Here is a 57,671-nt window from a genome sequence, read left to right as displayed (position 1 = left end):
CAGTTGATGACCAATTCCGCTTTGTCAAAGAGACTTTTTATGATTTTGAATTGCTTTTGGATTCCCGAATTTTCTACCACTTTAGTTTCAAATTTCTCGGGAAGCATGGGCAGGTTGTTCAAATCCCAACTTTTCCAGTGGGGTTTGTAATCGTTCGGTTCTTTTAAAGTGCATAAATGTCCAAAGGTATAGGTTACAGCATATCCATTGCCTTCGTAATACCCATCGTGTTTGGTATTGGCTCCTAAAACGGATGCGATTTCGCGTGCTACACTTGGTTTCTCGGCAATACAGATCTTCATTTTCTCCTTCTAATTTAAGGGCGCAAATTAGGAATTTAGAAGTTGGTATTAAAAAGAAATCGGTAGGAGTTATGAACGGGTTTGATTTTTTTAGGAGCAGAACGAATGGTTTTTTTAGGTACGAACGGTCCTGCTGTCCGCTGTATCTCTGCGCTAAGCTGCGAGGATGCCGCTTCCATCAGGGCTAATGATTTCGTTTCATTTTCATAATAACGAAAGCAAAAGATACTGTAGCTTGTTATTTATTTTCTCCCGGAATGTATTTGTGTGAGCCGTCACAGCTGGGCATTTTTTTAGACAATCCACAGGTACAATCGTTGATTCCTTTTCCGCCAAGAATACGCGGAATGTAATTTTCTATTCTCGTTTCCCGAGTTTTGGATTGTTTGGCAGCCGAAAAATACAAATTGTAGGCTCGTTGTCGTCCCGGTGTTAAGGCCTTAAAAGCAGTTTTTAAGTCGGGGTTTTTGGCTAAGGTATTTTGTAATTCTGCCACCAGTTCAAGTTCGGTATTGCTTTTGAAATTTACTTTCAATCCTGCTTTTTCTATCTCAATGGCTTCATAAATATAGGCTTTGATTATAGATTGCTGTGCTATGATTTCTTCCAAATGTGTAAACTTAAAAAAACGCATTGCCTGACTGTTTTCTCCAGGTTTGCAAAGAAAACCATTGCTGTCTTGAAGTAACGTTCCTTTAAAAAAGCTAAGCGCACAGGATTCTTTAAAACTGCCTATAATTACAACATTATGAGCCTGAAAACAGTAACATGGCTTACGCCACTTGAATTCTTCGGTCAGCCCGCAATCAAGCAGTAATAGGCGTAATTGCTCTATTTCGGGCTGCCATTTTTTGGCATTGTTTATAAAATCATCAACTTTGGAATTCATTGTATTAGATTTTAAAAAATAAAGAAGATTTTGGTTTTATAAAAGTATTAAAAAACCGCGTTGTAAACGTTATGATGGTGCTAAAAATTAAAATTGGCACTCGTTGCCGGAGCACCGTTGGGATTATCTTCATATTGTTCAATCATAAATTTATTTTCGATTTTCTGTAACTTGAGTCTTCCTTTACCCTGTTTTTAGGCTAGCGCGAGCGTCCCGCTCGTGAACACAATATTGTCTCGTGTTTACAACGAAAAACGAATGAATAGATGATTCTGATTACGTTCACGAGCGAGACGCTCGCGCCAGCGGGGGGATTCCTTTTTATTAGATTTTAATAATAAAGAAGGTTTCAGTTTTATAAAACTATTAAAAAACCGCGTTGTAATTTCTATGTTATATTTTAAAAACATCCAGTCTTTGTATCCATTGAATTTCTGACTCTACAAACGTAAGTCTGGTCTTTATTATTCGGTCCGATTTATCCCTAGGGTTTTTAGTGATAAATCTCGCCTTGGAATTATTAAAATCCAAAGTGTATTTTTCATCAAAGTCATCCTGTTTTTTGGAAGAGAAACTAATCACATTGTCTTTCGCAGTCCATTTTCCTTTTCCGTATTTATATACTTCAGGTGGAATTCCGTTTTTGATTTTAGAATAGGAATGAAATACAAATGTTCCATCTTGATGTAAGGTTAATTTATAGTCAATCAAATGATTTCCTTCTTTGCTAAAAGTGCGATTGTAATCACCAGCAAATGCATTCGATTGCGCGAATATGGTAATGTTGAACATTAAAAGTAAGGTGGTAAGTAGTAATTTCATCGGTTGGTTTTTTAATGTTTTTATAACTTTCTGACTTGTTTTATCTGCCCTCGTTTATGGGCACTGAATGCAATTCTGCCTTTACTTTGTATTAGATAAAAAAAATGGATACGAAAAACCAAACCCATTTATATCATAGATTGAAACTATAAACGATTGTTTCAAATCAGTAAACTTTGTATCCATAACAAATGCTGGATTTGGTTAGAAACTTTTTTTACTATTTGGCTAATTTGATTTTGTTTAGAGTAAAATTCAAATTTGAAATATCAGCTGTAACCTCATTTATTCTTGAGTTTGTAAAATACAAGTAGTTGTTATATATACTAAATGTATCTGCCCATTTTATTTTATCGCCTTCTACCAAAGTGTGAATACTGCCATCTGGTTTTCGATACTGGATTTTATTGTTTTCTAAATCGGCAAAATATAAATTACCATTCTGGTCAAATAGCATGCCGTCCGGTGCGGCAGTTTTTGCCTCAAATCGAACGCTTTCTTCCATGCTTTTTTCATCTTCAGGGTTAAGCATATTTGTTGCAATTGAATAGAGGCTGTATCCTGTAAGGGCATGAAAATAAAGTCGGTCGTTTACAGTGTCTAAGGCTATTCCATCAGAATGAATGGTGTTTTTCCATTTTTTGTCTCCAAAGGTTAAAAAGTTTTGTTCGGCAGCTGTTGATTTGTGGTTGTCTAAAACTCTTCTGGAACGACCTAATTTAAGGTCTATGATGACAATACCAGAGTTTCCTGAGTCAGTAAGATAGATTTTTTGAGTTTTTTTATCTATCCTAAGATCGTTGATATAAGAATTAGGGTGGTAGCTGTTTTTATCTAAAATATAGGTTTTAACTAATTTATCAGTTGTTAGATCAAAAACAAAAAGACGAGGCGCATCCAGTACATTTTCGAATAACTGGCTTCTGGTGTCTAAAACATACAATTGGTTTTCAAAGGCAACTACTGATTGCACTCCAACAAATTTGTTGGCCACAACTGGCTGTCCAATCTCCCAAGAATTCCAATTTTCATCCGGATAACTTTTTTGAATGGTAGTATTTGTTATTTCCACCACGGAATTATCAACTCCTTTTCTCCATCTCGGAAAGTTTACAAAAACACGCCCGGCATCAGTAAGTGTGACTCCGGTAACTTGTTGCCCCTTGAACGCAGCAACTTCTATCACTTGATTTTCTGTGCTGTCAACTTGTTGATTTTTAACTTCGGCTGCTTTTTTGCTAGTTGTTTCTTTACAAGAAACAAAGAATGTAACTATTGAAAATATAATAAGGATCTTTTTCATTTTAGATGGTTTTATTTGTGGACGACTGAATTAAGGGATCGCGAGGAACGAAGCAATGCCACAAAGTTAGACTATTATTTTAGTTGTTTCTCGTGATGAGTATAGTTTGCAAAAACTGCGTTAACGATTGTGGAATATCCGAGCGATCGGGTTAATCATATTTCGGGGAGAACAGGATCTCTTCTTTAATGTTTGTTTTATTCGAAATTCTAATCTCTTTTAAACAAGCACCTTTTTCATCTTTGGTTTCACAGGATATTAAAACTTCGTCAATAAGTGTATCCTTTTTGTCCTTGGAAACAATTTTAGAAAGTTCTTTGTTCGTATAATAAAAATACTGGGTGCTGAAAGTTGTAAAATTATCGACTATTTTATCAATAGTTCCATCGGTATTATAATGATAAATGGCTTCGTTTTCTTTGTATTGTTTTTTAGTGTAACAGCTGATACGTTCACGGTTATTTGGTTTCCAACGTGTTTTACAGTAATAAGGTTCTCTATCTGGATACAATTCCACTTCAAACCATAATTTCTTTTTGGTTTCTTGCAATAGATTGCCTAGTGAATCGACAGTTTTGGAGTATTTGATGCGGCCATTGCTAGTAAAGATCATTTGCTTTTTGTGCAAAAGCTTTTTCTGATTATTTTCTACTACATATATTTCTTCGGCAGCTGATTTTATTCCTTCAGGCAGCTGTCGTTTCTGAATGTACTTTTTTGTTGTACATGATTGTACCGCTAAGAGTAAGATAATAAAAAATAAAACTTTCATAATCGTAAAGTTTAGTAGGCACTAAGTTACGAATTTTAAAAGATTTAAATATATAGTTTTCACGTTGCTAACGCTACGACAGTGCTCTAAATTAAAATTGACACTCGTTGCAAACGAGCGCCAGCGGTTTTTTTTGACTGTTTAAAATTCTTCTTCAATTAATTCTCTGTTTGCCATTGCGCCCGCTACTCCGCCCATTGCAATTGCGTATGATACTGAACGCATTAAACTTGTTATATCACCACATGCAAATATTCCTAGTTTACTTGTTTTTTGAAACGAGTCAATTTTTATGTAATTCTGTTCTGTCAGTTCGCAACCTAATTGTTTTGGTATTTCACAATGCTGTTCAAATTTCGGTCTAGTATATAATGCATTTATTCTTTCTGAAGTTTTATCGTGAAAAACGACATTTTGAATTTGTCCTGAGTTGTGTTCAAAGTGGTTTATTTCTGTTTCAATTATTTTTATGTGGTGCGTTTCTAATTTTATAGTTTGCTCTTTTGTCAATGTTGATTTTCCATTTGTAAAGATTGTTAAATCCTTTGTCCAGTTATTAATTAACTTGCCAATTTCAAATGCCATATCACCGTTTGCTAAGATTCCTGTTTTGTCGTTCTTATATTCGAAACCGTGACAATATGGGCAATGAATAACCGAAATTCCCCAACATTCAGCAAATCCTTTTATATTTGGGATAATATCTTTTACTCCTGTCGCAAAAATTAATTTCTTTGCGGTGAATTTTTTATTAGTTTGAGTTGTTATTTCAAAACCGTTTGTAGCTTTTATTCCGCTTACTGCGATTCCATTGTAAAATTTTACGGTTTTGTATTTTTCAACTTGCTGTTTAGCAAGCGTTGAAATTTCTTTTGGCGTTTTTCCATCTTGCGTTAAGAAGTTGTGTGAATGTGGCGTTTGAAGATTGCAAGGTTTTCCACTATCTATAATTAATACCTTTCTTAATGCTCTTCCTAATGCCATTCCTGCTGAAAGTCCTGCATAACTTCCGCCAACAATTATTACGTCAAATATATTACTATGTTTCATTTTACTAAATTTTGTAAATGCAATTATTGAAATGCTAATGCTGTGAAAGGCGCTGAGCCTTGCTTAGATAATAGTCTACTAGTCAATATATTTTATATAATTATATATCTTCAAAGTAGCTGTAGTCGTTAAATTTATGTTCAACTTTGCCAGATTGCATTTTTCATCAAGATATTTTCAAGAGATAATAACTAATGTTTTTCAGGAAATGTTGCGTATTTGCTTCGTTATCAGATAACATTCCTTTTTTTTCAAGAGCGTTATTTGTCCCTCTATAGTTTTAGGTGTTTTGTTCGCTATATTGGTATAAAAAAAAAGACCAGAAGGCTGTTCTTACGGGAAGCGCTACTGGTACGATTAGAACAAATATATATACATTTGTATTATTGTGCAAATTTTTTTAACATTTATTAGGGCTTATCAACAACATCAAGGGTTTGTAATTTAACAAATGTTTGAATTATAAATAAATATAATGAAATTTTACTGAAAACCGTAAACGCTATCTTTTTAACAAAAATCCCCTAGCCCTGATAGCAGCGGAATCCTTTTTCTGGTCTCGTTTTTTTTACGAGACCAGAAAAAGATATAGCGAATAGCAGGAAACAGCTCCTGAAAAAAAAATGTGAAATTTGAAAGTCAAAATGTGTAATATTTAACTAAATGTGTGTAATATTTCACTAATTTTGCACTCCAAATAAAGGACTAAGAAAATGTTAGACAGACTTCAAATAGTAAAACAACGTTTCGATGAGATATCGGATTTGATCATTCAGCCGGATGTGATCTCGGATCAGAAGCGTTATGTGCAATTGAATCAAGAGTATAAAACGTTGAAAGCTTTGGCTGAAAAGCGCGATGAATACGTGCTTCTCATGGCAAATATGGATGAAGCAAACGAAATAATTGCGGATAACAGTGATGCAGACATGACCGAAATGGCCAAAATGCAACTGGATGAAGCAAAAGAAAGATTACCGGAACTGGAGGATGAAATCAAATTTATGTTGATTCCTAAAGATCCCGAAGATGCCAAAAATGTTATGGTGGAGATTCGTGCCGGAACAGGTGGGGATGAAGCGAGTATTTTTGCAGGGGATTTATTTCGTATGTACACAAAATATTGTGAGAACAGAGGTTGGAGAACTTCGGTTGTGGATATGAATGAAGGTACTTCTGGCGGATTTAAAGAGGTGATTTTTGAAGTGACCGGTGAAGATGTTTACGGAACCTTGAAGTTTGAAGCTGGTGTTCACCGTGTGCAACGGGTACCACAAACAGAAACGCAAGGTCGTGTACACACTTCGGCAGCAACTGTTATGGTATTGCCGGAAGCAGAAGAGTTTGATGTGCAGATTGATATGAATGATGTACGTGTGGATTTTTTCTGTTCGTCAGGACCAGGGGGACAATCCGTAAATACAACCAAATCAGCGGTACGTTTGACGCATATTCCAACCGGATTAGTGGCGCAATGTCAGGATCAAAAATCACAACATAAAAATAAAGACAAGGCATTTGGCGTTTTGCGGTCCCGTTTATACGAACAGGAATTAGCCAAAAAACAAGCTGAGGATGCCACCAAACGTACCTCTCAGGTAAGTTCTGGTGACCGTTCTGCTAAAATCCGTACGTATAATTATGCACAAGGTCGTGTAACGGATCACCGTGTTGGATTGACATTATACGATTTAGGAAACATCATGAATGGTGACATTCAGAAAATTGTTGACGAATTAGCATTAGTCAACAACATGGAAAAATTGAAAGAAGCAAGCGAAGTTTTTTAAAAAATAGAGGCAAGAATAAAAGTAAAAAGACCATGCTAACTAATGAGCATGGTCTTTTTTTATGAATCAAAAACAAACCGATTCTCTTTTATGGATTGGTAAGGTTTGCTGTCTCTAGTTTCGTTTTGCGTTGAAGAATTGAATTTCTCAAAGCTTCATATTTAGCAGTGGCAGGATTAATTTCGGAGTCAAAAACGGTAGTGTCCTCTAATCTGTCAATTTTTGTATTTAGTTGATCCGATTTTTTTTCAAAATATTTTTCAATAGTATTCCATTTGGTAAGCGCATCTATGGAGCTTATATTCGCTACAGAATCAATGAAACGGATATAATTATTTGTGGCTATTTCAGCTTTTTTTTCATTTTCACTTTTACATGAAGTAACAGTTATTGCTATTGAAAGAATACCTAATAGCGGCATTAATTTTTTCATTTTTATTAGATTATAATTGGAATCCGTTAGCCAGTTTTAAGGGCATCTTCTTGAATTATTAATTGCAATTGGCCTTTTAAACACACACACACACACACACAGGTTATTGTATGGTTTTATCTCGAAATTGTTGATTTATTCATGTTTTTTAAATTATCCAAGTTTGTTTTTTCATCATTTAAAAGCTCTTTTGAATTTCCTACTAATTGGCGATAGTTATTTTTGAGTTGAGTCCTATTTTGAGAAATTTTATCCGACAATCTACCAGCACAATCTTTAAGTATATCTTTAAAACCGATGCCTTTATTTGCTATTATTTTTCTTGTTTCACTTCCTTTTGCTGGAGCGAATAATACCCCTAAAACGGTTCCTACTAATATACCACTCAGTATTCCTACTGCTAAATTGTTGTTTTTCATAATCATGGTTTCAAAAATTAAAGTTTTATCCTTTTATCACTTTTAGTAAAATTGCTATTACGGCTAGTATTAATAAAATATGAATGATGTTACTCACACTATAAATGAAAAATCCTAGGGCCCAAAGTAGCACTAACACTACTGCGAATATGTATAATAAATTTTGCATAATTTGGTTGTATTTTTTAGTAGCCTCGATTCTTAAAATACTATTTTAATATTTCAACAATATGTAGCGAGCTATAAGAAATATTCTTTCTTTATCTATATTTTCAAATCAATAATTTTATCAGACGTTTATTTGAAAGCGATTAAATTTTAATGCTGTTCCGGCGATTAAGCTTTACTAAAATACCGCTACACTATCTTTTTTGATATAATCTACCAAAACGAATAATTCATACTAAGTCTTTTCTGTTATTTTGAATCCAAAAGAAATCTTCCATTTTCCATAAAGAGAACCTTTGAATACAGATATACTAGAATGACGATTAATCTAAATTTTTACCGTTGCATGATTTTTTAGATAAATTGCTACAAAATAGCACTAAAAAGACTGTTATTGCTAGTATTGCGTTTTTCGTTCGGACGCTTTCACAATTTAGTTTTGATTTCACAAAGGTGCAAAGTCACTCTTCATGGTTTGTTACATTAATCCCTAAAATTGTTACAGAATTTAACGATGCATTTTTTCATGCTAAATTAAATTGAATGTTTTGAAAGTTATAACAGCATTGTGAAGAATACCAATTTTTTATAAAACAACAGCACTTAAATTTTATAAGTAGTGCTCTGTGAGAAATATCGTTGCAGATTCAAAAGACTTTGATTCTAACCAATCAGTATTTTTAGTGCTTGCAGTTAAATTGTTTAAAGATACAGAGACTATAAAAACATATGATTAAAAAGAACAACAGTAAACTCTTTTAAACTTTTTGAAAGTTTCCTTAAGCAACAGGAAGATAAATGATAAATGTAGCACCTTCATTCAGCACTCCAGTTGCAACTATAAATCCCTTATGATTTTCCACTATTTTTTTACAAATGGCAAGGCCAATTCCTGTTCCTTCATACTCGTTTTTGTTGTGAAGTCTATTAAAAAGTATGAAAATTTTCTTTGCGTAAACTTGTTCAAAACCAATCCCGTTATCTTTAACAGTAATTTTAAAGTAGTGTTTGTCATTATGGGGTAATAATTCCTCCTCATTGGCAGAGATTATAGAACAATTAATTGTGATAATTGGATTACGGTTCTCTTTACTGTATTTTAAAGAATTACCAATTAAATTAATGAACAGCTGCTGGATTTGGAACGGAATTACTTTTAAAGTTGGCAATTCATTACATTCTATAATTGCCTTTTTTTCTTCAATAATTTGCGCTAATTCTTGTTTTGCATTTTCAAATAAGTAATTTAGATTAGAGTCTTCAAAAATTTTTTCTGTTTTATTTGCCCTTGAGAATTGTAATAAATCGTGAATAAGAATTCGCATTCTGTTAGCAGATGATTGAATGCTTGCTATATATTGTTGTCCGGATTGAGATAAATTAGGATAATCTTTGCTGATTAATCGGGAAAGAAAAGTTTCAATTTTGCGCAATGGTTCTTGCAAATCGTGACTTGCTATGTAATTAAATGCAGTTAATTCCTTATTGTTATTTTCTAATTCTCTGTTTCTTTCCTCAATAAGATTTTTAGCATAGACTTCCTCCGTCACATCACTAGTGGTTCCAATAAAGGTTCTGTTTCCGGAGGAAATATTTACAATTCGTCCCAATCCTCTAAAATACCGGATCTCACCATTTTTTCGTATCACTCTGTAGGTAAAAGGCGGAAGGTCATTATCAATAAAAATTCTGTTTGTATTCTGGATCACAAATTCTAAATCATCAGGATGAATAAAATTTAAAAACTGCTCTAAATTAGCTTCAAAAGATTGTGGCTCACAACCCAGAAGTCTGTATTCATTATCGGAGAAGCTATAGGTGTTGTTTTCTAAATTTAATTGCCAACTACCAAAACCACCTACTATTTCTGCAAGATTATTGGCTTCATTGGCAAGAGAAAGTGTGTTGATAGTTTTTCTAAGAAGCACTAAATCCTTACTCATTTTAATAAAAGCAATGGTTATTAAAATTAAGGTAACTAATAGAGTTAAATAAATCAGTAGAGGAGTATAATTCATAGTTGATTCATAATCCTTTTGCCTATTATTCAAAAGATTTTTTTGGGTGATAATCATATCTTCTATTTTTAGCCGAATAGAATCCATGGTTTCTTTACCAACGATCAAATTATTCTTAAATAATTTTTCATCAGAAATCCCAAGTTCGGTTAGATATAATGTTTTTGAAAGATAGTTTTGTTTTTTATTAATAAAATACAATAGCTTTTTTAAATTACTTTGTTGTGTTCTACTATTTGCCGTAAGAATTGAAATTTTTTTATAGGAAGTTCTGACTAACGTTTTTGAATTATCATAAGGAGTTAGGAAACTCTTATCTTTTGTTAAAATATACCCTCTTTGTCCGGTTTCAGCATCTTTTATGTAAGACATCAGCCGTTCAAGTTCTGCATTGACTTCATGACTATTACTGACCCAGGTAGACGATTTCTTTAAAACCGTAATGTGTTTAAAAGTAATACCACCAATAAAAAATATAATAGCTACAGAAATTATAAAAATTATTTTCAGAAAAAGCGGTGATTTATGAAGTTGAATAAATTTCATTTTACATTCTCATTAAAAAATTATCTTTGTTTAATCCAGAGGTGTGGTATTGCCAATTTATGGTAACAATATCGGAAAGGATTTTCTTTAAAGTATCAAAATCATTTGGTTTTTTAATGTAAATATTCGCGCCATTAATGAAGGTCTCTTCAATGTGTTCTTCAGACGATGAGGTTGAATATATGGCTATTGCAATATCATTTAGTTTCTCATTTTTTTTGATTTCCAATAAACATTCAACACCATTCTTTTTTGGCATATTTAAGTCTAGGAAAAGTACATTTGGTAAAATGGATTCAGAATTATTCAAATAATTCATCAACTCTACACCATCATTAAAAGTATTGACTTTAGTGTTTATTTTGAGTTCGCCAAAAGCATCTGTAAAAAATAACCTGTCGTCTTCGTCATCATCTGCTAGGCAGATGTTTATATAATCGTTAGTCATAATGTTAGTGTTTAGCTGTTAGTTTTAGTTGCTAATTCTCGTCGTTTAATAATAATCCTCTGAAAAGCAGAGGGAGTCATTCCTGTAGTATGTTTAAATTGGGTACTTAAATGGGCAACACTGGAATAATTTAATTGGATGGAAATTTCAGTTAAATTAAGAGGAGTATTTATCATTAATTGTTTTGCTAATTCTATTTTTTGAATAATAATAAAATGTTCAATAGAAGTGTAGGTAACTTCTGAGAAAATATTAGACAAATAAGCATAACTCAAGTTCAACTTGTCGGCTATATATACTGAACTTTTTATATTTAATGGTTTTTCATTGTTGACCATTTCAATTATTGAGTCTTTTATTTTCTGAACTAATACACTTTTTTGATTTTCAACTATTTCTATACCATATTCTTTGAAAACACAGGTGATTTCATCAATCTTTCCCGAAGGTACTTTTTCTGAAAAATTTAATTCGCTAAACCCTATCATATTAAATTTATATCCCAATTCAGATAGTTTTTCCTGAATGATTTTCTTTGTCATTTGAGCATAATCAAACTTTAAATATACTTTCATATAAACTTTTGTTTAATAGTAAAGATATAAAAAGGTTGCTTTTAAATTCAGTTTTGAAAACCATATATTCTAATTTTTGGAATTGAACTAGGTATTTGTGCCTTATTTTTAATTAATCATAAATCACTATTACTTGATTTTAAAGGTATTATTAAGATTTAAAAATCTTGTAGTTTTTGTTTTCTCCAATCAAAATTTTTAATTTAATTATTCAACAATCGTTAAATTTGTATTTTTTTTAACATTTAAAGCCTGATTTTGTTTCTTTTTTTAGGAATAGGAACACAAATAGTAACAATTGGTATTGCATGGCGGGTGTATTTAACCCTCGATTTTTAGGAATGTGTTTGCTTAATTTGTTTCTTTTTTTAGAGAAAAAAATAGGCGTACATGATTTTTTTATAAGTAGAAGCAATAATTGATTTTTAAATAATCGAGTAAGTTTGAATTTTATCCCTGCATTATAATTAATATTGATTGTATGTTTGTAATTTTGCCACACAACTATATAAAAATGACAACACAAGAACTTATTGAACAAATTCAACAAAAAAAATCATTCCTATGTATAGGACTAGATGTTGATTTAAATAAAATTCCACAGCATTTACTAGTGTTGGAAGATCCAATTTTTGAATTTAATAAAGCTGTAATCGATGCGACCAATGATTTAGCGGTGGCTTACAAACCCAATATTGCTTTCTATGAAGCTCACGGAATAAAAGGATGGTTGTCCCTTCAAAAAACTATTCATTACCTCAATGAAAAGTATCCTGAAATTTTTACTATTGCTGATGCTAAACGTGGAGATATTGGGAATACGTCTTCCATGTATGCCAAAGCTTTTTTTGAAGATTTGGATTTTGACAGTGTTACTGTTGCACCATACATGGGAAAAGATTCTGTGGAGCCCTTTCTAGCGTTCGAAAATAAACATACGATTATGCTGGCTTTGACTTCCAATGAAGGTGCGTTTGATTTCCAGACTTTAAACGTAAACGGAAAAGAATTGTACAAACAAGTGTTAGAAACTTCTAAAACTTGGAAAAATAGTGAAAATCTCATGTATGTTGTTGGGGCTACTAAAGCCGAATATTTCATTGAAATTCGTAAAATTGTCCCTGACAGTTTCTTACTAGTTCCGGGTGTTGGTGCGCAAGGCGGAAGTTTGTTCGAAGTTTGTAAATATGGCATGAATGCCAATGTTGGATTGCTTATTAATTCTTCCAGAGCGATTATTTATGCTTCAAATGGAGCCGATTTTGCTGAAAAAGCGAGAGAAGAAGCATTGAATATGCAACAAGAAATGGAAGTAATTTTAAACGATATTTAACCGAATTAATTTTACATTGCCTGTGGGGAAGCATTAGTGGGCTTCTTTTATATGGTTTGAATTTTATTTACGTGCCGTTACTAATATAATAGAGCCTTGCTGTTTAAGGTTTAAACAAAATTATGAAATCATTTGTTGACCAACTTGGAACTCCGCATTTTTTCGAAACTTCACCTAAACGTATAATCTCGCTCGTTCCTTCACAGACAGAATTACTGTATGATTTAGGTTTGGAGGATCGAATTGTTGGGATTACTAAATTCTGTGTGCATCCGTATCATTTAAAATCGACTAAGAAAATCGTTGGTGGAACCAAAAAGGTTCATTTCGAGAAAATTAGATTGTTACAACCGGACATTATCATTTGCAATAAAGAGGAAAATACGGAAGAAATTGTTGCTGAGCTGAGTAAAATTTGTCCGGTTTGGGTGACGAATATTGTCACCATTGAAGATAATTTTAAAATGATTACCGATTTTGGTCAGCTATTCAATTGTAGAACTGAAGCCCAGAAATGGAACGACAAATTGGCTTTTGCCTTGAGCGATTTTAAAAAATTTATCAAAGACATACCGGTTAAAAAAGCAGCGTATTTCATTTGGAAAAACCCTTTTATGGTCGCGGGGTCTGATAACTTTATCAATGAATTACTGAAACTAAACCACTTTCAGAATATCTACGAAAATAATCCTCAAACTATGGGACGTTATCCTGAAATAGAACTAAAAAAAATACGCTTAGAAGGCGATCCGGATTTGGTTTTTCTTTCTTCGGAGCCTTATCCTTTCAAAGAGGAAGATGCATTCGAAATAGGAAGACATACACATCACGCAAAAACGGTGTTTGTTGACGGGGAAATGTTTTCTTGGTATGGAAGCAGGCTATTGAAAGCGTTTGATTATTTTAAAAAAATGCATCAAAAACTATAATTCACATTCCTCTAAAATCAATTCTTCTGTTGGTAAGTAAGAATTGATAGCCTTCTTTTCGATTTTAAAATTTTGCTCAGAGAGTTTTTGGTATTCTCTTTTAAGCTTTTCTATTTCACTTTTCTCTTTCAATAATCCTTTCATGGGTGTAATTTTTTTGCAAATTTACGTTTTACAAGTATAAAACAAGCAATATTATTTGTTAAGATTGGGATTTAAAATTAAAGTTCTATTTTTACCAAAAAAATACGTGATTAATTACACCATTTACGAAAATAAAAACAGTGATCAATGGGTGACTTTTGTTCATGGTGCTGGGGGTAGTTCTTCAATTTGGTTTAAGCAAATACGTGATTTTAAGAAACAGCACAATGTTCTATTATTGGATTTACGCGGTCACGGGGAATCAAAACCTACATTGAAAACGGCTTTCAAACAAAAATATACCTTTTCGGCTTTAGCCAATGATATTCTAGAGGTCTTAGATTTTCTAAAAATTAAAAAATCACATTTTGTAGGGATTTCTTTGGGTACCATACTCATCAGACAATTAGCAGAAATGTATCCGGAACGCGTGCAAAGCATGATTCTGGGGGGCGCAATCCTAAAAATGAATTTCCGTTCTCAGGTATTGATGCGATTGGGAAACATGTTTAAATATGTACTCCCTTATTTGGTTTTATATAAATTTTTTGCGTTTGTCATTATGCCTAAAAAAAGTCACAAGCAATCTCGTGTCCTTTTTATTAATGAGGCTAAGAAGTTATACCAGAAAGAATTTATTAAATGGTTTAAACTCACTGCCGAAATTAATCCGGTTCTCAAATGGTTTCGTCAGGTCGAATTAAATATTCCTACGCTTTATGTAATGGGTGAAGAAGATTATATGTTTTTACCATCGGTTCAGAAAGTAGTAGAGAATCACTATAAATCATCTAAACTCTTCGTAATAGAAAAATGTGGGCATGTAGTAAATGTGGAGCAACCTAATGCTTTCAATGATGCAGTTCTTTCTTTTATAAATACAGCTAAATAAAAAATGCCTGCATTATAAAATGCAGGCAATTCTTTAACTAACCAAAACCAAAATAATAAATAACCAGTTTATTACTCTGCAAAGATCACCCATAAGGGAATGTTTTGCTGTTAAGATTTTGTTATTACTTTGTTGTACATAAGTTAAGTTTTATAACTTTATTTCTAGAGCATTTCTTTAAGGATTTTGACGCCATCTGAGGCTATAGAATTTCTGCGGGTTTAAAGAACCATTAGAAATTTATAGTGATTTAGCTGTTGGCTGTTTAGGTGTATTTGTTAAAAAGATAAATTACTTTATTTGAACACGATGAATATTCTCGAACTGGAATTATTGACAGATAGTATAACTGAAACGGAGTTATTTTATAACAACGCCATCGGGTTGAAAACTATTTCTAAAACCAATTCGAGTGTTTCATTTGCCGCTGGTTCCACAAAACTAACTTTCCGGTCTTCTGAGAATTTAAAACCGGTATATCATTTTGCTTTCGATATACCTAATAATAAGTTACTGGAAGCTTTTGCCTGGACGGAAAAGAAAACAGAAATTCTAGAGGTCATTCCACCGGAAAAAATTGCCGATTTCTACAATTGGAATGCCAAGTCTTTTTATTTTTATGACAATAATGGAAATGTTTTAGAATTTATTGCTCGTTTTAGTTTGGACAATGGATCAGAAGAAGCCTTTAGCGGATTATCAGTTCTATCCGTAAGCGAAATAGGTTTTGTTTCTCAAAATATTGCAGAACTCTGCGACGAAATTTGTGAAAAATATGATCTTTCATTATTTTCAAAACAGCCCAAATTAGATAAATTCATCGTTTTAGGAACTGATACGGGACTTTTTATTCTGGTGGAAGAAAACCGGGATTGGTATCCAACGCATCAAAAAGCAAAATCATTCTGGACAAAAGTAGTATTTGACAATAATGGGAAAACGAAGGAGATTGAGGTTTCAGCTTAAAAAAATACTCACTTTTGGTGCGCTTTTTTTATAGTAGTCCTTATCGAGATTATGGCTCCCTTTTCTTTATAGATAATGGGGAGTGAATTCTATAAAAACACTACTGTTTTATTATTATACACCATAGTTTTTCGTTCCGAATGCAATTTTATCGCTCTAGCCAAAACCATGCGTTCCAGATCACGTCCTTTCATAATAAAATCTTCAATAGAATGGCTGTGTGAAACTCGGGCGATATCCTGCTCGATAATCGGACCTTCATCTAATCCTTCGGTTACATAATGACTGGTGGCACCAATGATTTTTACGCCGCGTTTAAAAGCAGAATGATACGGTTTTGCTCCCGGAAATGCAGGGAGAAAAGAATGATGAATATTGATAATTTGATTCTTGTATTGCGCAATCAAATTGGGTGTGATAATTTGCATGTAGCGTGCCAATACAATGAAGTCTATATTGTATTCTTTTAATAAATCTAACTGTTTTTGTTCGCCTTCGACTTTTATATCTTTCGTGAAAGGAACATAATGAAACGGAATAGAAAAACGTTCCGCCACTGCTTTAAGATTCTCATGGTTGCTAATGATCAAAGGAATTTCAAGAGGTAATTCGCCAGCGCTGTAGCGTCCTAAAATATCATACAAACAATGGTCGTATTTAGAAACAAATAAAGCCATTTTTGGTTTTTCGTTTTGGGTATACATTTCCCACGACATATTGAAAGGAGCAGCTAACTTAGCTTGAAAATCAGTTTTAATAGCTTCAATGTTCCAATTATTGGTACTGAATTCACATTCTAAACGCATGAAAAATACATTTTCATCGGCATCTACATGTTGGTCGAGATAAATTATATTACCATCAATAGAGGCAATATAATTCGTAACGGAAGCAATAATTGCTTTTTGATCTTTGCAATGGATTAGGATTGTAATTTTTTGCATTTGCGTTTTGGTTTCAGCTTTGTTTTTTAGTGTGATCAGTGTTTACAGAATTAGCATATTTATTTTTATAAAAAAGCTGGATTGGGCTGTTTTGTGGTTAAAAAAAACAACCCAATTTCAATCTATTTGTTGTCCTGCATTGCAAAAACCTTTTGTAATAATACAGATGTTCTGGCACTAAAATTGGTTCTGATGTTTTTTTCTTCAACCGCAACCATCTTAAAAACACCATTTAACGCTTGATTGGTCACATAATCCGTCAAATCGGGATTCACTTTATTCACTAAAGGAATGCTGTTGTATTTTGTAATAATGTTCGTCCAAACTTTATCGGCACCCACTTTAGTAAATGAATTTTTAATCACAGGGTTGAATTTCCCGTACAAAGCGGTCGAAGTGCTGTTCTGCAAATAATTAGTAGCCGAACTTTCATTTCCCATCAAAATCGATTTGGCATCCATGAAAGTCATATTTCTAACGGCGTCTACAAATATTGGAGTCGCTTCCTTCACCGCATCTTCAGCAGCACGGTTTAATACTTTTAAACCTTCATCAGCCAATGAACTAAGTCCTATTCTTCTTAAACCAGCGTCTACTTTTCTCAATTCTTCTGGCAGTAAAATTTTCACAGCTTCATTTCTGAAAAAACCATCGGTGGCTGTCAATTTGGTTACTTGTTTTGAAATTCCATTATTCAATGCTTCCTTCAATCCGCCAGCAATATCAACACCGCCAATTCCTTGCGTTTGTGGAAATTGATTCAAAACTTGTTGCATTTCGGCACAACTAGAAAGCGAAATTGCTACCGCAAAAATTAAAATTTTCTTCATCATAATTATTTTATTAGTTTAGTTCGTGTGTTTGCCCTTTGGCTTTTGTAAAAATACTACTTATTCAAAAACAAAGCCAACTATTCTTTAGGAGCACAAACTTTAGTTTGTTAATCACGTTTTGTCCCGCTTTTCGCTGTATCCTCGCCAAAAAAAGCGAGGGATGCCACTTCAATCGGGGCTAAATAACAAAATTCTGCCTAATTTATCAACAACCAGCAAGAACATCAAATAATTTTTAAAATAAAATTGTAAATTGCAGTCTTAAATTATCATATTCATAAAATGGAACAACAAATACCATATATCCCTAACAATAAAGTAAGAATTGTAACCGCTGCAGCTCTTTTTGACGGTCACGATGCCGCAATCAATATTATGCGTAGAATCATTCAGTCTACAGGTGTTGAGGTAATTCATTTGGGCCACGATAGAAGTGTGGAAGAAGTTGTCAACACAGCGATTCAAGAAGATGCGAATGCAATTGCAATAACGTCCTATCAAGGTGGACACAACGAATATTTCAAATACATGTACGACTTGCTTCAGGAAAAAGGAGCAGGGCAAATTAAAATATTTGGCGGCGGCGGCGGAGTAATCCTGCCTTCTGAAATTGCCGAATTACAAGCATACGGAATCACCAGAATTTATGCACCAGATGACGGACGTGCTATGGGATTGCAGGGTATGATAAATGATTTAGTACAACAATCCGATTATCCTGTTGGAGATACACTGACAGATGAAATAAAACATTTGGAACAAAAAAATCCAAAAGCAATTGCCAGAATCATTTCATCAGCAGAGAATTTTCCGGAAATAGCGGCCAAAACTTTGGTAGCCATCCAAAAAAAGAATCTGGATTGTAAAACTCCAGTTCTTGGAATTACAGGAACCGGTGGATCTGGAAAATCATCATTAGTGGATGAATTAGTGCGTCGTTTTCTAATCGATTTCCCTGAAAAAACTATTGGATTAATATCGGTCGATCCATCAAAACGGAAGACAGGCGGTGCCTTGTTAGGCGATAGAATTCGAATGAATGCCATCAATAGTCCTAGAGTTTACATGCGTTCATTGGCAACACGCCAATCAAATCTGGCTTTGTCTAAATATGTTGCCGATGCGATTCAAGTGATCAAAGCAGCAAATTATGACATCATAATCCTGGAAACCTCAGGTATAGGACAATCGGATACGGAAATCATGGATCACTCTGATGTATCCTTATATGTAATGACACCGGAATTTGGTGCGGCAACGCAATTGGAAAAAATCGACATGCTTGATTTTGCCGACTTGGTAGCAATAAACAAATTTGACAAACGCGGTTCTCTGGATGCATTGAGAGACGTTAAAAAACAATACCAACGCAACCATAATTTATGGGATGCTAATTTAGATACACTTCCGGTTTTCGGGACGATTGCCTCGCAGTTTAACGATCCGGGAATGAATACGCTGTACAAAGCGATAATGGATAAAGTCCATGAAAAAACGGATTCTGATTTGAAATCAACGTTCAAAATCACGCGTGAAATGAGCGAGAAGATTTTCGTTATTCCACCGCATAGAACGCGTTACTTATCTGAAATTGCCGAAAGCAACCGAAAATATGATGTTACTGCGGTAACTCAAGAACAAGTAGCACAGAAATTATATGGAATTTTCAAAACGATTGAAACGGTAACCAAAAAAATACCTGAAATAAACAAAGCAGGAATTAATGACGATTCAGTTTTACCAAGTGCTTTGGAATCTGAAAAACCAGGTGCTGCTGAGGACAAAATATTTTTGAATCTTTTACTGAATCAATTCGATAAAGTAAAAATGGATTTGGATCCATACAATTGGGAAATTATTTTGACTTGGGACGAAAAAGTAAACAAGTACAAAAATCCAGTTTATACGTTTAAAGTTCGGGATAGGGAAATAAAAATGGCGACCCATACAGAGTCACTTTCGCATTCCCAAATCCCGAAAATTGCGCTACCAAAGTACAAAGCTTGGGGTGATATTTTACGTTGGTGTCTGCAGGAAAATGTTCCTGGAGAATTTCCTTTTACCGCTGGTTTGTATCCTTTTAAACGGGAAGGAGAAGATCCTTCTCGTATGTTTGCCGGAGAAGGCGGACCGGAAAGAACGAACAAACGTTTTCATTATGTAAGTGCAGGATTACCGGCAAAACGATTGTCAACGGCTTTTGACAGCGTAACGTTATACGGTAACGATCCACATGTACGTCCTGATATTTATGGAAAAATCGGTAATGCCGGAGTTTCTATTTGCTGTTTGGATGATGCGAAGAAATTATATTCTGGTTTTGATTTGGTTCATGCGATGACTTCGGTGAGTATGACTATCAATGGGCCAGCGCCCATGTTGTTAGGTTTTTTCATGAATGCGGCGATTGACCAACAATGTGAGTTTTACATCAAAGAAAATGGTCTTGAAAAAGAAGTTGAGGTAAAAATCAACAAAATTTATGAAGCAAAAGGAGTTGAAAGGCCGCATTATCAAGGTGATTTACCTCAAGGGAATAATGGTTTAGGGTTGATGCTTTTGGGTGTAACCGGAGATCAGGTTTTACCTTTGGAGGTGTATAACGAAATAAAAGCAAGAACGTTATCTCAAGTACGTGGAACCGTTCAGGCTGATATTTTGAAAGAAGACCAAGCCCAAAACACCTGTATTTTCTCTACGGAATTTGCGTTGCGATTGATGGGTGACGTACAGGAATATTTCATTACTAAGAATGTTAGAAACTTCTATTCGGTTTCTATCTCAGGATATCACATTGCTGAGGCTGGTGCAAATCCGATTACGCAATTGGCTTTCACACTTTCGAATGGTTTCACGTATGTGGAATATTATTTGAGTCGTGGGATGAGTATCAATGATTTTGGACCTAATTTATCGTTCTTCTTTTCGAATGGAGTGGATCCGGAATATGCAGTTATCGGTCGTGTGGCACGTAAAATTTGGGCGAAAGCCATGAAAAATAAATACGGCGCTAATGAACGTGCTCAAATGTTGAAATACCACATTCAAACGTCAGGTCGTTCTTTGCACGCACAGGAAATAGATTTCAATGATATTCGGACTACTTTACAAGCGTTGTATGCGATTTATGACAATTGTAATTCCTTGCATACCAATGCGTATGATGAAGCAATCACTACGCCTACAGAAGAATCAGTGCGTCGTGCAATGGCGATTCAGTTGATTATCAATAAAGAATTAGGATTGGCCAAAAACGAAAATCCAATTCAAGGTGCTTTCATTATTGAAGAGCTAACGGATTTAGTGGAAGCTGCAGTTTTACTCGAATTCGACCGAATTACAGAACGTGGTGGCGTTCTTGGTGCTATGGAAACCATGTACCAACGCAGTAAAATTCAAGAAGAAAGTTTGTATTATGAGACTTTGAAACATACCGGTGAATTTCCAATTATTGGTGTGAATACATTCTTGAGTTCTAAAGGTTCTCCAACAGTAATCCCAGCCGAAGTAATTCGTGCGACCGAAGAAGAAAAACAATACCAAATTGATATGTTGAACCATTTACACCAATCCAATCAGGATTTAGTGAAGGAACATTTAAATACGCTTCAGGAAGCAGCCATTAAAAACGAAAACTTATTCGAACATTTAATGGAAGCAACGAAGGTTTGTTCTTTGGGACAAATTACTTCGGCTTTGTTTGAAGTAGGCGGGCAGTATAGAAGAAATATGTAGACATAACTCAGAATCTGTTAAGTGTAATTAAACATAAATATAGATAAAGGTGTTTTAAAATAGGACTATGAAAAAATGTATTGAGAACAGGTTTAATTTATTTGTTCTCTATGCAGTTTTACAGATGAATTATTCTCACGTATAAAATTATCACCACTAGGCTAATTTATATTTACAATCTAAAAAAAGTGATTTTTTTAGATTTTTTATTTGGTAATAATTAGATGATAATTTATTTGTCAAGAAGTCTAATATATAGATATAAAACTGCAATAATTTAATCCATCCTTAATATATGGGTTCCTGTTAAAAACTACTTTTACGATATACTTCAAACAAAAATTATGAAATACACGAAACTAGTACTGGCTTCCTTATTAGCCTTGTTTTTTTTAAATTGTTCCTCAAACAAGTTTGTGGTCTGTGGGCATAGAGGAGCGATGGGGCATGCCACAGAGAATACATTAGCATCCATAAAAAAAGGAATTGAATTGAAAGCGGATATGCTAGAAATCGATGTTTTTAAAATTAAAACAGGCGAACTGGTGGTTTTTCACGATGATGATTTGGATCGCCTCACCAATGCAAAAGGAAAAATTGAAGATTACACTTTTGATGATTTAAGAAAGGTTCTGGTAGCTGGGAAACATCAAATCCCAACACTGCAAGAAGTGATAGCGGTTATCGATAAAAAGGCAGTCCTTAATATTGAATTAAAAGGGACTAATACTGCGACTGATACCTATAGAATAATAGAAGAATACAAGAAAAAAGGTTGGAGTAATAAGGATTTCTTTATTTCTAGTTTTCGTATTGGGGAATTACAAACCATGCGATCTTTAAGTAAGGAAATAGCGATTGGTTTACTTACGTATAAAGAGCCTATTGAAAGTATTATTAAAACAGGAAAGGAACTTAAGGCGCAAGCAATTAATCCGTATTATAAGACTTTAACTGCTGAAAATGTTGCTGTAATGAAGGCGAATGATTTTAAAATTTATCCTTGGACGGTGAATGAACCTCTGGATGTTAAGAATTTACAGGAACTTAAAGTAAACGGAATTATTACGGATTATCCGGAGAGAATTGTAAGATAGTCTTAGAATATATAGCATCTTTTAAAGCGATCTGAAGTTATTTTGGATCGTTTTTTTATTTTATACAATATGATTTTTTGAAATTTATCGTCTGCTTTGAATGATTTCTGCTAATAATTTTTTAGCGCGAAGCAATTTAACTTTTACATTACTTAAGGGTTCATTCATTTTATTTGCGATTTCCTGATAACTCATTTCCTGAAAATACCGCAACTGAATAACTTCTTGATAATGAGGTTTTAGTTCTTTAATAAACCGTAATAATTGCGAAAGATTTTGTTCGGTAATTAATTCGTCTTCTGCAGATGGGGTAGTGTCTGCTATGTTGTAGGCTTGATGGTCTTCCTCATCGGTAATTTCGATAAAAAGACTCGATTTTTTTTTTCGCAGTACATCGATATGTACGTTTTTTGCAATGGCGATGAGCCAAGTATTAAACTGAAATTCAGAGTTGTAAGTAGCTAATTTGTCAAAAGCTTTCGAGAATGTTTCAATAGTAATGTCCTCGGCATTGGTTTCATTTTCGGTACGTTTTAGCATAAAACCATACACCTCATTCCAGTAATAATTCAATAGAAAAGTAAAGGCAGCCTGATCGCCTTGTTTCGCTTTTTCTATTTGTGTGTTTATTTCCAATGTACCGGTTTTGAGAATGTATTTGTAATAAATATATTGATTTGGGTTAATATTAAAACCAATTCAATTATTGGATACCAATATACAACATCTTTTTCTTTTAATTTAGCTGCCGAAAATCCGATTACAATCCAAGCAATAAGGTATCTAAGCGCAATTAAAATCAATACTAAAATCCATTGGTATTGAAATGACAGCAATACAATGGACAGCACTATAAAGAGCAATTGGGAACAATAGAATGTACCTAACTGTAACTTATCGAAAGGTTTGTAATAATTTGCCGTAGCTACGTGTCTTCTTTTCTGTATCAACCAGTCTTTGTAGGTAGTTTTAGGTTTAGAAAGCGTTACGCTTTCTGTTGTGTAGGCAATAGAGGTGTTTTTACCTTTGGCGGCTTGATTTATAAATAAATCATCATCGCCTGAACGAATTTGCATGTGCTCTATAAATCCATTTACATTGAAAAATTCTTCCTTCTTGTAGGCTAAATTTCTTCCTACACCCATGTACGGATGTCCTATTTTTGCCCAAGAAAAATATTGAATTGCGGTAAGCAATGTCTCAAAACGAATTAGTTTATTGAGGAAGGAATTAGCAATTTTTTCATATTTTCCATATCCCAAAACAATTGTTTTTTGCATCGTAAACTGGGAACTCATAGCGGTAATCCAATCTTTGGAAGTAGGATAACAATCGGCATCAGTGAAAAGTAAATACTCTTTTTTGGCTGCTTTTATACCTAAAGTCAACGCGTATTTTTTATTTCCCCAAAAAGCTTCGTTATTTTTTACTTTTACCAGACGAATATTTGGATATTGTTTTTCAAAACCTTCAAAAATTGCCAATGTGGTATCACTTGATGCGTCATCAATCAGGACAATTTCAAAATCAGGGTAGTTTTGTTCTGCAAGTAGCGGAATGAAATTTATAGCATTTTCTTCTTCATTTTTGGCACAAACGATAACTGAAATGGGAATTCTTTTGGGTGTTATTTTTTGTGTTTTTGCGAAAGCAAATTTCCCAAAAACGCCTAAATAATATAAAATTTGAACAGCAACAATAAAGATAAAAATGTAAAAGATTAGTATAAGCATTTGAGTTTAGTGAGTTTTTATTTCCGAAATTTTAGGAGATTGCAAAGGTATGAATACAATTGCCAATTGTAAATTATAAAGTATGAATTTTGAAAGAATCTATATTGGACATTTCTTCATCTCATTTGCAACAGCTATTGACTGATTGTTATTGCTTTTTTCTAGCTCTGATACAATTTTTTTATAATTTTTAGCATCACGATTTTGCGACATTTTTCTAGTGGCTTGTATTTCAGTGATTTCAATTTCAAACGCTACAATGCCGCGGCTTTGTAACATAGTTTTCTTTGATAAATTTTCTACTCGAACTGGATTTTCAGAATTTAGCTCGTATTTATCAACTAATTTTTTTAAGGATTCGATGACGGCATCTCCTTCAATAATTTTTACTTTTCCATATACATGTATGGCTATATAGTTCCATGTAGGTACATTTTCATGATCGTACCATGAAGACGAAATATAGGAATGAGGTCCAGAGAATACTGCTAAAACTTGATCACTGTCAGTAAAACCATTCCATTGCGGGTTTTCTTTAGAAATATGTCCACATAAAATGTCTTTACCAGCTGTATTGGTCTCTAATTCCAATGGGATATGTGTTGCGCACAATTTTCCATGGGTTTGATTGATTAAGATTCCAAAGCTGTTTTCTTGTAAAAATTTTTTGATTTCTTCTTGATTTTCGTTTTTGTAAATTTCTGGAATGAACATGTTTATTAGGAATTAAAATTTTTGAATCTATAATTAAATTACATTTACTTCGGCTTCAATATGAATGCCAAAAATTTTGAAAATTGTCTCTTGAATATTTTTAGAAACATTCAAAATTTCCTGTCCTGTGGCATTGCCATAATTCACTAATACCAATGCTTGGTTTTTATGAATTCCGGCATCACCAAATCGTTTACCTTTGAAACCAGCCTGTTCAATCAGCCATCCCGCTGGAACTTTGACTTCAGTTTCTGAAATGTCATAATATTTTATTGCTGGAAATGCTTGCTTAATTTTCTCAAAGTCTGATTTAAGCAGAATAGGATTTTTAAAAAAACTCCCGCTGTTTCCCAACACTGCCGGATCGGGTAATTTACTTTGTCGAATGGCAATTACAGCATTGCTAACATCTTTTAACGTAGGATTTAAAATGTTATTTTGGGTTAATTCGGTCGAAATATCTCCGTAAGAAATGTTGATTTTATGGTTCTTTTTAGTCAATTTATAAACTACGGAGGTAATAATGTATTGATCTTTAACTTCGTTTTTAAAAACGCTTTCTCGGTAGCCAAAATGGCATTCTTCCTTTGTAAATGTCCTTATTTGCTGATTTTCTATAGTCATTGCCTCACAGGAAATAAAGGTGTCTTTTATTTCGGTTCCGTACGCTCCGATGTTTTGCACTGGTGTAGTGCCAACATTTCCAGGAATGAGTGACATGTTTTCTAATCCGCCAAAATTTTGAAGTACAGTCCAAAGCACAAATTCATGCCAGTTTTCGCCAGCTTGACTTTCGATCCAGACAAAATCATCATTTTGATCAATTATTTTTTTTCCTTTCAAATCAATATGGATTACAAGCGCCTCGACGTCTTTAGTCAATAGCATATTGCTTCCACCTCCTAAAATAAATTTTTTATGAGATTTATTTTCTTGTAAAATAGTTTTCAAATCTTCATTTGAATGAACGGCGACAAACTGTTTTGCTTTGGCTTCAATGCCAAAAGTGTTGTATTTTTTTAGTGAAAAATCATGTAGTATTTCCATAAAAGAGAGTGCTTTTGTATTATTTACTCGTAGGTTCAAAAGTAAGTATTAAAATTTGGTTGCATACGTTTTCATCCAAATATGCATCATAAATAAGGGCATAATGTAAGGAATCATTCGAGAGTCTCCTTTGAGTGAATTCAGTACAAGTTTCTGTATTTTGATGTGTTCAAAATAAGGCATTTGAAACAGATCACTTTTCGAAAAAGAGTCTAGTTCATCTTTAAAGGCATGACTTTTAGTAATGTAATCTCCCCAAGGAGCACTCAGACCAACTTTTTTGAATTCTAGGATTTCTGTAGGCAAACGCTTTTCCATTGCTTTTTTTAGAATGAACTTGCTTTTTTTTCCAGTAAAGAGCCATTTATCGTCCAAGGATCCTAATCCAACAATTAACCTCGGGTCTAAGAACGGTTCCCTGCACTCAATGGAAGCACCCATCGTACACCGGTCATTCCGGTCAAGGAGTGAGCATAAATAAGTGTGTTGGTCAAAATAAAGAGCCTGTCTGCGCAGGTTATTGGGATATAAAGATTTTGCTTCTTTATAAATTTGTTTTCTGTATTCGTTTTTTGGTTGTGAATTAATTCCGAAAGTTTTCGCAATATCATTTGGATAGATGTTAGAGCCATTATAAATGACTAAATCGGATTCAGTATTGATTTGAGCGTAGCGTATTAATTTTTCGTATCTCGGGGTTTTTGTAAAAAGATCTATAGTACCAATCATTTTTATTGCATGCAATAATGATGGATATTGTAAGGTTTTGTATCGCACATATCCTCCCATTAATTCGTCAGCTCCTTCACCAGAAAGTAATACTTTTACTGAGGGTTTTGCCATTTGAGAAACCGCTAAAAGATGCGGTTCGTTCAAATGCATTATGGGTTCATCTTGAAAATAAGTCGACCGTATTAATTGATCGTAAAGGTTGTTGTCTTCTAATTTTAGGGTTTGAAATCCATAATTGCATTTCTCCGCCATCTTTTTAGCCAAATGGGCTTCGTTATGTTCTTTCTCTTTGAAACCAATATTAAAAGTTTGTATGTCTTTGTAATTTTGGTGGTATAAGGAAGCTAAAATGGAGGAAGAATCGAGTCCTCCACTCAATAAAACTCCTACGGGGACATCACTTACCATTCGCATTTTAACAGAATCATCAAAAGTTTCCCGGAACCATTCAATCGGATTTTTAATTTCGGTTTGATTCTGTATTTCTCTTTTTAAATCCCACCATTTTTCAGTTGTGACTTTTCCATCTTCATGAATAGTCATGATGTGTCCAGGCAATACCTTTTTTATGTTCTGATATAAGGTATTTTCACCGGCAACAAATCGGTTAAAAATATATTCTTCCAGTCCGTCCTGTGCCATTTTAAATGGAACTCCAGCAGTAAAAAGTGCTTTTTGTTCTGATGCAAAATAGAACGTTTCATTGTAAAAAGAATAATACAAGGGTTTTACACCCATTCTGTCCCGAACCACAGTCAGTTTTTTTTGTTCTTTGTCCCAAATAGCAAAGGCAAACATCCCGTTGAGGCGGTTTAGCATTTTTAAACCGTGTAATTGAAATAATTTCATCAGAACTTCAGTGTCCGAATTAGTTCTGATATCAAATCCCTTGTTTTTTAGTTCAGGATAAAATTCTTTAAAATTGTAAATTTCACCATTATAAACCATAATATACCTTCCGTTTTCTGAAAGAAAAGGTTGGTGGCCTGCTAATGAAACATCCAGAATTGAGAGTCTTCGGTGTCCAAAACCGATGTTGTTTTCTATAAATAATCCCTTGTCATCGGGGCCTCGATGTTCCAGTGAATCCCGCATTTTAGTAAGTATGCGCTCGTCAACTTTTCTTTGCAATTGTAAATGCAAGATTCCATTAATTCCACACATTATTAATGAGAGAGATTTGAGTTAATTAATTGATGGTATTTCTGTGCTATTATTTTCATATTGATGCTGTAATTTGTTTTTTCCTCAACAAGTCTTCTGTTTTTAAAAACGGCACGTTTACGATGTTCAGAATTTTCGAAGGACCAAATTAACTCTTGAGCTAATTTTCTAGAATCATTTAAAGGAATCAGTAAACCATTATCACGGTGTTTTATCCAACTTTGATTTCCTGGAATATCACTTACGATGGGATAACAATTTGTTGCCATAGCTTCAAATAAGGATGCCGAAACTCCTTCGGTTATTGGCATACTAATGTAAATGTTACACTGTTGCAGTAGTTTTGGTAATGCAGTATTAGGGATTCTTCCTGTAAAGATAACTTTCTCTTCAATCCCTAATTTCTCAGCTAAACTCTTGAGTTTGCAAAGTTGGCTACCATCTCCTATAATTGTAAGTACGAAATCTATTTCTTTTTGGTTTAAAATAGCAAATGCTTTTAAAATAATATCATGGCGGTATTCCGGTAACAAAGAACGCGTGACGATAGCAGAAATTTTTTCTGGATTGGCATTGTTTTTATCTTCAAATTTTGCCAGATCAATTCCTTTAGGCAACACTAAAACCTTCTTCATATCAACTTTGGCGTCGATCATAGAAAAAGTCATCACAGGACCCCAAGCATGAATTAAAGTAGCTTTTTGAAAAGCATAATTTTGAATAATTCTTTTTAGAGGTAGTAAAATTGAATTTTCAGGCCATAAATCGGTAATTCCTTGTTGCGCAATTGCTACGGGTTTTATGCCTGATAATGCAGCAAGAAAACCGTAACTGGTTGTTCTTTCAGCAATAACCATGTCTGGTTGTTGAGCTTTTATTATTTTTCTAATTTTAAAAACAGCTAATTTAAATTCGAAAATCCTTAAGATTCGGTTCCGAATACCGGTGTTGGGCGTTTTTAATTCCCAAGTGATGATTTCGAATTCACCAAATTCTTTGAGTCCGTTTATCCAGGTGATGGCATCGGCTCTGTAGGCTTCTCCAAGAAAAAGTATTTTCTTTTTTTTCATTATAATCACTCCGAAGTTAAAGCTCGATTTATGAAATCGTTCAGCGGTTTTAACGCAATTAGTTTTTCACTTATGATTGCTACGAAATCTTTTTTAGAAACGGAAGAAATATCAATTTTCTGCGAGGATTCAAAACTTTTCAATTTTAATAATTCAATTGCTGGATGCTCTTTTTCGTAACCCCTTGGCGGGTTTTTCAACATGTTTTTTTCATTGCGATCAAAATCGTTAAATTCCTCTTTAAATTTTTTTTCATTTAGAATAACTTCTAAATCATCATAGAAATAAGCAATTTCTTTACGCATTTTTTTTAAGTCATCTGCTTCCGGACAGTACAATCCTCCGGCAATAAAACTACCTCCTTTTTCTAAATGGATGTAATACCCCGAGCGATTCTGACCTTTTGCACCAGAAGAAAGCCAAATGCCCAAGTGTGATTTGTAAGGCGTCTTGTCCTTTGAAAAACGGATATCGCGGTTAATTCTAAAAGTACAATTTTTTACTTCAAGCATTTCCAGCGAGGGATCTAGTGGTTTCATAGAGTCCAGTAAAGCACTAACTAATTGCTGGTAGTCTTGCTTAAAGGATTCGTACCGTTTTTTATTCTCTAAAAACCAATCTCGATTATTGTTGGCTTTTAAATCCTCCATAAATTGCAGTGTGTCTTTTGAAAGCATCTTGATTTATTGTATTTGTTTTTTTAATTCCTCTTCTTTTATAAAACCGGAATGCTTCCATTTAACTTCTTTATTCTCGTACAATAATAATGTCGGGAGTTCGCTGATTTTCATTTCAGAAATCAAAGTTTTGTTTTCGTCAGCATTCAATCGAATAATAGTAACTTCATCTGATAAATCTTGTTGCATTTTCAAAAGGTACGGCGTCATTTTTTTACACGGGGCGCACCATTCAGCATAAAAATTAATCAATATTTTTTTGTCAGTGTCTACTAATTTGTTGTATTCCAGTACTGTCATTCCTATAATTTTGCTAGTGGGTTTTGATAATCCAGCAGCATCCCATTTTAATATTCCGCCTTGTAACTGATAAATTGTTGTAAACCCAATTTCTTTCATTTTTTGAACGGCACTTTGGCTTCTTCCTCCGCTTTTACAATATACAAAAACGGGTTTTGTTTTATCTAGTTTTGCTGTGCTGGCTACAAAATGATCCCCTAGCCAATTTATATTTACGGCTTTATCAATATGGTCTGAATGAAATTCTTCTGGAGTTCGTACATCCAGAATTTGTGGATTCGACGTAGCCCCAATTTTTTCAGCAAAAGCTTTTGCATCGATCGTTTTGTTGTCTTTCGAAGTTTGTCCGGTACAGGATAAAACAACAAAAGGTAAGAGTAAGAGGAATATTTGATTAAGTTTCATTGAATTTTAATTTGGAGAGGCTAAATTAAGTGATTTTTCAATTTTTTGAACGGTATAAATATTAAATAAAAGTTATAAGTTGAAAATTTTATAGGTTTGATGTGTCGATTTTACAATTGCTTCAGTTCGTTCAGGATGCGTGTCAGAAATAAAAAGTTGTCCAAAAGTATCGCTATTGACCATTTCGATTATTTTAGCTACACGACTTTCGTCTAGTTTATCAAATACGTCATCAAACAGTAAAATTGGTTTTACACCACTTTGTTTTTTTAAAAACTCGAATTGTGCTAATTTTAAAGCGATCAAATAGGATTTTTGTTGCCCTTGAGAGCCAAATTTCTTTATAGGATGTTGATCAATTTCAAAGGCTAAATCGTCTTTGTGAATCCCTACACTTGTATAATGTAGGGCTCTGTCTTTGTTAATGTTTTCTTGTAAAAGTAGCAATAACTCTTTTTCAAATAAATGGCTTTCATAGACGAGTTGAACGGTTTCCTGAGAACCTGTTATGGCTTGATGGTGGCTGTTGAAAACAGGGATAAATGCTTCAATAAATTCTTTTCTTTTTTCGAAAATATAATTTCCAAAACCGTTGAGCTGCTCATTATATATGGACAACGTATCGTTTTCGAAAACATGATTTAATGCAAAATATTTCAATAAAGCATTGCGCTGACTCATTACTTTTTGGTATTGAATGAGTTGCTGTAAGTATTGAGAATCCAGCTGTGAAATGACGCTGTCCATAAATTTTCTTCTGGTTTCGCTGCCTTCCACAATTAAATCTCTATCTGCTGGAGAAATAATAACCAAAGGAATAAACCCAATATGGTCCGAGAATTTATCGTACGCTTTACCGTTTCGTTTTAATATTTTTTTCTGGCCTTTCTTGAGACTGCAGACAATTTGTTCAGTCCTGTTATTCTTCTCAAATTCAGCATCAATCACAAAAAATTCCTCTCCGTGTTTAATATTCTGAACGGCTAACGGATTAAAATAGCTTTTTCCATACGATAGATGGTAGATTGCATCGAGTACATTGGTTTTGCCAATACCGTTTTTACCTACGAAACAATTTATTTTACTGTCAAATTCAAAATTAGCTTCTGAGAAATTCTTGTAATTGAATAATGAAATTTTTTTTAAATACATGGGTAAGGCTTGCTGGTATTGAGAACTTTGCTGTTTTTGGACGCGTTTTTCAAAGAGGGTGCAAATTATTGAAAAATATTGATATAAAGGCCTTTTCCAATTTTTCTGTGGCAATTATTTTGCCATTCGAAAGAAAGAATCAGGCAGGATATTTTTTTTGAATATAAAAGCATATTTTTTGCGTGGGTTTGAATAAAAATTTTATTTTTGCGATTCACTAAATTAAATTGAAATGGCTACTTACAGTAAAAGAGGATATAAAGCACCAAAAGAAAAAGAAGTAAAAGAAGCAGGAGTTGAAGCAGTAGTTATTGATGAAAAAGACAGCACAACTGCGGAGGTTTTTTCAAAATTAGATGAAACCGCTTCAATAACGGAGGATTGGGTTGCTAAAAACCAAAAAATTATTATTGGATTAGTTGCCGCTGCTGCCTTATTTACTATTGGTTATTTAGCATATCAAAGATTTATTGCTGCACCACAACAAGACGAAGCTGCTAATGAAATGTTTGTTGCACAACAAAATTTTCAAAAAGCAACTGACGGAATAGCAAGTGACTCGTTGTATAAATTGTCTTTGAATGGTTCAGAAGGAAAGTTTGGATTCTTGAAAATTGCTGATGAATATTCAGGAACTGATGCGGGTAATTTAGCTAATTATTATGCGGGTATTGCATATTTGAACACAGGTAAATATACTGAAGCGATTGCGTATTTGAGTAAGTTTAAATCAGATGATATTGTTTTAGGTGCTTTGGCAAAAGGAGCAATGGGAGATGCTTATTCTCAAAAAAATCAGCCAAAAGAGGCTTTAGAGAGTTATGTGAAAGCTGCAGAATCAAATAAAAATGATTTTACAACGCCACGTTTCTTATTGAAAGCCGGAAAGACAGCTTTGACTTTAGGGAATAAAACGGACGCATTGAAATATTTTACAACTATCAAAGAAAATTATGAAGCTACTCCAGAAGGTGCTTCCATAGATGTTTTGATAGGATTGGCACAAGAATAAATAGTGATATGAGATTGTAGATTTTAAATTTGAAAATTCTATCTTTAATGATGCAATAAAACGTGCAATCTAAAACTAAAATCAAATGGCTACCGAAAATAAAAATTTATCTGAATACGACAGAAATAGTGTTCCCAATGCTAAAAAATTCCGTTTTGGTATTGTAGTTGCGGAGTGGAATGAAGCCATAACGGAAGGTCTATTTAATGGGGCGTTTCAAACATTATTAGAAAACGAAGTTCCATCAGGACAAATTATTCGTTGGAATGTTCCAGGGAGTTTTGAGCTTGTATATGGTGCTAAAAAAATGCTGCAAACTCAAAATGTCGATGCTGTAATTGTTATTGGCTGTGTGATTCAAGGTCAAACAAAACATTTTGATTTTGTATGTGAAGGGGTAACACAAGGAATTAAAGATTTGAACGTTCAAACAGATGTTCCAGTTATATTTTGTGTGCTTACGGACAATACGATGCAACAGTCCATAGACAGGAGTGGAGGAATTCACGGAAATAAAGGTACTGAAGCTGCTATTGCAGCCATAAAAATGGCATACATTCGTCAACAATCTTCATTGTCACATCAAATAGATAATCAGCATTTATTATCTTCAGGTGCTATCCAGTTAGAAGAAGGATCTCCTTTAGAATTAAAAGAATAGATATTTTATTTTATTTTTAATGTTTATGTAAAAACCTACTCCATTGGAGTAGGTTTTTTTTATGGGTTTTCTAAAAGATTTATAGGAGATTTTATGTACGAATCTTGTTTCGAAAGTAAGATGCAATGATAAACGGTGTAAACTGTTTTATGAATTACAAATTATACTAATGAATTATGCGTGCGCATGAGCTGCATCCAAATTGATATCAGATAAAGCAATCTCGGTTAAAGATACATCTGCTTTTTTTTCTTCTTCAAGAGTTTTAGCTAATAAAGTAGCTGCTTTGTTTTCGCCAAGTGTCAATGCGTAAGCACGTAAAGTGCCGTAAGTAGCAATTTCGTAGTGTTCTACTTTTTGAGCTGCTGCAATAATTGCTGCATCACGTACTACACCTAACTCGGTTTCTTCCATAATCCCATCGGCTTCTTTGAGTAGACCTTCCATTGCATCACATTTTTTGCCAACGGCTTTCAGACCTAAAGATTCAAATACTTTTTCTAAACGAGTTACGTGCTCCTCTGTTTCTTTCAAATGATTTTCAAAGGCATGTATTAGTTTTGAAGAAGTAGCATTTTTTGCCATTTTAGGAATGGCTTTTGTAAGTGCATGTTCCGCCCAAAAGATATCTTTTAATCCGTCTTCAAAAAAATCTCTTAAACCTTGTGCAGCATCTGGTTTTGCTTTTACAGCTCCTTTTTTAGGGTCTACTTTTGTGTCTTCTTGTTTTTCATTGGTCGTTTTCATAATAAATATTTTTAATAGTTAACTTGTTTGAAATAACAAATTTAAGTTTTAAACAGGTATAGGGATTATATAATTTTGTTAAAAATTTTCAAAATTAACACTTCATGTGCTTGTTTATCAGTTATTTATGTCTCAGTCTTAATTTGCTTTTCTGTGCTTGATTTAGAATTAAAAAGAGGAGATTTATGTTTACTATATTTTCTAGACTGTAATAGATCTTGCGAGTTGGGACGGGTTGTAATCGTTCTTACTATGACATGCTTAATCAAATTTTCACGTTGTGAATTTTTGTTTTTAAAAAGCATATTAATAATAAAACCCACTAGAAATTCATTAAATTTGTAGTTCTTGGTTTTTAAAAACGATAAACCATAAACTTTAAACCTAAATTTTTTAATGTCGAGTATAATTCAATTACTTCCTGATCACGTTGCCAATCAAATTGCTGCAGGAGAAGTGGTGCAAAGACCTGCCTCCGTTGTCAAAGAATTGCTTGAAAATGCAGTAGATGCTAGGGCAACAGATATTAAATTAATTATCAAAGATGCTGGGAAAGCGTTGGTACATGTAATCGATAATGGTTTAGGAATGAGTGTTACGGATGCCCGCTTGTGTTTTGAACGTCATGCCACTTCTAAAATTCGTAAAGCGGAAGATTTATTCTCCTTGCATACTAAAGGATTTCGGGGTGAAGCATTAGCTTCTATTGCCGCGATAGCTCATGTAGAAATGAAAACTAAGCAGGATCAGCAGGAACTCGGAAATCATATAATTATTGAAGGAAGTAAGTTTGTGTCGCAAGCCGTAGCTGTTTTACCTAAAGGTACTTCATTTGCAGTGAAAAACTTATTTTTTAATATTCCGGCGCGACGTAATTTTCTGAAATCAGATACGGTGGAATATCGTCATATTATCGATGAATTTCAACGTGTGGCTTTGGCTCACCCAAAAATACATTTTACGTTTTATCACAATGGTAGTGAAATGTTCAATTTGCCACCATCTACTTTACGACAACGAATTGTTACTATTTTCTCAGGTAAAACGAATGAGAAATTAGTCCCGGTTCAGGAAGAAACCGAAATAGTAGCGATTCAAGGATTTGTTAGCAAACCTGAATTTGCCAAAAAAAATCGTGGAGAACAGTTTTTCTTTGTTAATGATCGTTTTATAAAAAGCGGTTATTTGCATCATGCGGTTATGGCAGCGTATGATGGAATCTTGAAAGATGGTGCGCAACCCAGTTATTTTCTCTATTTATCGGTGCCTCCTAATACTATTGACATCAATATTCATCCCACTAAAACGGAGATCAAGTTTGATGATGAACATGCGTTATATGCTATTTTAAGAGCTTCAATTAAGCATAGTTTGGGGCAGTTTAATGTAGCTCCGATTTTAGATTTTGAACGGGATTCGAATTTGGATACACCCTACTATTATAAAGATTTAGAAGGAGCTACACCGACTATTCAGGTTGATGGAAATTTTAATCCTTTCTCTGATGATAAACCCAATAAGCATTTTTCGAATTATAAGAAACCAGAATCAACCGCTAATTGGGAGAGTCTATATGTAGGGTTAAAACAAGATACGGATGAAATTGGGCAGGTTGCTTTTGAAAATGAAGAGGTAACTTCTTCTTTATTTAATGACGAAGAGGTTGAGCATTCCGTTCATAAAACCTATCAAATTCATAAGAAATACATTGTCTCATCGATCAAATCAGGAATGGTAATTGTCGATCAGCAGCGGGCGCATCAACGTGTTTTATATGAACAATTTTTGATAAACATGACAGTACAGCAAGCGTCCAGCCAACAGCTGTTGTTCCCGTTGAACTTGTTTTTTTCATCTGTCGAAATGGAGCTCATCGCTGAATTGCAACTTTCCCTTAGGAACACCGGATTTGTTTTTGAAGAAAATAATGCAGACCATATTGTTATTTCAGGAATTCCAGTCAATAGTACCGAAAGTGAAGTTTCATTGGTTTTAGAACAATTATTGAGCGACTTACAGGATGGGATACCAGAAAGTAGTTTCAGTCAAAACGACACCATTGCTAAATCAATGGCCAAAAGTTTAGCGGTAAAAACAGGAACACACCTTACCGAAAAAGAACAGGAAAATTTGGTGAATGGACTTTTTGCCTGTAAAGATCCCAATGTTTCCCCATTTCAAAAACCCACTTTCATCACCATGCGTGTAGAAGATTTAGATAAAAAATTTGCAATATGAGAAACGTAACTGAAACAGTAAAACAATTAATTATTATCAATGTATTGTTTTTTGTAGGAACACTTATTATAAAAGAACCAGCCTATAAAATACTGGCTTTGTATTTCCCTGAGAACCCTGATTTTCAATTGTGGCAACCAGTAACACACATGTTTATGCATGGTGGCTTTATGCATATTTTTTTCAATATGTTTGCCTTGTATTCTTTTGGATCAGCATTAGAACAAATATGGGGTAGTAAAAAATTCTTATTTTTCTATATTTCATGTGGATTAGGCGCTGCTTTGTTGCACACCGGTGTCAATTATTACTATTTTCAAGAGAGTTTGAATACTTTAATCGCTAATGGATTTCCCAAACAAGAAGTTTTACAAGTTTTAAACGAAGGGAAAATTAATACGAGATGGCAGGAAATTCTATCTGTTTCTGATTTTCAGAATTTTACAAGTGCCTACATGGGAACTGCAGTAGGTGCTTCGGGAGCTATTTATGGAACGATTGTGGCATTTGCTTTTATGTTTCCCAATGCTGAATTGGCTTTGATGTTTATTCCTGTGCCGATAAAAGCCAAATATTTTGTTCCCGGTTTAGTATTAATTGATTTGTACCTGGGGATTTCTGGAAAGTCTATTTTTGGAGGTGGCGGAATAGCTCATTTTGCACACGTTGGGGGTGCTTTGTTTGGTTTTATTATCATGTGGTACTGGAAGAAAAATCAGTTTAATAAAAATCGTTGGAATTAAAACTGTAACTCTTTAGAGTAGTTGTAGCCAAATTACAGATTTTAAATTATAATTAAAGTATGAATATAATTGATGACGTGAAAGTACAATACAAGATCGGAGGCATCGTGACTCAGCTAATCTTTTGGAATGTAGCTTTATTTGTTCTTCCATGGTTATTTTTTGCACTTTTATCCGTGTTGGGTGTCAACATTGATTACATTCATTATGTGAGTTTGTCATCTAATCCGGCACATTTGCTTTGGAAACCGTGGTCATTGCTTTCATATGCTTTTTTTCATGGTGGAATTATGCATATTATTTTTAATATGATTGTTCTGAACTTTTCAGGCAGGTTGTTTATGACATTTTTTACCGCTAAGCAATTGTTAGGTTTGTACATATTGAGTGCCATTTTTGCAGGAATTAGTTATATGCTGGTATTTTATGTTTTAAATATTAGTGCTCCAATTGTGGGCGCATCTGCAGCGATTATGGCTATTTTAGTTGCAACTACTACCTATTATCCTCTAATGGATCTTCGATTACTGATTATTGGAAATGTCAAGTTATGGCATATAACTTCCGTAATTATTATTATTGATTTAATGCAACTGCGTTCCGAAAATATGGGCGGGCATATTTCTCATCTTGCTGGAGCTTTATTCGGTTTTATTTTTATTAAATTGCTTAAAAACGGAACTGATTTAAGTATTATAATTTCTCGAATTTTTGATTTTTTTGTTAATCTATTCAAAAAAAATAAAACAACACCATTTAGAAAAATACACAAAAATTATAGTAAACCAGTTGAAAAAACGACGTCTCGAATAATTGCAAAAGACAAATCACAACAACAAATTGATGAAATTTTAGATAAAATTAGTCAGTCCGGTTATGATAGCCTTACGAAAGAAGAAAAAGAATTTTTATTTAAAGTAGGTAAGTAAGTTGAGAATCAGTTTGTGTTTTGTCAAAATCAAAAATGTATAAAATGAAAAATCTTTCATGGTTTAATAAAGGGATGTTTTTTTTTAATATACTCCTTACTTTTTTAACTTTTATTGCTTATGTTTTGCCTTTCTTGGCGCCAAAGTCATTTCCTTTCTTATCAGTTTTGACACTTTTCATGCCGCTTTTCTTTGTTTTTAATGCCTTGTTTTTTTTATATTGGACACTACAGTTCAAAAAACAACTAATGGTTTCGGGTTTGGTGTTATTAATAGGAATTACATTTATAAATAAATTTTATAAGTTTTCGTCTCCTAAGTTTTCTAAAGAAGAGAAAGATTTTACCGTAATGAGTTATAATGTACGTTTGTTAAATGTATTTAAATGGATCGATAGAGATGATGTGCCTTCAGATATTCTCGATTTTGTTAACGAAAAAAATCCAGATATACTGTGTATGCAAGAGTATTCTTCTTCAGCTAATATTGATTTAAAGATATATCCGCATCGGTATATTTTTACTGATGGAAACCAAATTAAAACCGGTCAGGCAATTTTTTCTAAATTTCCAATCATTAATCAAGGAAATATTATTTTTCCTAATTCCAGTAATAATGTAGTTTTTGCAGATATAAAGAAAGGGAAAGATATTATCAGAGTGTACAATATGCATTTGCAGTCTATAAAAATCTCTCCCGATGTTAATGAGATAGATGAAAATATCGATGCTATCAATCAGCAGAAATCACAAATGCTTTTCATCAGAATTAGTAAAGCTTTTAAGCAACAACAGCAACAAGCGGAGCTGTTTAAAGAGCATAAAATGAAATGTACTTATCCGATCATAATTTGTGGGGATATGAACAACAGTGCGTTTTCCTATGTGTATAGAAGTATTAAAGGGAATATGAAAGATAGTTTTGAAGAGGCCGGTACTGGTTTTGGAGAAACCTATAAATTTAGGTATTATCCTGCTCGAATTGATTACATTTTTGCGGATGAAAAAATGACGGTTAAAAAATTCGAACATTTTTCCAGTTTTGTAAACTCCGATCATTTTCCTATCATGGCAAGATTGGCTTACGAGTAAAAATCGATTGTTTTATACGAGAATCAATTTTTGTGCTCGCAGGTAATCTAATGCATATTTACCTTCATTAAACAACACATCCAGAACGCTAAGATTATTGATAAAACCATGTTTATCATCAAAAACCTGGATGTAATTTTCAAATTTAGAAAGATCTTTTTTTCCGTTTACCAGATTTCTGAAGTCGGAGGTCGCAGTTGGTTCTATTTCATGAAAATATTCGGTGGTAGTTTTGTAATCGATTTTCATTCGAAGACATTTCGATAAAATTGTTAATGCTTCAAAATTTAGGTCCAACAAAAAGGTGTATTTTTTTTCAAAAATTGGTCGTATATCGTCTTCGAAAAACTCAAAAAAAGGAGAGCTTCTATAAGCAGCTTCCAGTGATTTGAAATGTTGTTTTTGCCAGTCAAATTCGGTTTCAATTCTAATGTTTTTCGTTTTCTGATGGCTTTCTTTTGAATGTTTTACCGGAATATTTAATAGTTGAATCCCATTGGGACTGTAAATATAAGCACGATTGCGATTGGTTTGTTTTTGGAAATTATCTTCTATTTCAAAGGTAATACTATCTGCCTGTGCCATAGCTGCGAAATGGCTTATCGATGGAAAATAAGTGGGATGGAGGAGAATGTTCATATTGTCTAAAGTTTTTAAAGTCATAAAGGCCAAAGTCATAAAGCTGGATTAAATAGCAACTTTATGACTTTAGACCTTGAAACTTTTGACTAATTTTTTGCCTCTTTTCTTTTTTTCCAAAAATATTCTCCAACGAAGAAAATTACTAGTCCAAGAAGAAATAATTTGAAATACGATTGAGGTTGACCTTCTCCACTAACTGTGGTGAAAACTCTGTTCCATCTTACTTTATTTATTCCTTTGCCATTTGGATCAATACTCAACCATATAAAAATAGGTTTTCCTACGATATGATTTTCAGGAACAAATCCCCAATAACGACTGTCTTCAGAGTTGTGACGGTTGTCACCCATCATCCAATAATAGTTTTGCTTGAAAGTGTAAGTAACTGCAACCTTACCATTTATTCTAATTTCTGAACCGTTTACTTTTAAATCATTATTTTCATAATCAGTAATAATTGCTTTGTAAAACGGTAATGTTTCTGTAGTTAAACCAACCGTTTTTCCTTGTTCTGGAATGTAAATGGGACCGTAATTATCCCGGTTCCATTTGTTGATGTGTGGGAAGACCCCGTTGTCAGTATCTCTGGAAATTTGTCTGATAACAGCAGTAATACCTGGTGTGTTTTTTAATCGTTCCGCTCCTGCTTCGGTTAAGGCACTCATGAAAATCGTATCTCTTTTTGTCTGATCCATAAAGCCAGCAGGATCAGTTATATCTAGATCTTTAAATAAAGATTCAAAATCGATAGGAGTTTTTTCATCTACAGCTACTTTATATGAAAATTGCGGTTTGGCACGCTCTGGTAATTGCAACAATTTACCATTTATATACACAATGCCGTCTTTTATAGATAAATTATCTCCAGGAATCCCAACGCATCTTTTTACGTAATTCGATTTTTTGTCCACGGGTTTATAAGCACGTCTTTTTGAAGTATCGAAAAATTTATAAACGGTATCTACCGGCCAGTTAAAAACGACTATGTCTGTGCGATCTATATTTTGAATTCCGGGTAATCGCATATAAGGCAATTGTGGCCAGATCAGATATGATTTGCTTTTTGTCAAAGGAATAGAGTCATGGACCATTGGCAATGCTATAGTGGTCATGGGTACTCGGGCTCCATAATTCATTTTGCTTACAAATAAAAAGTCACCTACCAACAATGATTTTTCTAATGAAGAAGTAGGAATAGTATATGGCTGAATTAAATAGGTATGCACTATTGTAGCTACAACAACTGCAAAAAGTAACGAACTAATAGTATCTGCCGTTTTGCTGTTAGGGCTTAAACTTCTATCCGCTATATAATTTAGTTTTTGGGTATAATTAACGTAATAAATGTAAAACCCAAGGGTTATTAGTACTAAAAAAGTATCTAATCTAGATCGCTGTCCAAAACTTCGCAATGTTTCTACCCAGATGACCGGAAAGATAATCAAATTGATAATTGGAATAAACAATAGTATAGTCCACCACGTAGGACGACCTATTATTTTCATCAAAACAATTGCGTTATAAACGGGAACAGCAGCTTCCCAGCGTTTTCTGCCGGCACTTTCATATAATTTCCAGGTTCCTAAAAAGTGAACTAGTTGTAAAAGCAGAAAGAATATAAACCATTGGTATGTAGACATAATATGTTTATTTGTTGATCAGTTATTTGTTTAGTAGGAATTAGAAAGTGGCATGATTTCTATAAATCTATTTGTTTAATTTGAAAGTTCTAATACATCTTTCATTGTAAAAATCCCTCGTTTTCCAGCAATCCATTCTGCAGCAATGATAGCGCCAAGGGCAAAACCTTCCCGGTTGTGTGCAGTATGTTTAATTTCTATAGCATCTACAGATGAATTATACGTTACGCTATGTGTACCAGGAACAGTTCCAATTCTTTTGGCTTCAATGTGAATTTGCGTAGTTAATTTAGAATCGCTCGTGTGGTGAGCTTCCGGTTTTTCTAGTGTCCAGTTGGTGTACGAACTGTTTTCTATAATACCTCTTGCCAATGAAATGGCAGTACCACTAGGAGCATCGAGTTTTTGAGTATGATGAATTTCTTCCATTTCTACTTTGTAACTGTCAAATTTTGACATGATTTTCGCCAAATATTCATTGACTTCAAAGAATATATTTACACCTAAACTAAAGTTAGAACTGGAGATTAATGCTCCTTTTTTTTCATTGCAAAGAGCCACCACTTCATCATAATAGTCCAACCATCCTGTTGTTCCAGAAATTACGGGTACATTGGCATGGAAACAACTTGAAATATTACTGACAGCAGCAGTTGGAACACTGAAATCTATTGCGACATCAGCTGTTGAAAGGCCCTCAAAAGTGTTATTTTTATCTTTTCTCAAAACGATTTCATGACCTCTTTCTAGTGCAATTTTTTCAATTACCTGACCCATTTTACCGTATCCTAAAAGCGCAATTTTCATTTGTTTATTTTTTTAATTTTGAATAATTAACAATTCCTGCCAGCAAAAGACCTATTAAAATTCCAGCAATGAATCCAGAAAAAAAATTATTCATTCGAATAGGATCCAGCACTTTAATTGCGGAATAATTTACTAAAGTGACTAACAACAAAACGGTCGTGATGATAAAAAAATATTTCTTCCCAATCTTATTAAGTAATGACATAATGAGCTGTTTTTTATTTAAGCTTCTAGAAACTATAATTAAATGTTAGTCCTACATTCGTCTTTAATGTTACATCGTTTGGATAAAGAACCGGTCTTACCGATAAGTTTTCATCTACATTAAATTGGATTAATGCTGCATCTACATTTGCATCTAGTATATTTAATGCATAAAAAGCAAGTGTAACCAAAGCGGATAAATCACGATTGCGTTGGTAGAATTTTTGTCCAGCGATTAATCGATTGTTATCGAGAAATGCTAAGTCATCTGTAACATAACCTTCTAACCGACTTTTATAAGCATCTCTGTATTGATTGTATTTCCTGTTGTTATCAATATAAAAATAAATGCTAGTTCCTAATGCTCCGTATACGAGGGGTATTTTCCAGTATTTTTTATTGTAAGCCTGACCTAAACCTGGTAATACAGCCGAATAAAAAGCGGCTTTTGCCGGAGTCAGAGGATCTATATCATTTGATTTCAAAGTGTCTTTGGCGATTAACACCGCAGCTGTTTCTGCTTGTGCAAAAACAGTTGTGTTGCTTACCATAAAAAGGAATAGCCCGATGAAAAGGATTTTAGTCACTATTCGTTTATTAATTTAACAATTCTGTTGAAATCTTCTTCTGAGTGAAATGGAATTGTAATTTTTCCTTTACCATTTCCAGCTACTTTTACATCAACTTTAGTCCCAAAATAATTTGTAAAGGTGTTTTTTTGAGAATCGGCAATTTCAAATGAAGTTGTTTTTGGTTTTCCTGCAGGTTTTGGTTTTAAACTTTCCTGATAATTTTTGACTAGCGCTTCGGTATCGCGTACGGATAGATTTTGACTTACAATTTTCTGATAGATATCCGTTTGTATTTCCTGGTCTTCAATATTGATTATGGCGCGACCATGCCCCATACTGATGAAGCCATCACGAATTCCAGTTTGGATTATCGGATCTAATTTCAGAAGTCGCAAGTAATTAGCAATCGTAGAGCGTTTTTTTCCTACACGTTCGCTCATTTGCTCCTGAGTCAATTGAATTTCATCAATTAAACGTTGGTAGGAAAGTGCAATCTCAATTGGATCTAAATCATGGCGTTGGATATTTTCCACCAAAGCCATAACTAAGGATTCATTGTCATTTGCAATGCGTATGTAAGCAGGAACTGTCTTCAATCCAACAAGAGTGGATGCACGAAGGCGGCGCTCACCTGAGATTAATTGGTATTTATTAAAATCTAATTTACGGACAGTAATAGGTTGAATTACCCCTAATTCTTTGATAGAAGTTGCTAATTCTCTCAATGATTCTTCATTGAAATTGCTCCTGGGCTGAAATGGATTTATTTCGATTGCCTCAATTTCAAGCTCAATAATATTTCCTACAACTTTATCGGCATTTTTATCAGCAACGGATTTTATGTCGTTTTCCGGATCTTTTAATAATGCAGATAATCCTCTTCCTAATGCTTGTTTTTTAAGTGCTTTTGCCATAAAACTATTTACTGTTTTTCTTTATAACTTCTTGAGCTAGATGCAAGTAATTGGTAGCTCCTTTGCTTGTTGCATCGTAATTTATGATGCTTTCGCCAAAACTTGGCGCTTCACTCAATTTTACATTTCTCTGAATAATAGTTTCAAAAACCATGTCGTTAAAATGTTTCTGAACCTCTTCCACCACTTGGTTTGATAGACGTAAACGGGAATCAAACATGGTCAATAATAATCCTTCGATGTCTAAATCTGGATTGTGAATTTTTTGGATGCTTTTTATAGTATTTAGCAGCTTCCCCAAGCCTTCCAGTGCAAAATATTCACATTGAATAGGAATAATGACTGAGTCAGCAGCGGTCAATGCATTTAAGGTAAGTAATCCGAGTGATGGGGCACAATCAATTATAATATAATCATACTCATCTTTGACACTTTCCAGTGCTTTTTTAAGCATATACTCCCTGTTTTCTTTATCGACTAACTCGATTTCAATAGCAACAAGATCAATATGCGATGGAATTACGTCCACATTTATGGCCGAACATTTTATTATAGCTTCTTTTGGGGTATTGCTATGTTCTAGAATTTGATATGTTCCTATTTCAACAGATTCAACATCAATTCCCAATCCTGATGATGCATTTGCTTGTGGATCAGCATCAATAAGCAACACTTTCTTTTCTAAAACTCCTAATGAAGCGGCAAGATTAACTGATGTTGTAGTCTTTCCTACTCCTCCTTTTTGATTAGCAATCGCGATGATTTTGCCCATTTATTTTTCTAAATTTTGAACCGTAAAAATACAATTATTTATGGTTTCTAAAAATCTATTTTGTTAACATTCGTTAAAGCTTGATTCCTTGCCTTTTGACAGATTTTCATTTTAACACCGGTATGCTTTTCTTTAACCCTTTTTACAATTCGTTTCATTCTCAGTATTTCAGGTATTGAACACAATCTTTTTCTTTAGTCTATAAATTGATTTGCTTTTGATAACCTGTGCATCAAGAAAAAACAGACTAGCGAGTCTATAATTAACTGTAAGGTAAGCTGATAGAGCGTAAGATTATGGGTTGTATTTTACTGATGCGATCAAAGAGATAGAATAAAGGTATCCTGTAGGCTTTAACTAAACTGAAATCGTTATGTTTACATAAGTAAGTGTTAAAGACACAAAAATTGAGGCCTTAGTTATAAAAGTCAGATTTATTTTCTTTTTTCAAGTGTTACTTCCAAGGGGAATGCTCATCGGTAAAAAGGAGTTTGCGGGTTAATTTCAACAATGAGATTTTATGAAATAAATATTCCAAATTTATCAATAATATTTAAAACAGAGTTCTTTATTAAATATCTGTAGAATCAATTTTTTTAGTAATTAATTTGACAAAATAGTGAGCAAGATGAAAATTGGATTAGTAGGATTTGGAAAAACAGGTAGAGCCGTAGCTTCGGTAATACTTCAAAATAAAGAATTTTCTCTGGAATGGGTGTTGCGTAAAAGTACACTTTTAGAACACCGATCTGTGGCTGAATTCTTAGGTCTGGATGCTAAGGAGGCTGGTTTAATTTATTCGACTTCCAGTATTTCTATGAAAGAACTTTTAGATACACATCCGGTAGATCTTATAATTGATTTTTCTTCAGAACAAGGCATATACACCTATGGATTATTAGCTGCTGAGCGAGAGATTAAAATTCTTTCAGCTATCTCGCATTATAAACCTGAAGAAATAAAGGTACTTCATGAACTGGCACAAAAAACCACTGTTTTTTGGTCTCCAAATATTACTTTAGGGGTTAATTTTTTACTTTTTGCCGCTAAATTTTTAAAAAAAATAGCCCCTTGGGTAGATATTGAAATCAATGAAGAGCATTTTAAACTAAAAGAAGGGACTTCAGGAACTGCAATTAAAATTGCCGAGGCTTTAGATGTTGAGAAAGAAAATATAAATTCAGTCCGGGCAGGGGGAATTGTGGGAAAACACGAAATAATTTTTGGATTTCCATTTCAAACCGTTCGACTCATTCATGAATCTATCTCTAGAGAAGCATTTGGTAGTGGTGTTATTTTTGTTGCTGAAAATTTAAAAAACAAGAATAAAGGATTTTTTACTTTTGAAGATATTTTACAACCTTACTTTACAGCTTAGGTGTTTAAGATTCGCATTCAGGCTTTTTAAAGGTGCGATTACAAAACGTTTTATACAAAAAAGCTGAACTTTACAGTTCAGCTTTTGTCGGGGTGGCAGGATTCGAACCTGCGGCCTCCTGCTCCCAAAGCAGGCGCGATAACCGAGCTACGCTACACCCCGTTATTCTGGTGCAAAGATAGAATTATTTTTTATTTGAGCAAATCAAAAATAGAAATAGGAGAATATTATTTCGAGATAGGTAAAAATGATGTTTTTTTAGTCAAAATTTTTATTAAAAAACTACATTTGCACTATCAAAAAAATATAACAAATCGTACTATGTCTGATACTATCGAAAAAATTAAATGTCTTATTATCGGTTCTGGTCCAGCAGGGTATACTGCAGCAATTTATGCCGCCAGAGCAAATATGAATCCTGTTTTATACCAAGGAATGCAACCAGGAGGCCAGCTGACTACAACTAATGAAGTAGAAAATTGGCCTGGAAATCCTGAAGGGATAACTGGTCCAGAAATGATGGTGGGGTTGCAAGCGCAAGCACAACGTTTTGGTACTGATGTACGTGATGGTTGGGCTACCAAGGTTGATTTTTCAGGTGATATACATAAAGTTTGGATTAATGGTACCAAAGAATTGCATTGCGAAACCGTAATTATTTCGACGGGAGCAACTGCTAAATATTTAGGATTGCCATCAGAGCAACACTATTTAAAAATGGGTGGTGGCGTTTCAGCATGTGCCGTTTGTGATGGTTTTTTCTATAGAAATCAAGAAGTTGTAATCGTGGGAGCCGGAGATTCGGCTTGTGAAGAGGCACATTACCTGTCTAAACTTTGTAAGAAAGTAACGATGTTGGTTCGTAGTGAAAAATTCAGAGCTTCAAAAATCATGGAGGAACGCGTTCGTAAAACAGAGAATATTACGATATTAATGAATCACGATACCGTAGAAGTTTTAGGAGATGAACAAGTGGTAACAGGCGTAAAAGCTTTAAATAAAACCACCAATGAAGTTTTTAATATCGAAGCCACTGGTTTCTTTGTGGCAATTGGTCACAAACCCAATACAGATATTTTCAAAGACTACATCACATTAAATGAAACAGGATATATCATCAATACTCCCGGAACTTCAAAAACAAATGTTGATGGCGTTTTCGTAGCTGGTGATGCAGCGGATCATGTCTATCGTCAAGCAATTACTGCTGCGGGAACTGGTTGTATGGCTGCACTTGATGCAGAACGATATTTAGCGGCTAAAGAATAATCAAATTCTGGAAGTTTCAATATATAAAAGTCCTAATTTGCGAAAATTAGGACTTTTTCAGTAGGAGTATTTGAAGTCTACTTTTATTTTTTGGTTCTCACTTCCATTTGAAGAGGATCTTCTATTTCAATTTTTTAATCAATTTTGCTTCATCGGCAAATTTTCGTATTTCTATTTTTGGGGAACCTAGAAGTTGGATTTCAGATCTCTCACCCGCATCAATAATTACCGCTGTTTCGGTAAATAAACTACACTTTGTATCACTTTCGGTTGTTATATCAGCATTTTTTGTGGTAAACTTACTTCCGATAAATGAGGCATTGTTGTCCAGCCGAATTATAGTATTAGCAGCATTCCCTTCAAGATTAGCATTCGATTTTTGGTACATATCCACTTTCAAATCAATAGTGGTTATTAATGCCTTAAGAGATGAATTTTCACTTAACTCGATAGTGGTGTTTTCGGATTTTAGATTGAGTTCTATTTTCGATTTTTCGTCAGCTTGTAGTAAGAAATTCGTCGTATTTACATTCAAAAATAATTGAGAAGTATCATGGGCTTTAACTGTAATAGTATTCAATAAAAGTTCCTGTATTGCAGTAACAGTTGATTCATTTTTTGCAGTAATTAGATTTAAATCATTGGTGTATGTTACCCTTACTACCATTTTTTTATAATTGATGGCTTGTTTAGTGGTATAAATGCGCAATATATGATCGCTTAAATCCAAAGAAACAATACTTTGCAGGTTTTCATCCGTTTCAATTTTTAGTTCTGCTTTTTCTCCTCTTTCTAAATGTACCTCGATATTGTCTTCAACTAGTAATGCCGCAAAATTTCCAATTTCTCTTTGCTCAACAGTGACTGTTTTTGATCCTTTTATTTTTTCTTTTTTCTGTGCCAAGAGTACTGTGGTTGATAAAAAGAATAGGAGTATAAAAGTATATTTTTTCATAATGATTTGGATTAGAGTCTTTACAAATATAAAAAAATCATCCACTTATGATGGATGATTTTTTAAATTTCAAAAAAAATGTTTCTTATTCTCGATTGATACTTCCTCCAGAATTAGTGTTTTTCTGAATTGTTTTTGGCTGTATATCGTAATTAATGTTTCCTCCGCTCGATGCCTTTGCAATTAAACTAACAATAGGATGAACATTTATGGTAGCTCCACTAGAAACATCTGCAGTTACTTCATTGGCCAATAAATACTCTGCTTTGATTTCACTTCCGCTTGATGCACTAGTTTTAATCTGTAATGCTTTTCCATTGACAGTGATACTGCTACCGCTGCTACTATCACAGGTAATGTTATCGGACTCAATATTAATGTCCATCGAGGCAGCACTCGATGTATTTAGTTTGATATGTTCCCCTTTTAATATATTGTTGCTTGTAATTGTTGAACCGCTTGTAGCTTCTAATTCATGAATAACAGGCATTTTTACGGTTACTTTTTTTGATTTCATGTTGGTAAACGAATTTTTATCACAAGAAATTATAAGAGTTCCATTTTTAACTGTGGTACTGATGTGTTTTTGTAAATTATCATCAGCTTCAACCACTATTTCAGTTTTATCTGATTGCTCAATAACAAGATCTATGGCATTATTGACTTCTATACTTTTGAAATCGCCGTCAACAACGCGTCTCTCCGTGGTTACATTGCCGCTTCCTTCTATTGAATTTAAATTAATAGAATGGTTGCATGATGCTAACAACAAAGCGGTTAATACAACCAGAATAAATTTAGTAATTAATGTGATGATTTTTAACATGATTAATTCGTTTTAATGATTATCCCGTCTTTATTTATTTTTAATCCTTTATTCCTCCCATTTGATTTTACAGAGTCTTTCTGAATAGAGACTCCATCGTTATTAATAGTAACAGTTACATCAGTACTATCGTTTAGGGTGTCGCTATTTACATCATTATATTCGTTTTCATCAGCGGGACAATTTAAACATTTTATTTGAGAATCTTCAACTTTGTAAATGTAATTATCTGAACTGTAGTGTAAATTGAAGTATTCGTCATCTGATCGGTCGTAGTTTTGTACACTTGAATCAGCTTTTAGTAACAATCCTTCTGGTGCAAATAATGTTATTTCTATTTCTTGATCTCTATATTTATTTTTTAAATCGCTCAGTAAATAATTATCTAAAATTAGTTGATTGCCCTTTATTGTATAACTGTATTTAATTTGTTCTGCTCTTCGTTTGGCTTCAGATAACGATTTTCCTTTTGCTTCTTTTTCAATTTGAATGTAAGGTAGTTTCTCATCCGTCTTTTCTATTCTAAAACTAACTTGATTGGAATAAATAACATCATTTCCAGTAGAATCCTGAGTTACCATAAAATCATTACGATCTTCAACATTTTTAGCAAAATAATCATTGTGTTTAAATTTGATAAAAAGAGTGTCATTTGGATTCAAACTAATAGTTTCTTTTTTAACCACTCTTCCATCTACAGCAAATGCACTGGCTTGTTTTATTCCTATTGCAATTGCTAATGAAACGGCAATTAGCCAAAGTGCAAAAAGTGTATATTTTGCAATATTTCCAATAGATTTCATATTAGGAGCTAAAAGTTTAAAACCTAATAATGCTAGAAAAAAGAATGGGATGCCAACGGCAAAGAACATTAAAAGTCCAAAAGCCCATATTGGATAATCTGTAAAATTCCCTGCTTCTATAAAACCTTGCCATGGAAAATCAATAAAAGCACCTGAACCTAGGGTGAAAATTCCAATTAAAAGGAAAAATAGTACAGTTACTCCCCCAAGTATTAAAAGTACTCCTAAGAACTTTGCAAAAATCTTGAAAATTGTCATGATAAAGTCTCCAAAAGAACTTCCGATTTTTCCTGCACCTGTTTTTATTTGGGCACCATATTTATCATAATCGGCATTTTTTATCTTATCCGAAACATTTTCAAATTCCTCCCGTACTTTTTTTTCAATATTGGAGATCGTAACCGGTTCTCCGGTCATTTCTAATTTCTCAGTAGTCGTTATGGCTTCTGGAGTTACAATCCAAAGAATGATATAGGCTACTATTCCTGTTCCAAATCCAGCAAAAACTAATAAAATAAGTACAATTCTGATCCATACGGCATCAATCCCAAAGTAATGACCCAAGCCTGATGAAACACCACCAATCATTCCTTTTTCTTTATCACGGTATAATTTTTTTGTTCTTCTGGTTGTGTTGCTGCTGTAGGTATTTGTTCCTTTGAACTCATCTTCAATGATGTAATCTTCTGGTTGTCCCATTACTGCAATCACTTCATCTACATCTTTCAAACCAATAACATATTTATCCGTTTTTTGCTTTTCGTTCAACAATTCTGAAACACGCATTTCGATATCTTTTATGATCTCATCATGTCCAGATGAATTGGATAAAGAACGTTTTATAGCGTCAAAATAGCGTGTCAATTTTTGGTATGCATCCTCATCTATGTGAAAGAACATTCCGCCTAGGTTTATATTTACAGTTTTGTTCATGACTATTGTTTTTGGTTGGTTATTAGGTTTACGGCATCCGACAATTCTGTCCAAGTACCATTTAATTCATTTAAAAAAGTTTGTCCAATTTCTGTCAGGCCGTAATATTTTCTTGGTGGTCCTGAAGTTGATTCTTCCCAACGGTAGTTGAGTAATCCATCATTTTTTAAGCGCGTTAGCAGTGGATAAATGGTTCCTTCTACAACTAATAATTTTGCGTTTTTCAATGTGTCTAATATTTCCGATGTATAGGCATCTTTTTCTTTTAAAACGGATAAGATGCAAAACTCGAGAACACCTTTACGCATCTGGGCTTTTGTGTTTTCAATGTTCATAATTTCTTTTTTTTGATTTTGTGTTGATTAAACTGTTCATTTTTTGATTGATGATGATTGTTGATGAATCCTTTTTGAGCAAGAATACAATCGCTCTCTACTAGGCATTTTTTTTGGAGCTTATTCCTGCTTTCCATTTCAATCTTTTTATTTTTAAAGAAAAAATAAAAAAGGATTTCTATTGTAATCAGGGCTATTGGGGTCGCTCTATTTAGTACTGTTGTTGTCTCTAATGTAGTATTGCTGTTGTTATTTTATAAAAGGAATCGTAATCGGATACGTGTATTTTTCTCCGTTTGATGTTTTGATAGAAGCATAAATAATCAAAAAGAATTCAGCCACTTTCAAAAGCCCAAAAATTAACACACTAATTATTCCAACGGTTAATACTCCAATATTGTCCCCAAAATTAAAATTTGAAAATGTGAATTCATGATCATTTACGAGTGTCTCAAAGGGAATGTTTTTAAACACAGAAATGATAAAGGAAGGAATTGCAATCATTAGTAATATTAGAGAGTACAGTAATAAACTTAATTGAAAATTCAGTACTTGTTTTCCGTGGTGATCCACAAATTCTGATTCTTCTTTTTTAGAAGTCCAAAGAATTATTGGAAAAATATAATTTCCAAAAGGGATAAAATATTGAGTTAATGTACTCAAATGGGTAAAAGTAGCGATGTTTTTTTCAGTAGTTGTTTCCATGATTAAAAGTATATAGTAATTTCTTATGCAAATATATATCTAAAAGACAGTATCTTGTTACGCATAGTACCAAATATTAACACAATATTAACAAATTAATTTTATATGTATGCATACTATTTTTTTGTATTTTAGCAAAAAACCTAAGGTTAATGAACCAACAAGGTTTTAAAATCCCAATAATAATGAAGGATAACGCCGCTATTTTCCTTTAAAAATCAGCTACTTATGAAACTTACCGTATCTAAGCTTAACAAATTTTTATTTTTCAAATTACCTTCGGCATTTATCTGTGGTGTACGTGTTAAAACCATAGATGAAAACAAATGTGTGGTAGCTGTAAAACACCGTTGGATCAACCAAAATCCATTTAATTCTATGTACTTTGCTGTTCAAGCAATGGCAGCAGAGCTTTCTACAGGAGCCTTGGTAATGTTTCAAATTCAAAGTAGTGGAAGAAAAATCTCTATGTTGGTGGCGAACAATAAAGGAAATTTTACTAAAAAAGCGACTGGCATAATTACGTTTACCTGTAATGACGGCCATTTAATAGAAAAGGCAATTCACGAAACCATTACCACTGGCGCAGGACAAACATTTTGGATGAAATCAATAGGGATAGATGAAAAAGGAATACAAGTTTCCGAAATGGACTTTGAATGGAGTGTGAGGGTCAAATAAAAGTACCCTATATTTTCTATCTAATATAGGTACAAATAGAAAACGCCTCTAAATTTAGAGACGTTTTGTGGTATATATTTAAATAAAAATGGTTTAAATTAACATTTTTTCCCACTTGCTTTAGCCATAGTGGCGTCACATTTTTTTCCTTCACCCTTGTATTTTGCTTTGCATTTTTCAAGTTCTGCTGCACTCATTCCTTTTGAATTGGAGTCTTTTTTGGCACAACAAACTTCTTTTGTTGTTTTTTCTTTAGCGACAGTTTTCACTTCTTGGGCACTAAGATTTACGCTAAGGAATGCAAATGCTACAAATGTTAGTATTCTTCTCATTTTATAAATTTTAATATTGGTTTCTTTTTAATTGTGATATCATTCAAATATAAATAATATTTTCACTCCATTTCATTATTTATAGCACTATTTAATTGTATTTAATTATTTTTAGGAATAAAGGATTATTTAATAATTATTTTTTTGCTGAGAACTCCAGTCGAGGTTTTTAGTTTTACTATATATACTCCAGAACTCATTTTTTTGAGGGGAAGTTGAATGTCCTGTTGGTCTTGATTTTTTAAATCCCAACTGGCTACAGCTTGTCCAAGAATATTGAATAAAGTAATTTCCTGAAGTGTCGTATCTACTATTTTGTTGTTAATCATTAGCGCATCCCTATTTTGCGAATGCAGAATTATAATGTCGTTACCACTATTGATTTTTTCACTTACTCCTAGTGTTTTATCTTTGAAACGCAATGAAAAACGGGTATGAAACTCTCCTTTTGGAATATTAATTTCAAAAATTTGATTCCTGATATTATGATATATTTTAGTTTCGTCATCATATATAAAAATGGGTTGATTGGATTCAAAATTTTCTAAATCGTCAATTAAAAATTTCACTAGTCCTTCACGATCTGTTTTTATGCCAATAGGGTAGGAGGATTCCAGATCAAAATATCCTTCGCCTTGTATTACCAACTGATCAGATCCGTTTAAGAAATACATATCATTTGGGTAATTATCCAGAATAAAACCGTCATAGCCGTAATCAACTGCGCTGGTGGCCTTTTCTTGCATAAATGCCAACAAAACTTGTCGATGGAAATTAGTGCTAGAATTGAAGCCCAAACGAATTCTTTTTAAGGTGTCTTTTTGTACGAGATCACTGTTATTAGTATTCCATGTGTTTTTGTCTTTGCCTTTAGGTTTAATTTTGAAAAGAGTATTTGATGTTGCATCAGTTTCTCTCTGAAATGCACGTTGACTATTTTTAAAAATAACTGTTCCGCCACCACCTGTTTTTCCATACACAAAGAAACCCTGTCCTACTGGAATATGTTGCTTTGGAATTTTATTGCTTAATCCTACACCACTAATCATTCCAGGGACAACAGGCGGTAATCCACCAGATAAATTAAGCACAGCATACCCTCCCAAATATTCTTTTAAAACATGTGAATTGTTGTTTGAGGAATGCTCCCAGAAATAGATGGTCCCGTCTAGACCATTATCCTGAATTCTATCAACGGAGTTAAGGTTATCATTTATAAAAGCATATGCATCTATTGCTGATGGATATGGATTTCCGGTGAGTAATAATTGATCAGCGCTTACCGTATTAGTGAGTATAGTTCCATTATTTGGTTTCCCTATGAAGGTGTAATTTTGAGTTCCAGAGAGCGCTCCGCTTCCTTTTAAGGTAAACCCTTGACCTACCCGTAATGCACTTGTTTCATTTATTTGAATCCAATTTGCGTAAGCGCTGGCATTATTATCAAATTTATAAAGCCAATAGCGCGCCATGCTCACGGGACTTGTTGGTGCACCGTTGTATCCACTAACCCAAGTTATACTTGCTGGGGTTGCAGGATTAGTCCCATCTCTAAATACCCCATTTACGGTATAATTAGTGTTATTGGCTACAGTATTGATAGGACTTACCGGTGCACTCCAATAATTGTAATTGTACAAGTTGGATTGCCCTTGTTGATCTCTTTCTATATAACCCGCACTGGTTACATCTAAATCACTTTCAGTAGTTTGCACTAATTGCGCCATTCCTGTTAGATCTATAATACCATCTAATTTTAGATACCAGTCATTTTGTAATTTGGTATTGTTATTCATTACGATTTTTTTCCCGGAATCTACCACCATGCCCAAATCAATGTTATTGGCCGTTTCGGTAATATCATGTTGCACCTTTACAATAGACCAGTCATTCTCCATGGTGTCATTTCCTCGGATTTCTTTTGAAGGGCTATTGACTGCTGTTGCAAAACTACCAGTTCGTTCCGTTAAAAAAGGCAATGGAGCTTGTTGAAGATAAATGTTTTTATGATTGTAGATTTTTGTTCCGCTGACATCAATTGTAGGAGTCGTCAAATCATCAATGATATCATCTTTATAGTTGTCCATTCTGTAATAACGAAGCAGATTGGCAAAAGGCAAGGAAGCAGGAGATGTCGCAATGTTTTTAGGAACTATTGTGCCTCCAACTTCTGATCCAGTATCCTGAATTTCCTGATAAACCATTCTTTGCAACTGAGAATCAGTTAGGGCAACATTAAAAACACGTATTTCATCTATTTTGCCTTTAAAATATTTAGTATTTGCAACTGGATTTTTTCCTAAAGTTAGAACTGAAGGATCTGATGCGATGGTTCCGCTTGTTGCTTGTGTGGCCACTAAAGTTCCGTTTAAATACAGTTTCAAATTAGAGCCATCATACACAGTACCTACATTATACCATTGGGAAGTATTGAGCGCTGTAGCAAAAGTTACAGTAGCACCATTTACAACCGCTTCCAGTTTTTTAGCAGCGGTGACGCGGATTTGAAATTTATCCTGGCCCACAATAACTCCTTCTGTTGAAAAAGCAGCATTCAAATTGATCCATGCCATTAAGGAAGCATTGGTCAAACCACCCAGAATTGAAGTGCTTTGGCCATAATCATTTCGGCCGTCAAAATCAAGAAGTAATTTGGTGTGTAAATCCCTTGGAGAGCCAAAATAAGCAGTATTAGTATCAAAAGCATCTAAAATTCCATCTTTATCGATATCAGTTGTCCCGTCAATAATACCATCGTTATTAGTATCTAAAGTTTTATAATCATAAATTAATAGAGTATTGGCGATATCAAATGTCAGATCGTTGGATTTTACATCAATATAATTAGGAATTCCATCATTATCGGTGTCCAAAATATAATTTAAGAAAGGAGCAATTGTACTTCCCTGACCTAAATTTCCGTATTGATTGACTCCTGTGCCAAAATCAAAAATGTCTAATATTCCATCACCAAAGAGTTCATTACTTCCATTCCCATCGGTATCTTTAATTCTAAAAGTTTCCGTATCTAATCCATTTCCGGTTCCATCCCCATTTATATCCCCATCCCCGTTGACAAAACCTGTAATAGCATTTGAATTTCCTGCTCCCGATTCATCTACATCAAAAATGCTATCATTATCACTGTCTAAATCCAAATAATTGGGAGTTCCATCACCATCAGAATCAAGAGCAGTTAAAGCAGCATTTGATTCGGCATTATCATGTAGTCCATTACCGTTGGCATCAACCCAAGCCACATCTATTTTGCCTTTGCCATTACTCAAATTTCCTAAACCTACTTCAATAACATCTTCAATACCATCATTATCAGCATCTAAATCAAATAAATCAGCAACGCCATCATAGTCTAAATCACACAGAGTTTGTGAAATTAGAATGTCATCTAGCGCAAGGTCATTACCACTGCCACCTGGCGCATTATTTTTGAAACGAATGGTAAAAGCATTTACATTTCCTAAATTAACACTAGTAGAGAATTGTTTCCATACTCCTTGACTGCAACTATTGTCAGTAATACTTCCTGAACATCTACCTATATCTCCTGTGTTGAAAGAGGTCAGAAAATTGTTTGATAAATCATAAAATTCAACTGTGACATTGGGTAAAATAGTGTTGGGAAAAGTGGATGGCGCCAGTATATTTAATACCCAAAAACTATACGTTATTGGCAAGTTTGATAAAACGCCTGTTATAGTGGTTTCATAGAATACACCTGGTGTAAAGCTGGCATTAAAAACTGCCATTCTTCCGTTAGTATCTCCGGTAGTATGATCTTCTCCATTGTACCATGCTAAATCACCATGAATGTTATCAGGATCGCTTGCTGTTGTTCCAGTTATCTTACTAACAACACAATATTCCCCATCATCCAATATTTTTGAGGATTGTGAAGGACATTCAGCAGTATTAGTACCCACAATTCCATCTTCATAACAATAGGTAGTTGTTGCATTATAGGCAGCAGTAAAGTTTGACGTTCTACCTCCTGTGCCAAAGGTTTCGTTTAGAAATTTATAATTGACTTTATTAGCACTTATAGATTTGCAATTTAGTTCTTCAGTATCATCTTTAATCCCGTCATTATCATCATCTATATCTACATTATCTAAAATACCATCTCCATCACTATCAAAAAACGTTTCGATTCCCCCCCCTTGAATGGTAAACGTATACGGATTCTCATTAGAATCAGTATTTGAAATAGAGATAACAGCTGTTTTTGTACCAATTGTCGAAGGATTGAATGTAACTATAAAGTTTAGGCTACTTATGCCAACGATTGTTGCTGGAAAACTTGGAGCTGTAGTAATTGTAAAATCGCTACCTGTTACAGAAACTGAATTTATAATTAAATTACTGGATCCAATATTTTGAATGGTATATGTTTTATAGATTGTTCCTGCATTAGTATCTACTGATCCAAAATAAGTATCGTCCAAAATGGAAGGAATTGTACTTCCATTCAAAATTGAGGTATTGTTTCCTAGTAAATTAATTTCCTGAGGACCCCAGGTAATTTTTAATTGGCCATTGGAACCATTTCCACCACTTGAAGTTCCATCTGAGGTGCGGTAAGCACCTCCACCTCCACCTCCGGGTGAAAGTCCCACACTTCCTATACCGCTAGATACTGATTTAGCATCTCCACCTTTTCCGCCACCATTTGGAGCAATCGCACCAGATGCGTTTGTAGCGTTGTTGCCAGCAAGAAAAATACCTGCAGAGGAACCACCACCGCCACCAGATTTGCCGGTAACGCCATCAGCTCCTTTTCCTCCTACTAAAAGTGTACCTATTGATCCTGTTCCACCACCATTAACTCCATTACTAATATTATCAGCCACACTATTTCCTCCTTTCGCTATAATGGTAGTTGTATTTAAAAACCAAGAATCACTACTTATTGGAGTTGTTTGTGCGGCACTTCCTGAACCAACTTGTAAATTGTAAGTAGATCCAGCTACTACGGTTATCGTTTTTTTTACATACGCACCGCCACCGCCGCCGCCGCTAGTACCTGTAGTTGATCTACTTCCTCCTTTTCCTCCACCGCCCC

The 57,671-nt window shown here is 33.8% G+C and carries 55 protein-coding genes and 1 tRNA gene (2 of these 56 cut by a window edge); 16 read left to right on the top strand and 40 right to left on the bottom strand.

The annotated features are described in order from the left end of the window. The 6 genes from ACNQF9_RS11665 to ACNQF9_RS11640 all read right to left on the bottom strand — a co-directional run. On the bottom strand, positions 1-302 hold the beginning of the coding sequence (locus ACNQF9_RS11665) for a DNA topoisomerase 3 (protein ID WP_417960751.1). 1,990 nt of this gene lie to the left of the window's left edge; the window shows 302 of its 2,292 coding nt (coding positions 1-302); its start codon is at positions 300-302; the stop codon falls past the left edge of the window. A gap of 238 nt (positions 303-540) precedes the next feature. Next, positions 541-1,191 (bottom strand): YdeI/OmpD-associated family protein, encoded by a 651-nt coding sequence (locus ACNQF9_RS11660; RefSeq protein WP_417960749.1) that lies wholly within the window; start codon positions 1,189-1,191, stop codon positions 541-543. Positions 1,192-1,584: 393 nt separating this feature from the next. After that, on the bottom strand, positions 1,585-2,013 hold the full coding sequence (locus ACNQF9_RS11655) for a hypothetical protein (RefSeq protein ID WP_417960747.1): 429 nt from the start codon (positions 2,011-2,013) through the stop codon (positions 1,585-1,587). A 220-nt stretch (positions 2,014-2,233) separates the two neighbouring features. Continuing rightward, on the bottom strand, positions 2,234-3,316 hold the full coding sequence (locus tag ACNQF9_RS11650; protein WP_417960745.1) for an L-dopachrome tautomerase-related protein: 1,083 nt from the start codon (positions 3,314-3,316) through the stop codon (positions 2,234-2,236). A gap of 151 nt (positions 3,317-3,467) precedes the next feature. Further along, the gene (locus tag ACNQF9_RS11645; protein ID WP_417960743.1) at positions 3,468-4,088 is read right to left on the bottom strand and encodes a hypothetical protein; all 621 of its coding nucleotides are present in this window, start codon (positions 4,086-4,088) and stop codon (positions 3,468-3,470) included. 141 nt (positions 4,089-4,229) lie between these two features. Then, positions 4,230-5,138, bottom strand: coding sequence for an NAD(P)/FAD-dependent oxidoreductase (locus ACNQF9_RS11640; protein WP_417960741.1), 909 nt, complete (start codon positions 5,136-5,138; stop codon positions 4,230-4,232). 713 nt (positions 5,139-5,851) lie between these two features. Here ACNQF9_RS11640 and prfA point away from each other — a divergent pair. Beyond that, positions 5,852-6,928: a peptide chain release factor 1 gene (gene prfA / locus ACNQF9_RS11635; protein WP_417960739.1), complete on the top strand. Its 1,077-nt coding sequence runs from the start codon at positions 5,852-5,854 to the stop codon at positions 6,926-6,928. Between the two features lie 88 nt (positions 6,929-7,016). Here the strand turns inward: prfA and ACNQF9_RS11630 are convergent, their stop codons facing one another. The 6 genes from ACNQF9_RS11630 to ACNQF9_RS11605 form a co-directional block, all read right to left on the bottom strand. Next, positions 7,017-7,361: a hypothetical protein gene (locus ACNQF9_RS11630; RefSeq protein WP_417990261.1), complete on the bottom strand. Its 345-nt coding sequence runs from the start codon at positions 7,359-7,361 to the stop codon at positions 7,017-7,019. A gap of 116 nt (positions 7,362-7,477) precedes the next feature. After that, positions 7,478-7,780, bottom strand: coding sequence for a YtxH domain-containing protein (locus ACNQF9_RS11625; protein ID WP_417960735.1), 303 nt, complete (start codon positions 7,778-7,780; stop codon positions 7,478-7,480). 25 nt (positions 7,781-7,805) lie between these two features. Then, positions 7,806-7,949: a lmo0937 family membrane protein gene (locus tag ACNQF9_RS11620; protein WP_417960733.1), complete on the bottom strand. Its 144-nt coding sequence runs from the start codon at positions 7,947-7,949 to the stop codon at positions 7,806-7,808. 778 nt (positions 7,950-8,727) lie between these two features. Continuing rightward, complete coding sequence (locus ACNQF9_RS11615) at positions 8,728-10,512, bottom strand: sensor histidine kinase (RefSeq protein ID WP_417960731.1); 1,785 nt, start codon at positions 10,510-10,512, stop codon at positions 8,728-8,730. Position 10,513: 1 nt separating this feature from the next. Beyond that, a complete protein-coding gene (locus ACNQF9_RS11610; protein WP_417960729.1) occupies positions 10,514-10,960 on the bottom strand; it encodes a response regulator in 447 nt (148 codons plus the stop codon). An 11-nt stretch (positions 10,961-10,971) separates the two neighbouring features. Then, a complete protein-coding gene (locus tag ACNQF9_RS11605) occupies positions 10,972-11,535 on the bottom strand; it encodes a helix-turn-helix domain-containing protein (RefSeq protein ID WP_417960727.1) in 564 nt (187 codons plus the stop codon). 514 nt (positions 11,536-12,049) lie between these two features. Between ACNQF9_RS11605 and pyrF the strand changes: the two genes are divergently transcribed. Next, positions 12,050-12,868, top strand: coding sequence for an orotidine-5'-phosphate decarboxylase (gene pyrF, locus ACNQF9_RS11600; protein WP_417960725.1), 819 nt, complete (start codon positions 12,050-12,052; stop codon positions 12,866-12,868). Between the two features lie 122 nt (positions 12,869-12,990). Then, positions 12,991-13,797, top strand: a complete 807-nt coding sequence (locus tag ACNQF9_RS11595; RefSeq protein WP_417960723.1) for an ABC transporter substrate-binding protein — start codon at positions 12,991-12,993, stop codon at positions 13,795-13,797. On the opposite strand, the gene ACNQF9_RS11590 is transcribed toward ACNQF9_RS11595, so the two are convergent. After that, positions 13,792-13,941, bottom strand: coding sequence for a hypothetical protein (locus tag ACNQF9_RS11590; RefSeq protein WP_417960721.1), 150 nt, complete (start codon positions 13,939-13,941; stop codon positions 13,792-13,794). The genes ACNQF9_RS11595 and ACNQF9_RS11590 overlap by 6 nt on opposite strands. Before the next feature lie 106 nt (positions 13,942-14,047). Between ACNQF9_RS11590 and ACNQF9_RS11585 the strand changes: the two genes are divergently transcribed. Beyond that, positions 14,048-14,833, top strand: a complete 786-nt coding sequence (locus ACNQF9_RS11585; RefSeq protein ID WP_417960719.1) for an alpha/beta fold hydrolase — start codon at positions 14,048-14,050, stop codon at positions 14,831-14,833. A gap of 309 nt (positions 14,834-15,142) precedes the next feature. Beyond that, positions 15,143-15,799 carry a VOC family protein gene (locus ACNQF9_RS11580; protein ID WP_417990260.1) on the top strand — a complete coding sequence of 219 codons (657 nt, stop codon included), beginning with the start codon at positions 15,143-15,145 and terminating at the stop codon, positions 15,797-15,799. A gap of 89 nt (positions 15,800-15,888) precedes the next feature. On the opposite strand, the gene purU is transcribed toward ACNQF9_RS11580, so the two are convergent. Both purU and ACNQF9_RS11570 read right to left on the bottom strand, forming a co-directional pair. Beyond that, complete coding sequence (gene purU / locus ACNQF9_RS11575) at positions 15,889-16,743, bottom strand: formyltetrahydrofolate deformylase (protein ID WP_417960715.1); 855 nt, start codon at positions 16,741-16,743, stop codon at positions 15,889-15,891. Between the two features lie 122 nt (positions 16,744-16,865). Beyond that, positions 16,866-17,573 (bottom strand): DUF4197 domain-containing protein, encoded by a 708-nt coding sequence (locus ACNQF9_RS11570; protein ID WP_417990355.1) that lies wholly within the window; start codon positions 17,571-17,573, stop codon positions 16,866-16,868. A gap of 285 nt (positions 17,574-17,858) precedes the next feature. On the opposite strand from ACNQF9_RS11570, the gene ACNQF9_RS11565 reads away from it, so the two are divergent. Together ACNQF9_RS11565 and ACNQF9_RS11560 are read left to right on the top strand one after the other, a co-directional pair. Then, positions 17,859-21,311 carry a methylmalonyl-CoA mutase family protein gene (locus tag ACNQF9_RS11565; RefSeq protein ID WP_417990259.1) on the top strand — a complete coding sequence of 1,151 codons (3,453 nt, stop codon included), beginning with the start codon at positions 17,859-17,861 and terminating at the stop codon, positions 21,309-21,311. A 344-nt stretch (positions 21,312-21,655) separates the two neighbouring features. After that, positions 21,656-22,408, top strand: a complete 753-nt coding sequence (locus ACNQF9_RS11560; RefSeq protein WP_417990258.1) for a glycerophosphodiester phosphodiesterase — start codon at positions 21,656-21,658, stop codon at positions 22,406-22,408. Positions 22,409-22,492: 84 nt separating this feature from the next. Here the strand turns inward: ACNQF9_RS11560 and ACNQF9_RS11555 are convergent, their stop codons facing one another. The 9 genes from ACNQF9_RS11555 to recF all read right to left on the bottom strand — a co-directional run bounded on the left by ACNQF9_RS11555 (position 22,493) and on the right by recF (position 31,402). Further along, positions 22,493-23,044: an RNA polymerase sigma factor gene (locus ACNQF9_RS11555; protein WP_417960709.1), complete on the bottom strand. Its 552-nt coding sequence runs from the start codon at positions 23,042-23,044 to the stop codon at positions 22,493-22,495. Beyond that, positions 23,035-24,141, bottom strand: a complete 1,107-nt coding sequence (locus tag ACNQF9_RS11550; protein ID WP_417990257.1) for a glycosyltransferase — start codon at positions 24,139-24,141, stop codon at positions 23,035-23,037. Before ACNQF9_RS11550 ends, ACNQF9_RS11555 begins: the two co-directional genes overlap by 10 nt. 99 nt (positions 24,142-24,240) lie before the next feature. Further along, positions 24,241-24,855, bottom strand: coding sequence for an FMN-binding negative transcriptional regulator (locus tag ACNQF9_RS11545; RefSeq protein WP_417990256.1), 615 nt, complete (start codon positions 24,853-24,855; stop codon positions 24,241-24,243). A gap of 33 nt (positions 24,856-24,888) precedes the next feature. Next, the gene (gene murB / locus ACNQF9_RS11540) at positions 24,889-25,902 is read right to left on the bottom strand and encodes a UDP-N-acetylmuramate dehydrogenase (RefSeq protein WP_417990255.1); all 1,014 of its coding nucleotides are present in this window, start codon (positions 25,900-25,902) and stop codon (positions 24,889-24,891) included. 48 nt (positions 25,903-25,950) lie between these two features. Then, the gene (gene asnB, locus ACNQF9_RS11535; RefSeq protein ID WP_417960701.1) at positions 25,951-27,798 is read right to left on the bottom strand and encodes an asparagine synthase (glutamine-hydrolyzing); all 1,848 of its coding nucleotides are present in this window, start codon (positions 27,796-27,798) and stop codon (positions 25,951-25,953) included. Between the two features lie 2 nt (positions 27,799-27,800). Beyond that, positions 27,801-28,868 carry a glycosyltransferase family 4 protein gene (locus tag ACNQF9_RS11530; protein WP_417960699.1) on the bottom strand — a complete coding sequence of 356 codons (1,068 nt, stop codon included), beginning with the start codon at positions 28,866-28,868 and terminating at the stop codon, positions 27,801-27,803. Between the two features lie 5 nt (positions 28,869-28,873). Continuing rightward, complete coding sequence (locus tag ACNQF9_RS11525) at positions 28,874-29,545, bottom strand: DUF2461 domain-containing protein (RefSeq protein ID WP_417960697.1); 672 nt, start codon at positions 29,543-29,545, stop codon at positions 28,874-28,876. Between the two features lie 6 nt (positions 29,546-29,551). Further along, positions 29,552-30,250, bottom strand: coding sequence for a thioredoxin domain-containing protein (locus tag ACNQF9_RS11520; RefSeq protein ID WP_417990254.1), 699 nt, complete (start codon positions 30,248-30,250; stop codon positions 29,552-29,554). Between the two features lie 72 nt (positions 30,251-30,322). Continuing rightward, a complete protein-coding gene (recF, locus tag ACNQF9_RS11515) occupies positions 30,323-31,402 on the bottom strand; it encodes a DNA replication/repair protein RecF (protein ID WP_417960693.1) in 1,080 nt (359 codons plus the stop codon). A 232-nt stretch (positions 31,403-31,634) separates the two neighbouring features. Between recF and ACNQF9_RS11510 the strand changes: the two genes are divergently transcribed. Continuing rightward, on the top strand, positions 31,635-32,414 hold the full coding sequence (locus ACNQF9_RS11510) for a tetratricopeptide repeat protein (protein ID WP_417960691.1): 780 nt from the start codon (positions 31,635-31,637) through the stop codon (positions 32,412-32,414). An 85-nt stretch (positions 32,415-32,499) separates the two neighbouring features. Beyond that, positions 32,500-33,075 (top strand): 6,7-dimethyl-8-ribityllumazine synthase, encoded by a 576-nt coding sequence (gene ribH, locus ACNQF9_RS11505; RefSeq protein ID WP_417960689.1) that lies wholly within the window; start codon positions 32,500-32,502, stop codon positions 33,073-33,075. 174 nt (positions 33,076-33,249) lie between these two features. Here the strand turns inward: ribH and ACNQF9_RS11500 are convergent, their stop codons facing one another. Further along, a complete protein-coding gene (locus tag ACNQF9_RS11500) occupies positions 33,250-33,822 on the bottom strand; it encodes a YciE/YciF ferroxidase family protein (RefSeq protein WP_417960687.1) in 573 nt (190 codons plus the stop codon). Between the two features lie 396 nt (positions 33,823-34,218). On the opposite strand from ACNQF9_RS11500, the gene mutL reads away from it, so the two are divergent. Genes mutL through ACNQF9_RS11480 form a run of 4 tightly spaced genes read left to right on the top strand, consistent with a single transcriptional unit; the run spans position 34,219 to position 38,823 of the window. Next, positions 34,219-36,060: a DNA mismatch repair endonuclease MutL gene (gene mutL, locus ACNQF9_RS11495; RefSeq protein ID WP_417960685.1), complete on the top strand. Its 1,842-nt coding sequence runs from the start codon at positions 34,219-34,221 to the stop codon at positions 36,058-36,060. After that, complete coding sequence (locus ACNQF9_RS11490) at positions 36,057-36,803, top strand: rhomboid family intramembrane serine protease (protein ID WP_417960683.1); 747 nt, start codon at positions 36,057-36,059, stop codon at positions 36,801-36,803. The genes mutL and ACNQF9_RS11490 overlap by 4 nt, the downstream gene beginning before the upstream one ends. Positions 36,804-36,862: 59 nt before the next feature. After that, the gene (locus tag ACNQF9_RS11485) at positions 36,863-37,732 is read left to right on the top strand and encodes a rhomboid family intramembrane serine protease (protein WP_417960681.1); all 870 of its coding nucleotides are present in this window, start codon (positions 36,863-36,865) and stop codon (positions 37,730-37,732) included. Between the two features lie 44 nt (positions 37,733-37,776). Continuing rightward, positions 37,777-38,823 carry an endonuclease/exonuclease/phosphatase family protein gene (locus tag ACNQF9_RS11480; protein ID WP_417960679.1) on the top strand — a complete coding sequence of 349 codons (1,047 nt, stop codon included), beginning with the start codon at positions 37,777-37,779 and terminating at the stop codon, positions 38,821-38,823. Between the two features lie 12 nt (positions 38,824-38,835). On the opposite strand, the gene ACNQF9_RS11475 is transcribed toward ACNQF9_RS11480, so the two are convergent. The 7 genes from ACNQF9_RS11475 to ACNQF9_RS11445 form a co-directional block, all read right to left on the bottom strand. After that, a complete protein-coding gene (locus tag ACNQF9_RS11475; RefSeq protein WP_417960677.1) occupies positions 38,836-39,462 on the bottom strand; it encodes a WbqC family protein in 627 nt (208 codons plus the stop codon). Positions 39,463-39,551: 89 nt separating this feature from the next. After that, positions 39,552-41,105 (bottom strand): signal peptidase I, encoded by a 1,554-nt coding sequence (gene lepB / locus ACNQF9_RS11470; RefSeq protein ID WP_417960675.1) that lies wholly within the window; start codon positions 41,103-41,105, stop codon positions 39,552-39,554. A 75-nt stretch (positions 41,106-41,180) separates the two neighbouring features. Further along, positions 41,181-41,912 (bottom strand): 4-hydroxy-tetrahydrodipicolinate reductase, encoded by a 732-nt coding sequence (gene dapB, locus ACNQF9_RS11465; RefSeq protein WP_417960673.1) that lies wholly within the window; start codon positions 41,910-41,912, stop codon positions 41,181-41,183. Between the two features lie 4 nt (positions 41,913-41,916). After that, complete coding sequence (locus ACNQF9_RS11460; protein ID WP_417960671.1) at positions 41,917-42,117, bottom strand: hypothetical protein; 201 nt, start codon at positions 42,115-42,117, stop codon at positions 41,917-41,919. A 25-nt stretch (positions 42,118-42,142) separates the two neighbouring features. Beyond that, positions 42,143-42,703: a DUF5683 domain-containing protein gene (locus tag ACNQF9_RS11455; protein WP_417960669.1), complete on the bottom strand. Its 561-nt coding sequence runs from the start codon at positions 42,701-42,703 to the stop codon at positions 42,143-42,145. Beyond that, positions 42,703-43,602: a ParB/RepB/Spo0J family partition protein gene (locus ACNQF9_RS11450; RefSeq protein ID WP_417990253.1), complete on the bottom strand. Its 900-nt coding sequence runs from the start codon at positions 43,600-43,602 to the stop codon at positions 42,703-42,705. Before ACNQF9_RS11450 ends, ACNQF9_RS11455 begins: the two co-directional genes overlap by 1 nt. A 4-nt stretch (positions 43,603-43,606) precedes the next feature. Beyond that, entirely contained in the window at positions 43,607-44,374 is a 768-nt protein-coding gene (locus ACNQF9_RS11445) for a ParA family protein (protein WP_417990252.1), read from the bottom strand. A 628-nt stretch (positions 44,375-45,002) separates the two neighbouring features. Here ACNQF9_RS11445 and ACNQF9_RS11440 point away from each other — a divergent pair. Beyond that, the gene (locus ACNQF9_RS11440; RefSeq protein ID WP_417960663.1) at positions 45,003-45,752 is read left to right on the top strand and encodes a 4-hydroxy-tetrahydrodipicolinate reductase; all 750 of its coding nucleotides are present in this window, start codon (positions 45,003-45,005) and stop codon (positions 45,750-45,752) included. Positions 45,753-45,839: 87 nt separating this feature from the next. Here ACNQF9_RS11440 and ACNQF9_RS11435 read toward each other — a convergent pair. Then, positions 45,840-45,914, bottom strand: a tRNA-Pro gene (locus ACNQF9_RS11435). Between the two features lie 159 nt (positions 45,915-46,073). Between ACNQF9_RS11435 and trxB the strand changes: the two genes are divergently transcribed. Continuing rightward, complete coding sequence (trxB, locus tag ACNQF9_RS11430) at positions 46,074-47,021, top strand: thioredoxin-disulfide reductase (RefSeq protein WP_417960661.1); 948 nt, start codon at positions 46,074-46,076, stop codon at positions 47,019-47,021. 121 nt (positions 47,022-47,142) lie between these two features. On the opposite strand, the gene ACNQF9_RS11425 is transcribed toward trxB, so the two are convergent. From ACNQF9_RS11425 to ACNQF9_RS11405, 5 genes are all read right to left on the bottom strand, one after another. Beyond that, positions 47,143-47,976: a GIN domain-containing protein gene (locus ACNQF9_RS11425; protein WP_417960659.1), complete on the bottom strand. Its 834-nt coding sequence runs from the start codon at positions 47,974-47,976 to the stop codon at positions 47,143-47,145. Positions 47,977-48,061: 85 nt separating this feature from the next. Next, positions 48,062-48,802 carry a head GIN domain-containing protein gene (locus ACNQF9_RS11420; RefSeq protein ID WP_417990251.1) on the bottom strand — a complete coding sequence of 247 codons (741 nt, stop codon included), beginning with the start codon at positions 48,800-48,802 and terminating at the stop codon, positions 48,062-48,064. A 2-nt stretch (positions 48,803-48,804) separates the two neighbouring features. After that, positions 48,805-50,538 carry a PspC domain-containing protein gene (locus ACNQF9_RS11415; RefSeq protein ID WP_417960655.1) on the bottom strand — a complete coding sequence of 578 codons (1,734 nt, stop codon included), beginning with the start codon at positions 50,536-50,538 and terminating at the stop codon, positions 48,805-48,807. A 2-nt stretch (positions 50,539-50,540) separates the two neighbouring features. Further along, positions 50,541-50,873 carry a PadR family transcriptional regulator gene (locus tag ACNQF9_RS11410; RefSeq protein WP_091205948.1) on the bottom strand — a complete coding sequence of 111 codons (333 nt, stop codon included), beginning with the start codon at positions 50,871-50,873 and terminating at the stop codon, positions 50,541-50,543. A 249-nt stretch (positions 50,874-51,122) separates the two neighbouring features. After that, positions 51,123-51,578, bottom strand: a complete 456-nt coding sequence (locus ACNQF9_RS11405; protein ID WP_417960653.1) for a DUF4870 domain-containing protein — start codon at positions 51,576-51,578, stop codon at positions 51,123-51,125. Positions 51,579-51,806: 228 nt separating this feature from the next. Here ACNQF9_RS11405 and ACNQF9_RS11400 point away from each other — a divergent pair, with 228 nt between their 5' ends. Then, on the top strand, positions 51,807-52,259 hold the full coding sequence (locus ACNQF9_RS11400) for a DUF4442 domain-containing protein (protein ID WP_417960651.1): 453 nt from the start codon (positions 51,807-51,809) through the stop codon (positions 52,257-52,259). Positions 52,260-52,357: 98 nt separating this feature from the next. Here the strand turns inward: ACNQF9_RS11400 and ACNQF9_RS11395 are convergent, their stop codons facing one another. Together ACNQF9_RS11395 and ACNQF9_RS11390 are read right to left on the bottom strand one after the other, a co-directional pair. Next, complete coding sequence (locus ACNQF9_RS11395) at positions 52,358-52,591, bottom strand: hypothetical protein (protein WP_417960649.1); 234 nt, start codon at positions 52,589-52,591, stop codon at positions 52,358-52,360. A 125-nt stretch (positions 52,592-52,716) separates the two neighbouring features. Next, positions 52,717-57,671 carry the 3' portion of a LamG-like jellyroll fold domain-containing protein gene (locus ACNQF9_RS11390; RefSeq protein WP_417990250.1) on the bottom strand. It continues 115 nt past the right edge of the window, so 4,955 of the gene's 5,070 nt are visible here — the last part of the coding sequence; its start codon lies beyond the right edge, outside the window — the gene reads right to left on this strand; its stop codon occupies positions 52,717-52,719.

Source organism: Flavobacterium amylolyticum, from assembly GCF_048284335.1.
In the GTDB taxonomy this organism is placed as follows: Bacteria; Bacteroidota; Bacteroidia; order Flavobacteriales; family Flavobacteriaceae; genus Flavobacterium.
The sequence above is the reverse complement of the archived record's forward strand: the minus strand, read 5'-3'. Positions and strand labels throughout refer to the sequence as shown.

Coding starts and splice junctions, on each gene's coding strand:
- ACNQF9_RS11645 (WP_417960743.1), bottom strand. CDS start 4,088: ATGAAAGTTTTATTTTTTATTATCTTACTCTTAGCGGTACAATCATGT.
- ACNQF9_RS11450 (WP_417990253.1), bottom strand. CDS start 43,602: ATGGCAAAAGCACTTAAAAAACAAGCATTAGGAAGAGGATTATCTGCA.
- pyrF (WP_417960725.1), top strand. CDS start 12,050: ATGACAACACAAGAACTTATTGAACAAATTCAACAAAAAAAATCATTC.
- ACNQF9_RS11610 (WP_417960729.1), bottom strand. CDS start 10,960: ATGACTAACGATTATATAAACATCTGCCTAGCAGATGATGACGAAGAC.
- ACNQF9_RS11395 (WP_417960649.1), bottom strand. CDS start 52,591: ATGAGAAGAATACTAACATTTGTAGCATTTGCATTCCTTAGCGTAAAT.
- ACNQF9_RS11400 (WP_417960651.1), top strand. CDS start 51,807: ATGAAACTTACCGTATCTAAGCTTAACAAATTTTTATTTTTCAAATTA.
- ACNQF9_RS11460 (WP_417960671.1), bottom strand. CDS start 42,117: ATGTCATTACTTAATAAGATTGGGAAGAAATATTTTTTTATCATCACG.
- recF (WP_417960693.1), bottom strand. CDS start 31,402: ATGTATTTAAAAAAAATTTCATTATTCAATTACAAGAATTTCTCAGAA.
- ACNQF9_RS11480 (WP_417960679.1), top strand. CDS start 37,777: ATGAAAAATCTTTCATGGTTTAATAAAGGGATGTTTTTTTTTAATATA.
- ACNQF9_RS11550 (WP_417990257.1), bottom strand. CDS start 24,141: ATGCTTATACTAATCTTTTACATTTTTATCTTTATTGTTGCTGTTCAA.
- ACNQF9_RS11630 (WP_417990261.1), bottom strand. CDS start 7,361: ATGAAAAAATTAATGCCGCTATTAGGTATTCTTTCAATAGCAATAACT.
- ACNQF9_RS11620 (WP_417960733.1), bottom strand. CDS start 7,949: ATGCAAAATTTATTATACATATTCGCAGTAGTGTTAGTGCTACTTTGG.
- ACNQF9_RS11520 (WP_417990254.1), bottom strand. CDS start 30,250: ATGAAACTTAATCAAATATTCCTCTTACTCTTACCTTTTGTTGTTTTA.
- ACNQF9_RS11475 (WP_417960677.1), bottom strand. CDS start 39,462: ATGAACATTCTCCTCCATCCCACTTATTTTCCATCGATAAGCCATTTC.
- ACNQF9_RS11570 (WP_417990355.1), bottom strand. CDS start 17,573: ATGAAGAAAATTTTAATTTTTGCGGTAGCAATTTCGCTTTCTAGTTGT.
- ACNQF9_RS11490 (WP_417960683.1), top strand. CDS start 36,057: ATGAGAAACGTAACTGAAACAGTAAAACAATTAATTATTATCAATGTA.
- ACNQF9_RS11485 (WP_417960681.1), top strand. CDS start 36,863: ATGAATATAATTGATGACGTGAAAGTACAATACAAGATCGGAGGCATC.
- ACNQF9_RS11640 (WP_417960741.1), bottom strand. CDS start 5,138: ATGAAACATAGTAATATATTTGACGTAATAATTGTTGGCGGAAGTTAT.
- ACNQF9_RS11410 (WP_091205948.1), bottom strand. CDS start 50,873: ATGAACATTGAAAACACAAAAGCCCAGATGCGTAAAGGTGTTCTCGAG.
- ACNQF9_RS11445 (WP_417990252.1), bottom strand. CDS start 44,374: ATGGGCAAAATCATCGCGATTGCTAATCAAAAAGGAGGAGTAGGAAAG.
- ACNQF9_RS11650 (WP_417960745.1), bottom strand. CDS start 3,316: ATGAAAAAGATCCTTATTATATTTTCAATAGTTACATTCTTTGTTTCT.
- dapB (WP_417960673.1), bottom strand. CDS start 41,912: ATGAAAATTGCGCTTTTAGGATACGGTAAAATGGGTCAGGTAATTGAA.
- ACNQF9_RS11510 (WP_417960691.1), top strand. CDS start 31,635: ATGGCTACTTACAGTAAAAGAGGATATAAAGCACCAAAAGAAAAAGAA.
- ACNQF9_RS11415 (WP_417960655.1), bottom strand. CDS start 50,538: ATGAACAAAACTGTAAATATAAACCTAGGCGGAATGTTCTTTCACATA.
- prfA (WP_417960739.1), top strand. CDS start 5,852: ATGTTAGACAGACTTCAAATAGTAAAACAACGTTTCGATGAGATATCG.
- ACNQF9_RS11615 (WP_417960731.1), bottom strand. CDS start 10,512: ATGAAATTTATTCAACTTCATAAATCACCGCTTTTTCTGAAAATAATT.
- purU (WP_417960715.1), bottom strand. CDS start 16,743: ATGCAAAAAATTACAATCCTAATCCATTGCAAAGATCAAAAAGCAATT.
- mutL (WP_417960685.1), top strand. CDS start 34,219: ATGTCGAGTATAATTCAATTACTTCCTGATCACGTTGCCAATCAAATT.
- ACNQF9_RS11595 (WP_417960723.1), top strand. CDS start 12,991: ATGAAATCATTTGTTGACCAACTTGGAACTCCGCATTTTTTCGAAACT.
- ACNQF9_RS11625 (WP_417960735.1), bottom strand. CDS start 7,780: ATGAAAAACAACAATTTAGCAGTAGGAATACTGAGTGGTATATTAGTA.
- lepB (WP_417960675.1), bottom strand. CDS start 41,105: ATGTCTACATACCAATGGTTTATATTCTTTCTGCTTTTACAACTAGTT.
- ACNQF9_RS11660 (WP_417960749.1), bottom strand. CDS start 1,191: ATGAATTCCAAAGTTGATGATTTTATAAACAATGCCAAAAAATGGCAG.
- ACNQF9_RS11425 (WP_417960659.1), bottom strand. CDS start 47,976: ATGAAAAAATATACTTTTATACTCCTATTCTTTTTATCAACCACAGTA.
- ACNQF9_RS11440 (WP_417960663.1), top strand. CDS start 45,003: ATGAAAATTGGATTAGTAGGATTTGGAAAAACAGGTAGAGCCGTAGCT.
- ACNQF9_RS11565 (WP_417990259.1), top strand. CDS start 17,859: ATGGAACAACAAATACCATATATCCCTAACAATAAAGTAAGAATTGTA.
- ACNQF9_RS11500 (WP_417960687.1), bottom strand. CDS start 33,822: ATGAAAACGACCAATGAAAAACAAGAAGACACAAAAGTAGACCCTAAA.
- ACNQF9_RS11655 (WP_417960747.1), bottom strand. CDS start 2,013: ATGAAATTACTACTTACCACCTTACTTTTAATGTTCAACATTACCATA.
- ACNQF9_RS11605 (WP_417960727.1), bottom strand. CDS start 11,535: ATGAAAGTATATTTAAAGTTTGATTATGCTCAAATGACAAAGAAAATC.
- ribH (WP_417960689.1), top strand. CDS start 32,500: ATGGCTACCGAAAATAAAAATTTATCTGAATACGACAGAAATAGTGTT.
- ACNQF9_RS11545 (WP_417990256.1), bottom strand. CDS start 24,855: ATGTTCATTCCAGAAATTTACAAAAACGAAAATCAAGAAGAAATCAAA.
- trxB (WP_417960661.1), top strand. CDS start 46,074: ATGTCTGATACTATCGAAAAAATTAAATGTCTTATTATCGGTTCTGGT.
- ACNQF9_RS11560 (WP_417990258.1), top strand. CDS start 21,656: ATGAAATACACGAAACTAGTACTGGCTTCCTTATTAGCCTTGTTTTTT.
- asnB (WP_417960701.1), bottom strand. CDS start 27,798: ATGTGTGGAATTAATGGAATCTTGCATTTACAATTGCAAAGAAAAGTT.
- ACNQF9_RS11590 (WP_417960721.1), bottom strand. CDS start 13,941: ATGAAAGGATTATTGAAAGAGAAAAGTGAAATAGAAAAGCTTAAAAGA.
- ACNQF9_RS11530 (WP_417960699.1), bottom strand. CDS start 28,868: ATGAAAAAAAAGAAAATACTTTTTCTTGGAGAAGCCTACAGAGCCGAT.
- ACNQF9_RS11525 (WP_417960697.1), bottom strand. CDS start 29,545: ATGCTTTCAAAAGACACACTGCAATTTATGGAGGATTTAAAAGCCAAC.
- ACNQF9_RS11420 (WP_417990251.1), bottom strand. CDS start 48,802: ATGTTAAAAATCATCACATTAATTACTAAATTTATTCTGGTTGTATTA.
- murB (WP_417990255.1), bottom strand. CDS start 25,902: ATGGAAATACTACATGATTTTTCACTAAAAAAATACAACACTTTTGGC.
- ACNQF9_RS11405 (WP_417960653.1), bottom strand. CDS start 51,578: ATGGAAACAACTACTGAAAAAAACATCGCTACTTTTACCCATTTGAGT.
- ACNQF9_RS11580 (WP_417990260.1), top strand. CDS start 15,143: ATGAATATTCTCGAACTGGAATTATTGACAGATAGTATAACTGAAACG.